This is a genomic window from uncultured Gilliamella sp. (assembly GCA_945271295.1).
In the GTDB taxonomy this organism is placed as follows: domain Bacteria; phylum Pseudomonadota; class Gammaproteobacteria; order Enterobacterales; family Orbaceae; genus Gilliamella.
Window position 1 is genome coordinate 1 of sequence record CALYPG010000019.1, and the last position, 49894, is coordinate 49894.

A 49894-nucleotide genomic window follows, 5' to 3' on the forward strand; every position below is an offset into this window, starting at 1 on the left:
AATTTTTGATCTTAATCACTAAATTCACTAACCTTATCGCTACCAGCTTTTCGCTCACGCCGTGTCAGTGGATGCGCATTATAGAGACTAAAAAAAATCCTGCAAGTACTTATTGCTTATTTTTTTCTGTTTGATTTTTTTTTACGCAAGATATGTTAAAAGTAAACTTAGACTATACATTTTTCTTTAATTACTGTTTTATTATATAGATGTTTTAACTATATTAGCGAGGAATCTACCTCAAATAGTTAAATTAACTTAAATTAGTATATTTTATATATAAGATAATCAAATGCCATTTACCTTCGCTCACCCCGCAATTGTATTGCCTTTTTACAAAAAAACTAGATTGTTTTCAATGACGGCGCTTATCATTGGTAGTATGTCCCCTGATTTTGAATACTTTTTTAGAATGTCAGTAAGAAGTGATTTTAGTCATAAGGTAATGGGTATTTTTCTGTTTGATTTACCCATAACTTTATTAATTGCTTATTTGTTTCATTTTTTTATACGTGATGATTTAGTCAAAAATTTACCTTTTTTCCTTTATAGACGATTTGCTAATTCTCTAGTTTTCAATTGGAACCAGTATTGTTATTGCCATTGGAAAGTGGTTTTAACTTCATCGTTAATCGGTATATTTTCTCATATTGGGTGGGATTCTTTTACTCATTTATCAGGTTACTTTGTTCAGCAATTCAGTTTTTTACAAGATTCAATCACAATCCTCAATAAAGAAATTCCAATTTATAAGCTATTACAACATAGCAGTTCTCTTATAGGTATAAGTCTAATCGGAATATTTATTTTACAGTTACCTGTTGTTACTACTAATAGTAACAATACTATCAGTATTCAATATTGGAGCTTAGTGATAATCATTACAACCTTATTTTTTATACTTTACGGATCAATTAATGAATTGGGAAAGGCGGTTGTAATCATTATTGATGGATTATTTTTAGGGTTTATCTTAACGCCTCTTATAATTAAAATCATACAGCGTTTATTTTAAATAACGCTGTATGAACAATAAATCAATAATTATAATGCTGTTTTTATTTTTTCCGGTAAATCAGCTAAACTATCAATCACCCAATCAGCTTGTTTTAAAGCTTCTTCAGTTATAGTATCCCCCGTTTTAACAAGCACTGTTTTTTTAACGCCAGCTCTCTTACCTGATAATAGATCGGATACCCTATCTCCAACCATATAGGAATTAGCAATATCTATTTTTAACTCTTTAGCAGCAGTTTGAATCATACCTGGACTCGGTTTTCGACACTCACAATCATCAACTAATGGATCATGCGGACAATAATAGATACCATCTAAATCAACCCCTCGATCTTGTAATGACCAATCCATCCATTCAGTCAATGTATGAAACTGTTGTTCAGTAAATATATTTCTAGCAATACCAGATTGATTGGTAGTAATAACTAATAAATATCCCATCTTTTTTAGTTCTTGCATTGCATCAATCACTCCATCAATAAAATGGAATTTATCAATCGTATGAACGTAGTTGTAATCTATATTTATAGTACCATCTCGATCTAAAAAAATAGCTGGCTTCATTTTACTTTTGGTCTCCTTCTTGGATAGACATCAATTTAGCATAATAGTGATTGACTTAGATGTCTAGACGTCTTAATATTCGTTTATCAACATTTTTTTTTCTATATTATGATACAACTACAACATATTTCGAAAATATTTGAACATAATAAAACGCCAATTCATGCATTAAAAGATATCTCTATACATGTTCCTAAAGGGAAAATTTATGGTGTTATTGGCAAATCAGGAGCGGGAAAGAGTACACTTATTCGCTGTGTTAATCTATTAGAAAAACCAACTAGTGGTAAAATTTTTTTTGATAATCAAGAAATAACTAATCTTTCAAATAGACAATTAATTCAAGTACGCCGAAAAATTAGCATGATTTTTCAACACTTTAATCTTCTTTCCTCACGAACAGTATTTGATAATATTGCTTTTCCACTTGAATTGAACAAAACGCCTAAAGCAATTATTAAACAAAAAGTAAACGAACTTATTACATTAGTTGGTTTATCAGAAAAAACCAATGTTTATCCAGCTAATTTATCTGGTGGTCAAAAACAACGTGTTGCTATTGCTAGAGCTTTAGCCAGTGACCCTAAAGTATTACTCTGCGATGAAGCGACTAGTGCCCTCGATCCAGAAACCACCCGTTCAATTCTAGAATTATTAAAAGATATTAATCAAAAATTCGATCTGACTATCTTATTAATTACCCATGAAATGGACGTTGTAAAACAAATCTGTGACCAAGTTGCCGTAATTAGTGATGGACAGTTAGTTGAACAGTCCTCTGTTGGTGAAATGTTCTCTCATGCTAAAACGGATATTGCTCGACAGTTTATTCAATCAACTTTACACCTCAACATTCCGGATGATTATTTAGCAAAATTATCACCAGATTATAAAGAGGGTCTTAATCCTTTAGTTCGTTTAGAGTTTACAGGGGTATCCGTTGATCTACCATTATTATCACAAATTGCTAAAGAGTTCGATATTGATAGCAACATTATCAGTGCACAAATGGATTATGCTGGAGGAGTCAAATTTGGACTAATGTTGGCTGAAATGAAAGGAAGTCCTAAAGATACTTTATCAGCAATACAATTTTTGGAAAAACACAACACCAAAGTAGAGGTGCTTGGCTATGCTTGATTTTTTACCCTCATTTCAACCATTTGAATCATTGATGATATACTTATCTCATTATCAATTTTGGACACATTTTATTGCATTTACCTCTTCTTTTGATGGATTTAGTGAGGCAATGATCTTAAAAATTGCTCAATCGACAGATGATACTATTTACATGGTGGTACTATCTGCTTTTTTTGGGTCAATTATCGGATTACCATTAGGTATTTTGCTTTATACAACACGTAAAGGGGAAATACTAGATTGCTATGTAGCTAATAGTACGATTTCATTTATTACCAATATATTTCGATCGATACCTTTTATTATACTGATTGTTTGGATTATTCCTTTTACTACTTTTTTGATGAGTACCTTTATTGGTAAACAAGCTGCAGTTGTCCCGCTAAGTATTGGTGTTGCGCCATTAATTGCCCGTATGATTGAAAATGCTCTATTAGAAGTACCAAAAGGTTTAATTGAGGCAGCACGTTCAATGGGTGCAACGCCACTACAAATCATTTATAAAGTTTTATTGCCAGAAGCATTACCTGCTATTGTCAATAGTATGACAATCACTTTAATCACTCTAACGGGATATATAGCGATGGCAGGAGCTGTTGGTGCTGGCGGACTTGGTCAGTTGGCTATTCAATATGGTTATATTGGTCATAAACCAGCAATAATGAATACTGTTGTTGTTTTATTAGTAATTTTTGTCTTTCTTATTCAATTTTTAGGTAACACATTTGTCAAACGTGTTACTCATCATTAATTTTGGAGGAACTTATGTCAATTAAAAATCTAGCAGTGATTACTACATTGGTGAGTACACTTTTTTTAACAGGTTGTGATAATGGTAAACAATCAATAGTAACGGACAATAAATCTACAGAATCAGCTACAGTCAACTCTCTTAAAGTTGGGGTAATTGCTGGAGCAGACCAAGAAGAAGCTGAAGTAGCTCAACAACAAGCAAAAGAGCGTTACAATCTTGATGTTGAACTGGTTATTTTTAATGATTATGTGACACCGAATCGAGCTTTAAATGATGGATTAATAGATGTTAATGTATTTCAACACAAACCATATTTAGACGAACAAATGAAAGAAAGAGGTTATAAATTAGCCGTAGTTGGTAATACATTTGTTTTCCCAATTGCATCTTATTCTAAAAAACTAAAACCAATAGCGAGTAGTGATGAAACAACTGAAGGTGTAAAAGTTACTTCACCACGTGGTGAAATTTACCTGATTCCGGCTAATGCAACTATTGCCATCCCCAATGATCCAACCAATTTAGGTCGAGCATTGCTTTTATTACAACATGAAGGAATGCTTACAGTTGATAAATCAAAAGGATTATTGCCAACCGTACTTGATATTACTAGCAATCCGTACAACTATAAAATAGTCGAACTCGAAGCACCAATGCTACCGCGTTCTTTAGATGACCCTCAAATTGATTTGGCTATAATTAACAACACTTTTGCGGCACCTGAGAATCTAATACCAAGCAAAAATGGTATTTTTGTTGAAGACAAACAGTCACCTTATATCAACGTCATTGTTGCTCGCGAAGAAAATAAAGATGATGAAAATGTCAAAAACTTTGTTAAATCTTACCAAACTGAAGCTGTAGCCAAAAAAGCGGATGAAATTTTCAAAGGTGGAGCAATTCGCGGTTGGTAACTATCTGTAAATGAACTATTTGTTATAAATTCCGTCGGCTAAAGTCGACGGAAAATAGTAACTAAAATAAATTATAACATCAATAATTATTCATCAAATCCAGCAACTGACTAACCAAATCATAAATAATGACATATAGAATTGATCCAATTGGTATTATTCATTCCCCTTATAGTGAAAAATTTGCCGTACCAAGGCAACCTAATCTAGTTTCTGCCGGGCAAGGTGAGCTTCATCTATTACCACCCTATAACGATCCGAATAGTGTAAAAGGATTAGAACAATTTTCACATTTATGGCTTTTATTTCAATTTCATCAAATTAATCCTGAAAAATGGCGTTTAACGGTCAGACCTCCTCGCTTAGGAGGTAATAAAACACTAGGAGTATTCGCCACCAGATCACCATTTAGACCGAATCATATTGGACTTTCAGCGGTGGAATTAAAAGATATTGTTGTTATCAATAAACAAGTGATTTTAAAATTAGGTAGTCTTGATTTAGTTGATAAAACACCTATTATCGACATCAAACCTTATGTACCTTATTGTGATAGTTATCCAAATGCTAATGCTGGTTATGCTCAATCAATACCTGAACAAAAACTAACTGTAAATTTTTTATCGCCTGTGCTCACACAGCTTTCTTTATACCAATTAAAATATCCCCAACTTAAAGAATTAATAACTCAAGTTATTGCCCAAGATCCGAGACCTGCTTATAAACAAAGTAACCTTGAACCACAAACTTATGGTATTACGCTGTACCAGTTTAATATCAAGTGGCAAATAACCGATCAGCAAGCAACCGTTATTGATATTTGCGAAGATAATGACAAAACATAAAAGAACTTTAATTATTCTGATTGCTATGAATTTTAGATCAGCCTTTATATAGATAGTCATATAATTCAGATAGCGTTTATAAGAAAAACTGTAAAATTTACCTATAACAAAATGGAAGAATTAGGAATAGCAAGAAAGTAATAACATTAAACCCATTACCTATATTTTGTTAACATGCTTTTTATCAATTCACGTTGAAAAAAGTGAGTATGATAGAACTAGTCTGGCACATTGTTTGCGGTGTTTAACATTCCTACACCTTTCAAAATACCACTAAGATTAATAATCTTAGTGGTATTTTTTACATACTTAATGATAATTGCAATGCTGTTTATTTCTTAAGTCTGCTATATCAATCGCATCAAATAAGTAATTTTTACCACAATAATCACAATGAATATTAATTTTACCATTTTCTTCTTTTAAAATTTGATCAACTTCATCCGATGGCAATGTCATTAAACTACTTTCACAACGTTGGCGAGAACAACCACATTTAAATGTAATATTCTGTGTTTCAAAAAGGCGAACTTGTTCTTGATTATATAATCGATATAAAATTTCATCAGTGGACAATTGAAACAACTCATCACTCGTAATTGTTTCAGTTAATGCATTAAGATGCTCAAACGATTCATTGGTATTTTCATCGTTTGGTAATACTTGTAGCAAGATACCTGCAGCGATAGGTTTATTATTATGTACACCTATTTTCACAAATAATCGTGTAGGTAATTGTTCAGATTGCATAAAATAGTTTTCTATACATCCAATTAATGTGTCTTTCTCTAATCCAACAATGCCTTGATAACGCTCACCATTTAGGGGAGTAATGGTAATAACAATATAACCATTACCAACCATTTCTTTAAGCGTTGCATTATCTGTAATTTCACCATTAACGCGAGCAACACCACGTAGTTCTTGCTGGTTGTTACCATTGACTACAGCTAAAGTTAACGGGCCATCACCTTGTAACTGAACAGTAATATCACCTTCGAATTTCAAAGTTGCAGTCAATAAGCTGCTAGCAACAAGTAATTCTCCCAACAGTTTTTGCACAGCAATAGGATAGCTATGATTATCTAAAATAGCTTGATATGTCTGCTCTAAACGTGTAATTTCGCCTCGAACAGGATGATCATCAAATAAAAATCGGTTTAAAGTATCCATATTAATTATTATCGCTTTGTTGTCTCTCCAATTTAAATTTAATCAAATTACGACGCTCTTTTTTATCGGGTTTTCTATCCGGATGAGGCATTGTCAACGCATTCAATCTACGCGCCTGCGCAACTTTTTCGCGTTTAACTATACTATCTGGTGTTTCTTGATACAGTCGTTGAGCTTCACTAGCAGATCTACGTTGCCCACTAATTTCCAAAATTCGAATTGTTTTCTGATCAGAACCTTGTCGAAGTATTAAAGTTGCACCAACTTCAACTAATTTACTAGGTTTTGTACGTTGTCCATTGTAATGGACTTTACCACCTTCAACCATCTCACGAGCAAGTGAACGTGTTTTATAAAATCTAGCTACCCATAACCATTTATCAATTCTTACTGGATCCATTACATCCTCAATGTCATAGTTCATATCGAATAAATTTGATACCAAAACATATAGATATCATAAAAATATCTTTCTAAATTATATAAGAATGATTTTACGAAAATCAATGTTCAGATGTAACGACATAATCATTATTCTCAACAGATATAATGCCAGATAAACTAAATGGCGAAATTTTTCCATGTAAATCTGCTTTATAATTCATAGCATTAGGTGGTTGTTTCACCAATTTCCATTCTTTCAGTAATGAACTTTTTATATTGTAAGCATTAAATTTTAATGACAAAAATTCAGTTTGCGAAGGATCGAGTGTTGCTATCGATTCTAACATTCCGCCCTGATTTATTAGAGTACTAAAATTCAAAATAGCACAATTATAATCATCAAATTTTACAACTAAATCTGGATAGGTGATATCAATGCGATTAATCGATCCTTTTTCTGCTTTAAAAAATAATGTCCCTGAATATAATCCTAGTTTGCCATTTTTTGCTAACGATATGTTCGAACCAGAAACTTCCAAATTGGAAAAAATAAAAGGATAATCAGAATTAGTTTGAATTATCATACTTGGTAAAATTGTTAATTGCTCAATATTAATTTGACTAAATATATCTGGTAATAATGGCCGTTCTAATTTTTCAGGTAACTCATAATTGGCACCGACCAGAGTCAGCTGTGCTAGTTGCAGCTCATTATTTTGCCAACTTCCAGTAAAACTCACATTGCCTTTGTTCCAAGTTGCCATCGCTTTTTCAATTTTAATTGCGTGCTCTTGAGACTTTAACTTAATCAATACAGAAGAAAACAAATCATCATGCCACATAGCGGTTTCGGCATCAAAAACAAAAGAACTCTGATCAAATCGCCACTGTTTATCATAACTTATATCGGTTGCTTCAATATTCCCTTTATCAAATGAAAAATTTGGTAACTGAATGCTACTTTCAAACATCGAAAATTGACGAATTGTGAACTTTGGCAAAACACTAGGTAATTTATTTAAGTCTTCTTCATTAGATAATTGGAAATGAATATTATTAATCTTTAATTGCTCAATATCAAAACTATCATCAGCTAATATTTTTAATTTACTTACAAAAAATCCATTATTAATATTACCTCCCATATTAGTAATAGAGGTAATATCATCCTGATGATATCCTTGAATTAAAACTGATTCCATTGGCAATTGATTAAATAAAACTTGTTGTGCAGTTAAATCAAATTCATATTTCTCTTTCCCAGATATAGTGAATGGTTTAATCCCACCATTAACTTGTTGCAGTGACAATTTATCTTGCCCCTTATTTATTGAAAGATTAACTGTCGAATCAATAAATTTTAAGGTATTTGCCGAAATTTCATCATTGGTAAGCAGCTTATCGCCATTGATTATACCATTGACCACTATGACGTAATTAAAATGTTTTAATTGCCAAAGATCATCTTTATCTAATCCAATGATTAATTTTGAAATTTTAACAAAATCTTGTTGACCGTCACGTACCACCACATCATCAAAAACTAATTCAGATGAATTTGAAAAAAAAGAGTGATTAATGCCACCTATTGAAATAGAGTATGGACTTAATTTTGATAATTGTTGGCTAATTATTCGCGCACCAAAAGAAGTTTGTGCAATAAAATAAGGGAATAAAATTAAACAACAAACAATTATCAATAAAATAATTATATAAAATCGTAATCGCGCCATAAATTAATTAAATTGTATAATAAATTGTTAATAATTACATTACGATAACCGATTTTAACCAAAATAGCATCTCATTTCAGCATAAAAGATTTGTCGTTAAGCAGGTTTTACAGTTAATATATAAATATAGGCGATTATGTCTTTCAAATTACAAAATGGAGTCTATCACTTTTCCTTTCTTAAAAAAGATGAGGAAGAGTTGTTTTTTTATTTACGATAAATAAAACGGGAGAAGCAGAGATGAAACAAATCCCAATGACAGTAAAGGGAGCAGAATTATTACGTGCAGAACTTGAAGAACTAAAAAATGTCAAAAGACCACAAATTACAGCAGCGATAGCTGAAGCAAGGGCGCACGGGGATTTAAAAGAAAATGCAGAATATCACGCAGCCAGAGAACAACAAGGTTTTTGCGAAGGTCGTATTCAAGAAATTGAAAGTAAATTATCACAAGCCCAAATAATTGATATTACTAAAGTGAAAAATACAGGACGCATTATTTTTGGGGCAACTGTTACCGTAATTAATGTTGATACAGATGAAGAAACGACTTACCGCATTGTTGGTGATGACGAAGCAGATTACCGACAAAATCTTATTTCTGTCAACTCACCCATTGCTCGAGGCCTAATTGGTAAAGAAGATGGCGATACCGTGCAAATTAAAACGCCTGGTGGTGATGTTGAATTTGATATATTAAAAGTTGAATATATCTAATTACTTTATTTGTATAAGCAGACAAAACAAAAACAGGGTTACTTACCCTGTTTTTTCTATATTATTTTATTTTGGTAAAGTGACCTTTTGTTCTTCACTTGGTCTATATACTATAAAAATAGAACCTACTTGTTGTACCGGTTCTGCTTTTGTTTCTCGAATAATCGCATCGCAAATGAGTTTTTTAGTTCCGCGATCTTCGGCTACAACTTTAATTTTAATTAGCTCATGAAAATTTAACGCATTTTCAATTTCAGCTAATACCCCTTCAGTAAAACCATTAGCACCAATCATTACCACAGGTTTCAAATGATGTGCTTCACTTTTTAAATATTGTTTTTGTTTATTCGATAAATTCATTAATTTTTTATTACATTAAGTTGAAATCATTTCATTTTACCCTTATATATATAAGTAATCAATGAAGTAGTCACTTTACATTAAGGATTTATTAGCGGTGAGTAATAAGAAACGCTCAGCAAGTTCAACTCGTTGGCTCAATGAGCATTTTAAAGATCGCTTTGTGCAACAAGCACAAAAAAAGGGTTTACGTTCAAGAGCTTGGTTCAAATTAGAAGAAATTCAAAAAAGTGATAAATTATTCAAACCAAATATTACCGTTGTTGATTTAGGCGCAGCACCTGGTGGGTGGTCACAATATGTTGCCTCACTTATTGGCAATAAAGGACGTATTATTGCTTGCGATTTGCTACCCATGGATCCGATTGTCGGTGTTGACTTTTTACAAGGAGACTTTCGTGATGAAGCTGTTTTAAAGGCGTTATTTGAACGTGTTGGTGATGAAAAAGTACAAGTTGTGATGTCTGATATGGCGCCCAATATGAGTGGACAACCAGCAGTTGATATTCCAAGAGCCATGTATTTAGTTGAACTCGCTCTAGACATGTGTAAAGACGTACTTGCACCAAATGGTAACTTTATTGTTAAAGTGTTTCAAGGTGAAGGCTTTGAACAGTACCTTAAACAAGTGCGCTCACTATTCAAAACTGTCAAAATTCGTAAGCCGGAAGCTTCTCGTGCTCGATCGCGAGAAGTTTATATTGTTGCAATGGGTATGAAGTAGCCAGTTGTATAATTTTGTAGTAACATTACTTCTTAGTTTTAGTCGTAACTGTTAATTTTTATGAGAGGTTTTTCTTTTGAACGACATGGTAAAGAATTTACTGATCTGGGGAATTATCGCTGTAGTATTGATTGCTGTATTTAACCAATTTAGCTCAATATCTAACAGTGGACCTCAAGTCAACTACACGAAATTTAATTCCGATATCACCAATGGCAAAATTAAAGAAGTCCGTATCAGCGGGCGCGAAATTGTGGCTACCACCAAAAATGAAGGAAACTATGTTACTTATATCCCTTATTTTGACGACAAATTAATGGATGATTTAGTATTAAATAAAGTTGATGTCTATGGTAGTCCCGATGAAAAACCAAGTTTATTGGCTAATATTTTAATTTCTTGGTTTCCAATTATTTTATTAATTGGTTTCTGGTTATTTATGATGCGCCAAATGCAAGGTGGTGGTAAAGGTGGACCAATGTCCGTTGGTAAGAGTAAAGCTCGAATGTTAACCCCGGATCAAGTCAAAACCAAATTTACTGACGTCGCTGGAAGTGAAGAAGCGAAGCAAGAAGTCACTGAAGTCGTCGACTTTTTACGTGATCCAGGTAAATACCAAAAACTGGGTGGACGTATTCCTAAAGGAATTTTGATGGTTGGGCCGCCGGGTACAGGTAAGACTTTACTAGCAAAAGCCATTGCAGGCGAGGCTAATGTACCATTTTTTAGTATATCAGGTTCCGACTTTGTCGAAATGTTTGTTGGCGTGGGTGCATCACGCGTACGTGATTTATTTGAACAAGCTCGTAAACATTCACCATGTATTATTTTTATTGATGAAATTGATGCAGTAGGTCGCAAACGTGGAGCTGGCTCAATGGGTGGCCACGATGAACGGGAACAAACCCTCAACCAAATGTTAGTTGAAATGGACGGTTTTGAGGCTAATAGTGGCATCATCATCATTGCCGCAACCAACCGTGTCGATATTTTAGACCCAGCTTTACTCCGCCCTGGTCGTTTTGACCGCCAAGTACAAATTGGTTTACCGGATATGAAAGGTCGAGAACAAATTCTGGCGGTGCATGTACGTAAAGTTCCACTGGCTTCCGATGTTGATTTATCTGTATTAGCGCGTGGCACCCCAGGTTATTCGGGAGCAGAATTAGCTAATTTAGTAAATGAAGCTGCATTATTTGCTGCTCGCCGGAATAAACGCCTTGTCACTATGGATGAATTTGAAGAAGCCAAAGATAAAATCAATATGGGTACCGAGCGTCGATCATTAACCATGACTCAAGAACAGCTCATTTCAACCGCTTATCATGAAGCAGGTCACGCAATTATTGGTTATTTAATGCCAGAACATGATCCTATTCACAAAGTAACCATTATTCCTCGTGGACGCGCTCTGGGCGTGACTTTTTTCTTACCTGAGGGTGATCGCGTTAGTGAAAGCCGTGAAAAACTAGAAGGCGATATTGCTACACTTTATGGTGGCAGATTGGCTGAAGAGTTAATTTACGGTGTAGATAAAGTCTCAACTGGTGCATCAAATGATATAAAAGTAGCCACTCAGTATGCTAGAGCCATGGTAACCCAATGGGGATTTTCCGATCGTCTAGGACCTTTGTTCTATGAAATGGACGATAATTCCGCCTATGGTCGCCCAAAAGATATTTCTGATGAAACAGCTAGAATTATTGATGAAGAAGTTAAACTCATTATTGATCGTAATTTTGAAAGAGCACGCAAAATATTAACTGACAATATGGATGTGCTTCATGCAATGAAAGATGCACTTATGAAATATGAAACTATTGGTTCTAAACAAGTTGCTGATTTGATTGCCCGTCGACCAATTAGTGCTCCTGAGGATTGGACTGAAAATGACGAAAAAGCAGCCAAGGAAATTCCTAATGAAGGTGATAATACACCGCCTCAACCAGAAAATTAATTTTCTTATTGAATAAAAATAACGCGCTCCGGCGCGTTTTTTGTCTGTAATAGTTAATATTTTAGTGAACAAATTTATCGTAATAAAAACTTAGCAAGTAGCAAAATACAATCATAACAATATAAGTTAGTGTTTAAATAACTTAACCAACTGCATCAAAAAAAGTTAAACATTTTTATTAAATAAGGCAACAAATTATGGAAATTCGTTTTCAAAATCAGGTAATGGATCTCTCTTTTCCTCAAGTAATGGGTATTGTGAATATGACACCGGATTCATTTTCTGATGGTGGCGATTATAACAATCTTGACGATGCCATGCGCCGAGTGGATAGCTTGATTCAAGCTGGAGCAACATTTATTGATGTTGGTGGTGAGTCAACTAGACCGGGAGCGGCCGAAGTTTCAGTGGATGAAGAACTTAATCGCGTTATTCCTTTAGTTGAAAAAATTGCCCGTTATTTTGATGTCTGGATATCAGTTGATACGTCTAAACCGCAAGTAATTAGCGAAGCGGCTAAAGCGGGGGCACATTTAATTAATGATATCCGAGCATTGACCGAACCTGGTGCGATTCAAGCCGCAGCGCAAACTCGATTACCTGTTTGTATTATGCACATGCAAGGCGATCCCAAAACCATGCAAAATGCACCACATTATCAACAAGACATTTATCAAGAAGTTGACCAATTTTTTACTAAGCATATTAACTGTTGCATAAATGCTGGAATTGATCGTGAAAAAATCATACTTGATCCAGGATTTGGGTTCGGTAAAACGCTAGCTCATAACTATCGTTTACTGGCAACCTTAGAGCAATTCCAGCATTTTAATTTGCCACTGTTAGTCGGTATGTCAAGAAAATCGATGATTGGGCAAGTATTAAATGTACCGCCGCAAGAACGCATGCTGGGTAGTGTCTCTTGTGCGGTCATTGCGGCCATGAAAGGTGCTCACATAATTCGCGTGCATGATGTTAAAGAAACCTTTGACGCGCTTAGAATTGTACAAGCAACACTCGCTGAACAGGGATAATATCCTAGCTTTTAGTAGAATTATTAACTTGTAATTTTTTTATCATTTGATAGCAAGTAATCGAAGTAACAATCATGGGAACAAAATCAACCAGCATATAAAATGAAGGCTTACTTGAAGAAAGTACTTCCTGCAAAAATATCTTTCAATATTATTATTGAACTGAAAATTTTAGCCGTTTATGAAAGAAATACTCTAAAAAACGGCTAAATTTTAAAAAATTTAAATCAACAATTTTTATCAATCCGTTCACACTTTATTTTTATTATTCTAACGACGAGATATATTCTTCTAGATGCGACTTAATTACAGTAACATGAGGTCCATAGATGACTTGAACACCTTGTCCATTAATAATTACACCTTTTGCACCAGTTGATTTCAAAATATCCTTATTAACTAATTGGTTATCCAGCACTGAAATTCTTAACCTTGTAGCACAACAATCAACATAAGTAATATTATTTTTTCCACCTAATCCTTCTAAAATAATGTTAGAAAGATCGCTTTTGCTTTTTTGTTTTGCTTTCTTTGCTTCTTCAACATCTTTTCTAGTATATAACTTAGTTTCTTCATTATCATCTTCCCTACCAGGGGTTTTAAAATCGAATTTTTTAATTATGAAACTAAATGTAAAATAATATAGTGGGAACATTGGAAGACCAATTAAAATAACATTAATCCAATGCGTTTTATCATTTCCTTGTAAAACCCCAAATAAAATAAAATCTATTAAACTACCTGAAAAGGTTTGTCCAACACCAACGTCTAAGATGTGGCATAACATAAAACATAAGCCAGCATATAGACAATGAATAAAATATAAAAGAGGCGCTGCAAATAGAAATGAAAACTCAATTGGTTCAGTAATTCCTGTTAAAATGGCCGTTAAAGTAGCTGAAAGCAACAGACCTAATATCATATTACGGTTTTTAGGTTTAGCGGTACGATAAATTGCTAATGCTGCGCCTGGAATACCAAATAAATAGAATGGAAATTTACCAGCCATAAAACGAGTCGCTTCAACTGAAAATTCGGTTGTGGTTGGGCTGGCTAATTGCGCGAAGAAAATATTTTGAGCCCCTGCAACAAAATTCCCATCAATCATTGCTGTTCCGCCGACACCGGTTTGCCAAAAAGGCATGTAAAATACATGATGTAAACCAAATGGAATTAGTGCACGTTCAATAAAACCATAAATAAATGTTCCTGCATAACCAGATTCGTTAACTAGATGACCTAGTAAAAGAATACCATTTTGGATTGAAGGCCAAATGTAAAACATTAAAATACCGACAAATAGATAAACGAAAGCGGTAATAATGGGAATAAATCGCGAGCCGCCAAAAAAGGATAAAATCGCTGGTAATTCAATTCTATAATAGCGGTTATGTAATGCAGCAACACCCAATCCCACTATAACACCACCAAACACACCCATTTGCAAAGTCTCAATACCAACAGCATTTCCTAAAGATCCTTCCGGTAATGCACCATCTTTTAATAATCCTTTTAACTCAAGTAAAGCGTGAATAGTTGAGTGCATAATAAAAAAACCTACAGCACCGGATATTGCAGCTACCTCTTTTTCCTGTTTTGCCATTCCCATTGCTACTCCAATAGAGAATAAAATGGGAAGATTAGAAAAGATTACACTTCCTGCATTTTTCATAATGGTCAGAAATGCATGTAGCAATGTTCCATCACCTAATAAATTTTGTAATCCATAAGACATAATCGTTGTTTCATTGGTAAATGAAGCCCCAATACCTAACATCAATCCAGCTACAGGAAGTAATGCAATTGGTAACATAAAAGATCTGCCAACCCGTTGCAATATGCTAAAAAAAGTACTTTTCATTGTGTTAACCCTATTTTTTATTAAAAGATGAAAGCAAATAACCTTATATTTCACAAAAATAATTTTATATGTAAATTAATTGGTTTTAAAGAGATCTACTTCACATAATTTTAATAAAAAATTAATGATTTTAAGCTTTTTTATTATATTTATGGTGATAAACCAACAAAAAATTATCTTTTATTGGTTTTTTTGTGAATTATCTTAGGTGTTTATAAAGAATCTACAAATTATACTAGATGGCGTAACTCGTTAAGTGTTTGTTGATAAGGTTTTCCATTAATAAATAGTCCAGCCGTTCCAAGGATAAAATATTCTACATAAGGGGATAACTTTTCGATAATATCTGCATTTATCGCCCCATCAATAGCAATTGAGGTATTGCTCTGTCTTTCTTTGATCATCCTACTTAAACGCTTAATTCTATCAATAGAATTAAATATAAAAGGTTGTCCTGCAAATCCTGGATTTACTGACATAATTAACACAACATCTATTAAATCTAACACATCTTCTAACACACATAATGACGTACCAGGATTAATTGCAAGACCAACTTTTACTCCGGTAGATTTAATTTGTTTTAAAGTCCGATGAAGATGTATCAATGTTTCTACATGAACATAAATAATTTGACATCCTAGTTGCGCAAATTTTTCGATATAAGGAGTTGGATTGCTGACCATTAGGTGAACATCATAAGGGAGTGTGGTTAATTTACTAACAGCCTTAATATCTTCTATTCCTAACGCGAAGTTGGGTACAAAATTACCATCCATTACATCGATATGGAACATATCCACCCCTGCTGCTTCTAATTGTTTTAACTCTGTTTCTAATTTTGAAAAATCAACACACATGAGTGAAGGACAGAATTTACTCATGAAATTCTCCTTTTTCAATTAACTGTATTTGTTCTATTCTTCTTTGGTGACGCCCACCTTCAAATTTTGCTGTTAGCCATTCATTAATAATCATTTTTGCTAACTCACTACCAACAACGCGTGAGCCAAAAGCAAGAACATTAGTATTGTTATGCTCTCGTGATAATTTTGCCGAATAAGGATCACTACAAACAACAGCCCTGATCCCTTGACATTTATTTGCTGCAATAGAAATACCTATGCCTGTCCCACATATTAATATCCCAAGATCTGCTTGGTTGGTATTGATTGAATGTGCAACTCTATTAGCATAAATCGGATAATCCGTTCTATCTGTTGATAATGTTCCAAAATCAATCACAGTGATATTTTGTTGTGCTAAAAATTCAATAACATCTTGTTTTAAGATATAACCAACATGATCATAACCAATTGCTATTTTCATATATTGTTCTCCACAGGTTAAAAACAAACCAATTTACTTCACTGAATTTGATATTAACGTTAATTTATTATTTTGTAAAGTTAGCTAAAATGAAAAATCCCATTTTTACCATGTTCTTAATTTGAATTTAGGTTAGAATTAACAATAAAAATATTCTGGAGAGAAAAAGTGAAGCAAATTAATGAACCTGAAAATTCTAACGCATTGGCAATTGCCGCAATGATTCGTATTTCACTTTCAAGTTTAAGTAATACCGAACAACGGATTATTGAATGGATGATGACAAAAGGAAATTTAACATCAAGAACAAGTATTAAAGAGGTTGCAAAAAAGCTCTCTGTGTCTGAGCCTCTATTAGTAAAAGTAGCCAAAAAATTAGGATATTCAGGTTTTAGAGAAATTAGAAAGGCTTTGCTTTCATACTTTGAAGCTCTTCCATTCGATAAAGAACAAGAACTTTCAGAAAATGATAATGTCGAAAACATAATTGAAAAAGTGTTTAATAATTCAGTACAAGCATTAAAAGAAGCACAATCTATTGTTGATGCTAAAATTATCTCTAAAGCAGCAGAATGGATTTTTCACGCTAATCGAATTGTAATTCTAGGCGTTGGTGGCTCAGCAATTGTCGGTCAAGACTTTGAACATAAATTATTACGAATAGGAATTATTAGCCATACTTATAGCGATAATCATCTGATGATGATGGTTGCTAGTCAACTGAAGGAAAATGATATTGTCATTGCTATCTCTCAATCCGGAAACACCACGGAAATATGTAACGCTATTTTGGTTGCTAAAAAAAATAAAGCAAGAATCATTTGTATTACCAATAATCATCAATCAGAACTTGCTGAAATCTCAGATTTATCGATATTCAGTCCTGCAAAAAATGGTCCGCTACTCGGGCAAAATGCAGCAGCTAGAATTATTCAATTGACCTTACTTGATACACTTTTTATATCTATAGTTGTACTAGACTATGCTAAATCGAAAGTGCATTTAGAACGAAGTATTGATGTAGTAAAATCATTGCACAGAAAAACGCAATCAATTGAATAATAATAGAACTATTGACTGCCGAAAAATAAGCACATCATTTTTAACACTATATTGTCCCCCTTTCCAAGAACCCCAATAACAAACCTACATAAAGAGCAGGCTTGTTATTGTTTGGATGTGGAGCAAGGAAGTCATTACAGTAGATATGCTTGAAAAAGCTGGGATTATATAATTAACAAAGGCAGAATTACTACATATTATTGGGGCACTTTAAAGATAGCACACCACTACTATGTTAGCCAAAGAGGAATTTCCTCTTGTTTATAAAAAACAAGATAGCTTAACAGCAAGGTCTAAATTTTATGCGTATTAGGATCACAAAGGAAAGTACAGCGATTTTAACTTATACAGAAAGCCTTAAAAGCCAACTTTTAACCTAAAAATATCCCTAAAAACACTAGCAATCCAACATAATTATTATTCATAAACGCTTTAAAGCATTTATTTCTGTCACGGTCTTTAATTAGCCATTGTTGATAAATAAACAGTAACACTGCCAACAATAAACCTAAATAATAAAAAGTAGACAACTGGTTAAGCTGACCAATAACAAGTAGGTTAATAACGGTTATGAACTGTAATCCGCCAATGATTAACTTATCATAACGACCAAACAAAATAGCGGTTGATTTAATCCCGATTTTTAAATCATCATCCCGATCGACCATCGCGTATTCCGTATCATAAGCCACTGTCCAACAAATATTAGCTAAGCAAAGCAGCCAACAAGTTAACGGAAACTGCTCAATGGTTGCTGCAAATACCATCGGAATGCCCCAACTAAAGGCTATACCTAAAGTAATTTGTGGTAAATGGGTATAGCGTTTCATAAAGGGATAAATCAATGCCGTCAATAATGCCAAGCCAGCAATAAACCATGACAATTTATTTAAAGTGAGTAATAACAGCAGTGCAATAACTAATAAAACCAATAATGTCCATAAAGCGTTTTTTTCAGTTAGAGCTCCACAAGCCAGTGGACGATTTTTAGTACGCTCTACATGCCCATCAAAATGACGATCGGCATAATCATTGATAACACAACCAGCTGAACGCATAACCAATACGCCTAGCACAAACACTAATGTAATATATATGGAAAAATGACCTGCAAACCAAATTGCCCAAAGAGTTGGCCAAAGTAATAGTAATGCGCCAATCGGCCTATCCAATCGCATTAGTTGTAAATAAGCTCGCATTGATCCTATGCATCCTAATAAATCATAAAAAATTATACCGATGAGTGTGCAAGCTGCAATACTGCCACTACATGGCACACAATTATTAATAGCTAAAAATATAAAAAAAAGAAAGTGATAACTTTCCAGCTTGTTAATTATTTAAACCATATTAAACCGTTGGCAACAACATTAAATAGTGTTCGGCAATTATCGCTAAAGTGCGATAAAATCGACTCACATCATTGTGCTTGAGTCGAGCCAAATAGAGCTCAGACCAAGTCAACAAGTGATCAGAAATCAAATGTTGTGCAGCTTCAAGTTTATCATTTTCAAGTAGGATAGCAAAAGCCATTAGCATTAAGCCAAACTGATCTTCTGGTTCATTCATGCCTGTATTAAGTATTAAACCATGTTGGTGTAAAAACTGACGATAACGTTCTTGCGACTTACCCATCAATAAATGTTCTTCATCAAGATATACTGATCCCCATGGAGGTGTTTGCATTGCTCCTTGACCTTCAAATAATACTGAATATTGATAATCAAGTTCGGGATTAGTTATCTCTTCGGCTAATATTTGACATTGCTCACTAATAAATGAACTATTTTGCCACTCCGCTAATTGATCAATATGTAACAAAGCGGTAATTAATGGCTTTAGCTCTTGGCTATTAGGTGGATAATAAAAAAACGCACCTAATAATTTAGCTAATGCCGTACAAGTTGTATTATCCAAACTCAACCATCTCTTGATAATTAATTCATATTGTCATAACGATTTACATTTGTTGCCACGATTATAAAGGAATTGTCCATAAATTATAAAATGCAATGCGTCCACAAATTTCACCAACTAAAACACATAAAAAACCAATCAAATAAATATTTGTGTTTTTTGTGATTCGCTTGTTATTAAGCGCGACTAAGACCATGGCTATTACTAATAAGCCACATTGAGCAAGCAGCCAAGATTGTTGCTCGGTCGCAAGTTGTGGTGATATTGCCATCATTAAATTAAGATAAGGAATTTTTAAAACCAAAATTAACAAGACACTAATCACAAAGATTAAACTAACAATACGATATAAACCCAACGACATAACAGCAATGCTACCTAATGCTAACATTGTAGTATACATTTGAATTGTAGTGTAATAGGTATCCCACGTTTTCACTGTAGGTAACATATAAGTTAACACAATGGTCCATACAAAAACTACACTCAAAATAACTAGCAAGATTGCTAACATTTGGGCTAATTTTGGGATTTGATTAACTCGCTGACACAACATTTTAATCCATACTAATTTATTGCCTTTATCTACCTGCGTAAAATAGCTTAATAATACACTCACTACAGTCACACCAAACAACAAACCAAAAGTAAAAATCTCATTACTCATCGGTGACCGACCAATACCAAAAATAACATTAAAGGCACGCAATGGCTGTCCCAAGTGAAACGAGGCAATAAACATACCTATTACCATAAAAACTAACGCCACAATATTAATTTTGGTAATCTTGGATATATTATTTAGTGAGGGATAAAATAAATAACTTAAACTACTAAAAAAAACCATGCCTGCCGATAATTGCCCCAATACCGTAAAAAATACCAGTGGTAATTCATGCATATTATACCTCCTCTGGATTGAGCACTTTACCCAGAGCATCACCCGAGGTTTTAGCGTGTACATGTGGCTTAATGACAATATTGGGTTTAGTCAGTTGAGGATCTGGTAATGGTGCAATACTACGTTCCTCACCATAACGCTGGCGTAGTTTATCAATTTCATCAAAATCTAACGCCCGTTGTGGACAAGATTCGACACATACAGGTTTCAAACCTACAGCAACGCGGGCATAGCAACCATCACACTTCGACATCACCCGTTTTTGATGATCAAATTGTGGTGCCCCATATGGACAACGCATTTCACAATAGCGACAACCAATACAAATATCTTGGTTAACAACCACTAAACCATCTTGTTCGCGTTTATGCATAGCTCCAGTTGGACAACCTTGCACACATGTAGGTTCGGCACAGTGATTACAGGCTATTGATAAATAATAAGTAAAGGTATCGTTTTGCCAAAACCCATCAATTTGTTGCCATGTTCCGCCACCATATTCATAAACACGTCGAAAATGGATTCCTAACGCGTTATCTTTTTCATCTTTGCAACTAAGTTGACAGGTTTTGCAGCCGGTACATTTTGAGGAATTAATATAAAATCCATATTGCATTTTTATTATCTCTTAATTAGTTACAATGCTAAAGACACAGCAGATAATGGTTTGATGTCAACCAAATTGGTATGCTGTGGATTTGATTTAGCCAGCACACTTGGTCTTAATGAGGTTAGGCGATTAATACAACCACCAATATCAATACCGGCCGCATTGGTTTTAGCCCACATGCCTTGTGGAATAGCAATCACGCCCGGTAATATACGTGGTGTGACTTTAGCCGGAATATAAAGTCGCCCCCGATCGTTATAAACTTCAACCAGCTGACCATGTTTAATTTGCCGTTGCTCAGCATCCAATGGATTAATCCAAATACTATCAGCGACTGCTTCACGCAATTGTGGTAAATTACTATAGCTTGAATGGCAATGCCCTTTGATATGAAAACCAATAAGTTGCAACGGATACTTTGCTCGCTGTGGCTTATCTTCACTGCCTTCAATTGCCGGTAAATAAGCAGGAATTGGGTAGAGTTGGTCGTCTTCATCCAGTTCCCATTCATTAGCAATTTTAGCCAAAGCTTCAGAATAGATTTCAATTTTGCCCGACGGTGTATTTAATGGTTTATTAATCGGATCATCCCTGAACGCTTTTAAAGCAATTTGTGCATTACTATTCGCTAATTTACGATCGATAACGCCCATGCCATCTGTTTGCACAAATGGTGGTAAATTAGGTTCTTGTTTGCGTAGTTTTTCGTAACAATATTCAATCCAATCATCTTGGCTACGCCCTTCAGTAAATTTATCTTTGACCCCCATTTTTGCAGATAACTCGGTAAGCACATCATAAGAAGAGCGATTTTCCCAAAGTGGCTTAATTGCTCGTTGCATCCGAATAACATAATGATAAGCTCCCGATGCATAAGAGTTATTAATCAGATCATTACTTTCAACAGATGACACATCTGGCAACAATAAGTCTGCATATTTAGCTGATGCAGTCATATGTGTGTCCCAGACTAAAATAAATTCACATTTGGATTCATCTTGTAAAATTTGGTGTGTTCGATTGAGATCGGCATGCTGATTACCAATAACATTACTGGCATAACTCCAGATAAATTTAATACCAACATCAAGTTTATTTTTATTGAGTAAATAAGCATTTTTGGCTGTCATACTCAGCGGATCGTCAATCGCTTTAGTCCATAAAAAGAATGGGATACTAGTTTTAACCGGATTTAGCAAATTTAAGTTTGGAACAGGATAAGTCACACTGCCTCCCCAAGTACCAATATTGGTACCTGGTTTACCAAATTGGCCAGTGATAATAGGCAATATCATAATCGCCCTTGTCGTATGCTCACCATTTTGCCAGCGTTGTGGTCCCCAGCCTTGAGAAATCCAAGCCGCTTTAGCATTAACAATATCCAGCGCGAGCTTACGAATTTGTGAGGGGGGGATTCCTGTTTTTTCTGCGGCCCATTCTGGCGTTTTTGGTGTTCTATCGTCACCTAATCCTAAAATATACGATTTATAATCACTAAAAGGTGGCGCACTATCAGGCAAAGAGTCAGCATTCCAACCTACACAATATTTATTTAACATGGCATCATCAATCCGATCTGCTTCAAGTAACGCATAACCAATTGCAGCGACTAAAGCGGCATCAGTGCCCGGAATAATCGGTATCCACTCAGCATTATATGCCACTACGCTTTCACTACGCCTTGGATCGATGATAATTACTTTTGCTTTACTTTGTGATAAGGCATTAAATAGCTCAGTCACTTGCCCACCGCCAGACATACGCGTTTCAGCAATATTTTGCCCAAACATCACCACCAGATCAGAATACTTAATTTGGTCTAACAAAGATTCTTTGGCATTACCATAAATGTATGGCTGAATCGCGGTTATCTGTCCGCTTGAATAGTCACCATGATAATTCAGATAACCACCTATACAACTTAAAAACCGCTTACAAGCATTACGCCCCGAAATGTTCGCGCCAGTAGTGCCGGTGCCATATTGATAATAAATTGCCTCATTACCATACTTATTAATAGTATATTTGAGTTTGTCAGCCAATAAATTAAGCGCTTCATCCCACGAAATACGCTTAAATTTACCTTCACCACGCTTGCCTATTCGTAGCATTGGATATTTTAAACGATCAGGATCATAAGTGCGCCAACGCACCGCTCTACCACGAATACAAGGGCGGATTTGATGCTGGCCAAATATAGGTTCATCAATACCGTCTTCAGAAGATATTTTAGTAATAATATCGTTTTTGACATGAACTTTCAGTGGGCAACGGCTGCCACAATTGACCAAACAAGCACTATAAAAGATCTTTTCTTCATTAGTAGGATTCGAAATGACGTTAACGGCATTGTTATTAGATTCCGCATAAGCAAACGGTAAGTGCAAATTACTGGTTAAAGCAGCGACCCCACTAATTGCCATCGTTTTTTGTAAAAAATCACGTCGAGTTATCTTGTTTACTGACTTGCTCATCTTATTCCCTTAATTTTTATATGGGATTTATTTATGATAATACTAAAGAAAGAATAAACAAACCCAAAAACCATAAAAACTGTCGTTAACACAATTATAAATTTAATTTCATACATCTTGGCGAAAGATTGCTATAATAAGCTTATTTATTCAAATAAACAGAAAAAATATGTCACAATCGAGTTATAATGCCGTTGATATCGAAGTCCTAAAAGGACTCGATCCTGTGCGCCATCGTCCGGGTATGTATACTGACACGACTAGACCAAACCATTTGGCACAAGAAGTCATTGATAACAGTGTCGATGAGGCGATTGCTGGCTACGCACACCAAATTAAAGTCACTTTATTTGAAGATAATTCATTAGAAGTCATTGATGATGGGCGTGGCATGCCGGTTGATATTCATCCGGAAGAAGGTGTCCCCGCCATTGAATTATTGCTATGCCGTCTCCATGCCGGTGGTAAATTTTCCAACAAAAACTACCAGTTTTCCGGCGGTTTGCATGGGGTTGGGATTTCAGTGGTTAATGCCCTTTCTAAACGAGTTGAAGTCACAGTAAATCGTGATGGACAAGTTTACCAAATCGCTTTTGAAAATGGTGATAAAGTTGAAGATTTGCATGTGACTGGCACATGCGGACGCCGCAATACTGGTACCAAGGTACATTTCTGGCCAAATGAAAAATATTTTGATTCAGCAAAATTTTCTGTGCCACGCTTATCACATTTATTAAAAGCTAAAGCGGTACTATGCCCGGGTCTGGAAATTATCTTTAAAGATATAATTAATAATAGCGAAGAACGTTGGTGTTATGAAGATGGCTTAAAAGATTATTTAATGGAATCTGTAAGTGGTTACACGCTATTACCGCAAGATCCTTTTACCGGTAACCATATTGGCGATACCGAAGCGGTTGAATGGGCACTGTTATGGTTACCAGAAGGTGGGGAGCTATTAACTGAAAGTTACGTTAACTTAATACCAACAATACAAGGTGGTACCCATGTTAATGGTTTGCGTCAAGGATTACTTGATGCCATGCGTGAATTTTGTGAGTTTCGTAATTTATTACCGCGAGGTTTAAAGTTAACTGCCGATGATATTTGGGAACGCTGTGCCTATGTGCTTTCGGTTAAAATGCAAGAACCGCAATTTGCCGGGCAAACTAAAGAACGTTTATCATCCAGGCAAAGTGCCGCCTTTGTTTCGGCTATTGTCAAAGATGCGTTTAGCCTGTGGTTAAATCAAAATGTGCAAGTCGCCGAATTACTGGCTGAAATTGTCATTTCCAGTGCCCAAAAACGCTTAAGAGCCGCTAAAAAAGTTATCCGTAAAAAATTAACCAGCGGACCAGCTTTACCGGGTAAATTAGCTGATTGTTCTTCTCAGGATTTGAATAGAACCGAACTATTTTTAGTGGAGGGGGATTCTGCCGGCGGTTCTGCCAAACAAGCACGTGACCGTGAATATCAGGCTATCATGCCGCTTAAAGGTAAGATCTTAAACACTTGGGAAGTGTCCTCCGATGAGGTACTCGGGTCTCAAGAAATCCATGATATTTCGGTTGCCATTGGTATTGACCCTGACAGTGATGATTTAAGCCAATTACGCTATGGCAAAGTTTGTATTTTAGCTGATGCCGATTCTGATGGATTGCATATTGCTACATTAATTTGTGCACTATTCGTCCGTCATTTCCGAGCTATGGTTGAACAAGGTCATGTCTTTGTTGCCATGCCACCCCTATACCGTATCGACCTAGGCAAAGAAGTACATTACGCATTAGATGAAGAAGAAAAAGAAGGCATTTTAGATCAACTTAAACGTAAAAAGGGCAAACCTAATGTACAACGCTTTAAAGGCTTGGGTGAAATGAATCCATTGCAACTGCGTGAAACGACAATGGATCCCAATACGCGCCGTTTAGTACAACTCTCTCTTGATGATACCGAACAAACCATGGCATTAATGGATATGTTGCTAGCTAAAAAACGCTCAGAAGATCGCCGTGAATGGTTACAAGAAAAAGGTGATCAAGTTGAACTTACTGTCTAACAAAAAAATGATTTAGAGGAACAATAATGAGTGAGATTACTCATGACGGAGTAGAAGTTCAATCGCTACGTACCTTTACAGAAAGCGCTTATTTAAACTACTCCATGTATGTGATTATGGACCGTGCCTTACCGTTTATTGGTGATGGCTTAAAACCGGTACAACGCCGCATTGTCTATGCAATGTCAGAACTGGGGCTCAATGCACAAGCGAAATTCAAAAAATCAGCGCGTACTGTCGGTGATGTTTTAGGTAAATATCATCCTCATGGCGATAGTGCCTGTTATGAAGCGATGGTATTAATGGCACAACCATTCTCTTATCGTTATCCATTAGTAGATGGCCAAGGTAACTGGGGGGCACCCGATGATCCCAAATCATTCGCGGCCATGCGTTACACCGAATCACGTTTATCAAAATATGCCGAATTATTATTAGGTGAATTAGGACAAGGCACAGTTGATTATACCCCAAACTTTGATGGTACCTTGCAAGAACCGAAAATGCTACCAGCTCGATTGCCAAATATCTTATTAAACGGCACCACCGGCATTGCGGTTGGTATGGCGACCGACATCCCCCCTCATAATATTCGTGAAGTGGCTAATGCGGCAATTATGTTAGCTGAAAATCCCAAAGCGACACTTAGTGATGTAATGACTCACATACAAGGCCCTGACTTCCCGACCGAAGCCGAAATTATTACCTCGCGGGAAGATATAGAAAAAATCTATACCACTGGTCGTGGCTCTATCCGGATGCGCGCTGTTTGGAAAAAAGAAGATGGCGATATTGTAATTACTGATCTGCCACATCAGGTTTCTGGCGCTAAAATTCTAGAACAGATTGCTTCGCAGATGCGCGCCAAAAAACTGCCTTTAATTGAAGATTTACGGGACGAATCAGATCATGAAAACCCTACTCGCTTAGTGATTGTACCTCGTTCTAATCGGATTGATTTAGAACAAGTCATGAATCATCTATTTGCCACCACTGATCTGGAAAAAAGCTATCGCGTAAATATGAATATGATTGGGCTTGATAATCGCCCAGCCGTTAAAGGATTACTAGAAATTTTAACCGAATGGCTAGAGTATCGCCGTAATACCGTTATGCGACGTTTAAACTATCGTTTAGATAAAGTACTCAAACGCTTGCATATTTTAGATGGTTTATTGATTGCTTTCTTAAATATTGACGAAGTTATTGAAATTATTCGCCATGAAGATGAGCCAAAAACTGAATTAATCAACCGTTTTGCCTTAACTGATATTCAGGCAGAAGCGATTTTAGAGTTAAAACTCCGTCATTTAGCCAAACTGGAAGAAATGCGCATAAAAGGTGAGCAAAATGATTTAGCTAAAGAACGCGATCAGTTACAAGCATTATTGGCTTCACCCAAAAAACTCAATACTCTGATAAAAAAAGAGTTACAAGAAGATGCAGAAAAATATGGTGATAAACGACGTTCACCAATCGTTGAACGTAGTGAAGCCAAAGCGATCACCGAACAAGAATTAACCCCATCAGAACCTATCACCATTATTTTATCGGAAATGGGCTGGGTAAGAGCCGCCAAAGGACATGACATCGATCCTATTGGTTTAAGTTATAAAGCTGGTGATAGTTTTAAAGCTATAGCAAAAGGCAAAAGCAACCAACCGGTGGTATTTATCGATTCAACTGGTCGTAGTTATGCCATTGAACCTAATACCTTACCCTCTGCACGTGGCCAAGGTGAACCACTAACAGGTAAATTAGCCTTACCAGCAGGTGCCACTATTGAACATGTACTCATGTCAGCCAATGAGGAGCAAAAATTATTACTCGCGTCTAATGCTGGCTATGGTTTTATTTGTCAATTTAGTGATTTAGTCGCCCGCAATCGCAATGGTAAAGCAATTATTAACTTACCGAATAATGCTAAAGTATTACCACCAATTGAGGTTGTATCTGATGACAGTCTACTACTATCCATTACTCAAGCTGGACGTATGTTAATCTTCCCGGTAAAAGATTTGCCAGAATTAGCTAAAGGTAAAGGCAATAAAATTATCTCCCTTTCTGGTGCCGATGATAACCTATCGTTGATAATGTTAATTACGCCAGAAACCGCAATAACCTTGCATGTTGGTAAACGCAAACTTACACTCTATCCTGCTGATTTACAAAAATTTAGAGCAGAACGCGCCCGTAAAGGCACTTCACTACCACGTGGCTTACAAAAAATAGATCGAATTGAGGTAAACGAATAATATGTCTTTTATTTGGGCAATTATTACCGGCTTTGTCTTAAGTCTGGTGTTAAAAACTAGTTGGGGATTTTTTATCGGCTTATTTATTGGGCCAATGCTCTACCAAGCTTTTTGCAATAAATTAACCGAACAAAGGACGCATGCTAACCCGACTCTTTACTTAACGGTTGTTTTTGAAGTACTGGGGCATTTAAGTAAAGCCAAAGGCGTGGTAACCCAAGATGATATTAATCTGGCGCGTCAATTTATGGATCGGCTACAACTTGATAGTAATAGCCGGCAACTTGCTCAAGAATCATTTAACCGTGGTAAAGTAAGTGATTACCCACTTCGTTCTCGTTTAAAAGAACTTTACGCACAATATCGCTATCGACGTAATGTGTTAAATATCTTTTGTGAACAACTAATCCATGCAGCATTGGTTGACGGGAATTTAGATGAAAAAGAGCTACAAATCCTTTATATTGTTGCCGAGGAATTTAATATCCCTCGCCAGCAAATGACAATATATATTCAAATGATGATGGGAAGTTATCATTTTCATCAACATGATTATACTAACCAACAACATTATCAATATCAGCAAAGCAACAACTATGGTGGTTATAACCAAGGTCATTCAACTCAATCAGATCTACAAAATGCTTATAAAATCCTAGGCATTGAACCTTCAGCAGATATTACTGTAATCAAAAGAGCTTATCGTAAATTGATGAATGAACATCATCCTGACAAACTGGTATCCAAAGGTTTACCAAAAGAGATGCTCGAAGCAGCGAAAAAACAAGCACAAGAAATCCAAGCCGCGTATGATTTAATTAAGGCCTCTCGTGGTTTTAAATAGAGATAACAACTATGATGCATTGGCGCTCAATTATTAGAATAGTTGGTTTATTAATTACCTTGCTTTCAGTATTTATGCTAATTCCGGCACTGATTGCGCTAATATATCGCGATGGTGCCGGTGCAATTTTTGTGCGATCATTTATTGCCGCTTTAATTTTAGGCTGTTTATTATGGTTGCCTAATCGACACCATCATCATGAGCTCAGTACTCGTGAAGGATTTTTTATTGTGGTGCTATTTTGGGTTGTGTTAGGTACTATTGGTGCCTTTCCTTTTATCTTTGATCATCATATTAACCTCAATCTAACCACTGCTTTTTTCGAATCATTTTCTAGTTTAACTACAACTGGTGCCACCACTATTGTTAACTTAGATCACTTACCTAAAGCCCTACTATTTTATCGGCAATTACTGCAATGGCTTGGCGGTATGGGTATTATCGTGTTAGCTGTCGCCGTTTTACCATTATTAGGTGTTGGTGGCATGCAACTTTATCGTGCTGAAATTCCCGGCCCACAAAAAGATAGTAAAATGCGTCCCCGTATTGCTGAAACAGCCAAAACACTTTGGTCTATTTACATACTGCTAACGACATTATGTGCTATTTGTTTATGGTTTGCAGGTATGGATGCCTTTGATGCCATCTCCCATAGCTTTTCCACTATCTCAATGGGTGGTTTTTCCACTCATGATAGTAATTTAGCTTATTTTAATAGTGCTACTATTAATTATATTGTGACGTTATTTTTGATTTTATCGGGTTGTAATTTTGCACTACATTTTGCCGCATTCAATGGCTTTTCAATTAAGGTTTATTGGCAAGATCAAGAATTTAGAACTTTCCTATTTATCTTATTAATTGTCATATTGATCTGTGTTAGTGTCATTTATTTATATCAACCTGATCGAAAACTTAGTTTAGATAAAATTGTACTACAAGTTGTCTCTGTAGCAGGAACCGTTGGTTTTACCGTTGATGATATTAATACATGGCCATCATCACTACCCATTTTCTTACTGTGTGCTTCATTTATTGGTGGCTGTGCTGGTTCAACCGGTGGTGGGCTCAAAGTTGTGCGTGTGCTCCTGCTTTTTATGCAAGGTTCGCGAGAATTAAAACGCCTTATTCACCCTAATGCAATTTACACCCTAAAATTAAATAAACGGGTAGTACCAGAAAGAATTATCGAAGCCGTTTGGGGATTTTTTTCGGCATATGCATTAGTTTTTTTAATCAGTCTATTTTTTATCATGGCAACAGGCGTTAATGCTACAGACTCTTTTTATATTGTCGCTTCATCCTTAAATAACTTAGGGATAGGACTTGGCAGTGTCAGCGATAATTTTGCCAGTGTAAGTGATATGGTTAAATGGGTAATGATTATGGATATGTTATTTGGACGATTAGAGATCTTTACACTATTAGTTTTATTCACACCAACATTCTGGCGAAATTTGTAGGTTCAAAAACTAAGTGCCAATCGAGTTGGTAAAAGGCTTGATAAGGTGTTTTATTATTAAAAGAAATATTACAAGATAAGGGTTAATTTAATGCTGATTGTTTCAGCATTAAATTAAAAGTGATTAAGCTTTTTTAACAAAACAAGCTTTGAGCATGACTTTCATGTTATCAATTTTACAATCAATTTCATGATCGCCTTCGACTAAACGAATACCTTTGGCTTTTGCACCTTTTTTAAGTACGGTTGACGATCCTTTTAATTTAAGATCTTTAATTAGAATAATATTGTCACCATCAGCAAGTAAATTACCATTGCTGTCTTTTACTTGTAATTCATTGTTGTTAAATGAAGTTGCATTAGGATCCCATTCATGTGCACATTCTGGGCAAATATATAATAAACCGTCTTGATAGGTGTGTTGGGACTGACAAATAGGGCAATTAGGAATAGATTCCATGATTTATGATTAATCCTGATCAAGTCAAAAAGAAGAAGGTACTATAACAAAAAAATGTGGTTAAGTCATGGCGATTACTTGTCAATTTGTTATTGTATTTCAACTTTGATCATTTGGTTTAATCAAAAATTGGCTGTGATTGTAGTTATCAAATAGTCATTAGTTAAGTTATTTAGGTTTTGTGCTACATAAAACAATATAATTTAATTGATGACTATTGCGTCTAAAGGTTTTGAACATCGTAAAAAATTGCGCACGATTCTGTTTGCGTAATGCATTGTGAATAATTTTTAATGTGCCTAACAATCCTTCATCTGCGATCATGCCTTTGGGAGACATTAATGTCATGTCATTATGATCTGATTTAATATCAGTAAATCCAATAGTTGCAAAGAGGTTAAGCCATGCATTATAACTAATCGGTTGAGCATTAACATTGATTGCTTGATGGATACGTTCAATGACCGCTGTTGCTTGTTGTGGATTAACTAACATAATATCATGAGTTAGCAATTTACCACCGGGTTTTAATACTCTGAAATATTCTTTTAGTAAATGTACTTTTGCTTTGTTTGCATACATGGTTAACATGGCTTCATTAATCACGATATCAAAGCTGTTATTAGCAAAGGGTAATTTTGATGCATCAGCTTCTTGTACATTAACTAAATGGCTGACATTATGTTTGGCGATATTTTACTTTGCTTGTGTTAGTGCCTGCTTATCCATATCTATACCTGTTATGTGGCAACCAAACCGCTTGGCAATTTCAATGGATGTGGTACCCATGTTACAGGCAATTTCCAGTACTTGACTTTGGGGTGTAAATGCTGCCTGTTGTAATAACCATTCTGTTGCTGCTTTACCTCCAGGACGTAATCGAGTTTTACCTAAACGGGCTAGGAATTTATGACCTGCTTCTTTTTTATCATTATTCATAATGTCATTCCTTAGGTTAAATGCTTGTTAGAATTTTCACTCTCAACATGGTTAGCAACATTTTTACCGCTTGTTGGTGCTTAAATTGTATGGGGAATATTAGTCAATTTTTTTCCACGCTGACTAATGTTGTTTGGATAATAACGGGTTAATTTGGCTATTTTTTCTGTATATAATATCTTATTTTTAGTCGATTTTATTGATAGTGATTATTATTTGTATAAATAGTAATATCCTGTGATATTTGTCAAATAAGCTAAAAAAGATAGTATAATTTTATTATTATAAAGTAATATAATTGTGATCCAGTATCTTTGGTAAATATGTGGTGATAAATAACAGGTTAATATACATAATAAATTTTGTATAAATAAGCGGTAATGATCATAAATTTTATTTTATAATATTAGATTGTTGAAAGAATATTGTTTAATAAACAACAGTTTTATAAAAGTTGTAAAAACAGTAAAAATTATTATATTTTTCATTGGAAATGATAAAAATAAATGTTATATGGAGTTGTAGAAGTATGTTAAAAAATATGATAAAAAATTGTTATATTAACTTTTATCTATTATTGAAAACTGTAATAAAATCTCTGTTACCTTTTTATTTATCATTTATTGCCGGCTTCTTTAACTATAAATCTTATAATATCGTCAATCTGGTATTACTTGTCAAAAAATTAAATTATCGCTTTGTAAAAAAAAATTTAGTATTGTTCTTTGGTTTAATATTATCAATTAACAATGTTAATGCTAGTGTGACGATAAACACAATAGAATCTATAAGAGGTAATGCGCCTTCTATTATGCAAAGTGCATCAGAAAAACTGGGTTTTAGTGTAAATGACACATTTTATAGTAATAACGTAGGTAATATTAAATCGGATGAGATAAAAATATTTGATGCACATTTAATCTATGCCGATTTTATAGTTCCAACATTTTCTTCTAGTGACTTTGACAGTGACACTGATTATAGTGATAACGATGGTGATGGTGCAGATCCTATAAATCCTTTTATTATAGAAGAAGTTAATTATGCGTGGTATGACAATAATGGTGTACAAATTAAAAGTGATAGATTTAATGATACCATTGGCTGTGGTGATTATTCCATGCCATTAAAACTGGTTATGAGTGCTAAGATAAAGGGGAATTCTCAGTATGGCACGCCTAAAGAAAGTGACTTTGTGAAAATAGAAAAAACATATAAAATTGCCACTGCATCAAAAATTTGTTATGTCAGACCGAATGCCACTAATGTTGAAAAAAATCTTCAATGGGTTAGTTTTGATAGTAATAATCGATTCCAAAACTGGAATAATAAAAATCATAACAAAATAAACACTTCAGTTGGGGGTGGATATACTGCTGACTATATCCCTAATTGGGGATTTAAAGCTGCTACGACTGCATCTGGAGGTAAACGATTTCCGACAACTGGTTTTCCCGGTGCTAAATTTCAATTATTGATGTCGTCAGCTCAAACTGATTATACTTTTGAAGTGGTTTCGCATAATGAAGATGTGGTGAGTATTGATCAACAAGGTTTTGTTCTTTTAAAGACAAAACCGTCAGGTACTATAACAGTTCGTGCGACGTTAAAAAGAGATCAGTCAATTATGCATGATTATAGTTTCGATCCTACTTCACTTTGGGTATATCCAAATAAGAACTTTTTAGGGAATTGGTCTAATGCTTTACAAAAGTGTCCTATAGAATATATGTTATCTTATAAACAATTAACTAATTCTCCAGTTGATAATAAGAGATTAAATTCGGGATTTTCAGTTACCAATGGTTATACCCGTGCCATTGATGGTACACTTTTTAGTGAATGGGGATACACCACCAATAAAACCTATCCCGATTCTAAGTGGCGAGATGATAGAGATAGATATTGGGCTAAGGAGATGAATCCTATTCAAGATCGTTTTAACCGTATTGATGTGAGTCCTGGCTCAGGCTATGTTGGAACGGACGCTGACTTTTATCCGGATTATCTAGTTTGTCTTAAAGAGACGGATGATTAAAAATTACGCTGAGTGCTTTAGTATTTTATATTCAATCGGCGTTATATTTTTTAATGATATCGTGGGATATCTTGGTGTTATAAATAGTTATCCCATTGTTCCGTTATTCTCGTTACGTGCTTCTGGTTGTTAAAAACGTATAAATCCAGTACCTTTGTCTGATAAGTACGGTTAAATCGTTCAATAAAATCATTTTGCTAAGGATAGCTATCCGGATTGATGTAATTTATGGTTATTCCATGAACTCGCCCAGCTACTGAATTTTTTTCCGATAAATTCTGATCCATTATCTACTCTTACCTTTAATAGATAACTAAGGTACTGAGCTAGCTTGTCGTGATAACGGGTAATTATTATGAATGATAAATATTGTATTTTATTTAACAAATGCGATTTAAATACAAATTACTGCCAGGTAATTTGATTGAGAAATAAAAAAGGTGCACATTATGCACCTTTTGATTAGTCGAGTGAAATAGGTTATTTAATAACCTTAGCCACCACACCAGCACCAACAGTACGGCCACCTTCACGGATAGCAAAACGTAAACCGTCAGCCATGGCAATTGGGTGAATTAATGATACAGTCATTTTGATGTTATCGCCTGGCATTACCATTTCTACACCTTCTGGTAGGGTGATAGTTCCGGTTACGTCTGTTGTACGGAAGTAGAACTGTGGACGGTAACCTTTGAAGAATGGAGTATGACGACCACCTTCATCTTTGCTTAAGATATACACTTCTGATTCAAAATCAGTATGTGGTGTAATTGAACCTGGTTTAGCAAGTACTTGACCACGTTCGATTTCTTCACGTTTTGTACCACGTAATAATACACCAACGTTTTCACCAGCACGGCCTTCGTCTAGTAATTTACGGAACATTTCTACACCAGTACAAGTGGTTTTTGTAGTTGGTTTGATACCAACGATTTCAACTTCTTCACCAACTTTGATTACACCGCTTTCTACACGACCGGTTACCACTGTACCGCGTCCTGAAATTGAGAATACATCTTCAATTGGAAGTAGGAATGGTTTATCAATATCACGTTTTGGCTCTGGAATGTAGCTATCTAATGCTTCTGCTAATTCAACAATTTTGTCTTCCCATGCGGCATCGCCTTCTAACGCTTTAAGCGCTGAACCACGAATAACTGGTGTGTCATCACCTGGGAAATCGTATTGAGATAGAAGTTCACGTACTTCCATTTCAACTAATTCTAATAATTCTTCATCATCAACCATATCACATTTGTTTAAGAATACGATGATGTAAGGTACACCTACTTGACGACCTAAAAGGATGTGCTCACGAGTTTGTGGCATAGGACCATCAGTTGCAGCTACTACTAAAATAGCACCGTCCATTTGTGCAGCACCAGTGATCATGTTTTTAACATAGTCAGCATGGCCCGGACAGTCAACGTGTGCGTAGTGACGAGTTGGTGTGTCGTATTCAACGTGTGATGTATTGATGGTGATACCACGTGCTTTTTCTTCTGGTGCATTGTCGATTTGGTCAAATGCACGTGCTTGTCCGCCATATTTTTTAGCAAGAACAGAAGTGATTGCAGCAGTTAAAGTTGTTTTACCATGGTCAACGTGGCCGATTGTACCAACGTTAACGTGGGGTTTTGTACGTTCAAATTTTTCTTTAGACATCTTAATGTTCCTTTATTAAATCACTTCCCTCTTTTCGATGAGGGAAGTGTTACTTTATTTATGTAAAAATTATTTCGCTTTACGAGCTTCAATAATTGCTGTTGCAATATTTGTTGGTGCTTCATTGTACTTCAAGAACTCCATAGAGTAAGAAGCACGACCTTGAGTTTGTGAACGTAGGTCTGTTGCATAACCAAACATTTCTGAAAGTGGAACTTGTGCTTTTACTGTTTTACCAGTTGCTGTATCTTCCATACCTTCAATCATACCGCGACGACGGTTTAAGTCTCCGATTACGTCACCCATATAATCTTCCGGTGTTTCAACTTCGACTTTCATAATCGGTTCTAAAAGCACTGGTTTAGCTTTCATGAAGCCATCTTTAAATGCCATTGAACCAGCAATTTTAAATGCCATTTCTGATGAGTCAACATCATGGTAAGAACCATCATAGATAGTGACTTCAACATCAACGATCGGATAGCCAGCAAGAACACCATTTTTCATTTGTTCCTGACAACCTTTATCAACCGCAGGAATGTACTCTTTAGGTACTACACCACCAACGATTTCGTTGTTGAATTTGTAACCTTCACCACCAGCTTCGAGTGGTTTGATTCGTAACCATACGTGACCATATTGACCACGACCACCTGATTGGCGAACAAATTTACCTTCTTGTTCCACTTCATTGCGAATGGTTTCGCGGTAAGCTACTTGTGGTTTACCAACGTTGGCTTCCACTTTAAATTCACGTTTCATACGGTCAACGATGATTTCTAAGTGTAGTTCACCCATACCAGAAATAATTGTTTGACCAGATTCTTCATCGGTGTGAACACGGAATGAAGGGTCTTCTTGCGCTAGTCGACCTAAAGCAAGTCCCATTTTTTCTTGGTCAGCTTTAGTTTTTGGTTCAACAGCAACCGAAATTACTGGTTCTGGGAATTCCATTCTTTCAAGAATAATTGGTGCGCTTTCAGCACAAAGAGTGTCACCTGTAGTCACATCTTTAAGACCAATTGCCGCAGCAATGTCACCCGCACGAACTTCTTTTATTTCTTCACGTTTATTGGCATGCATTTGCACGATACGACCAAAACGTTCTTTTTTATCTTTAACTGAGTTAAGAACAGTATCACCAGAGTTAACCACACCAGAATAAACACGGAAGAAGGTTAAGTTACCAACAAACGGGTCTGTTGCAATTTTAAACGCTAATGATGAGAATGGTTCATCATCACTTGAATGACGTTCAGCTGCATCACCGTTCGGCAATTCACCTTTAATTGCTGGTACATCAGTTGGTGCTGGTAAATATTCAATCACTGCATCAAGCATGAATTGAACCCCTTTATTTTTAAAGGCACTACCACAAGTAACCAAGATGATCTCATTTGCAAGTACGCGTTCACGTAATGCTGTTTTAACTTCTTCTTCAGTTAACTCTTCACCACCAAGGTATTTTTCCATTAACTCTTCACTTGCTTCAGCCGCTGCTTCAATTAAGTTAGCACGCCATTCTTCGACTTGCTCAACCATATCAGCCGGAACATCTTCATAAGTAAAGGTTACACCTTGATCGGCATCACTCCAGTTAATTGCTTTACGTTTAATTAAATCAATAACACCAGTGAATCCTTCTTCAGCACCGATTGGTAACACTAATGGAACTGGAGTTGCCGCTAAACGTGTTTTGATTTGTTCAACCACACGTAAGAAGTTTGCACCCATTCGGTCCATTTTGTTTACAAATGCGATACGTGGAACTTTATATTTGTTTGCTTGACGCCATACTGTTTCTGACTGAGGTTGAACACCACCAACTGCACAGTAAACCATTACTGCACCATCAAGAACACGCATAGAACGTTCTACTTCGATAGTAAAATCAACGTGCCCCGGGGTGTCAATAATGTTGATTCGGTGTGGTTCAAATTGTTGTCCCATACCAGACCAGAATGCAGTTGTTGCAGCAGACGTGATAGTAATACCACGTTCTTGTTCTTGTTCCATCCAGTCCATGGTAGCAGCGCCATCATGAACTTCACCAATTTTGTGACTTACACCAGTATAAAACAAAATACGTTCGGTCGTTGTTGTTTTACCTGCGTCAATATGTGCACTGATACCGATATTGCGGTAGCGTGCTATAGGGGTTGTACGAGCCATATTAATCCTCTATTTAGAATCGTTTGCTTAATAAAATATCATTTAAGGCGACTGAAAACATATAAGGGCGTTCAGTCTTAATTCAAGACACTGATATTAGCGCCTGAATTACCAACGATAGTGTGCAAACGCTCTATTAGCTTCAGCCATACGATGAACATCTTCGCGTTTTTTCACAGCGGTACCTTTGTTTTCAAAAGCATCCATAAGTTCATTGGCTAGGCGTAAAGCCATTGATTTATCGCCACGTTTACGTGCTGCTTCTACAATCCAACGCATTGCTAGTGCATTACGACGAACCGGACGCACTTCAACAGGAACTTGGTATGTAGAACCACCAACGCGACGAGACTTAACTTCTACAGTTGGTCTTACGTTATCTAATGCAACTTCGAAAGCTGCTAAGTGGTCTTTCCCACTACGCTCAGCTAATTTATCAAGAGCTGAATATACGATTGATTCTGCGATAGATTTTTTACCATCTATCATTAAAATATTTACAAATTTCGCCAGTAAATCTGAACCGAATTTCGGATCAGGTAAAATTTTTCTTTGACCGACAACATGACGACGTGGCATTGGAATACTCCGTTTATTATGTTATAAATTTTTCAGGTTTACCCAAAACTCAAATGAGTTAAATGGAATTATATAGTTTGGCCTTACTTAACGGAGTTCCATTAAGCTTTAGGTCGTTTTACACCGTATTTAGAACGGCTTTGTTTGCGATCTTTAACACCTGCGCAGTCTAATGCACCGCGAACAGTATGGTAACGAACACCAGGTAAATCTTTAACACGACCACCGCGAATTAAAATCACGCTATGTTCTTGTAAGTTATGGCCTTCACCACCGATATATGAAGTTACTTCAAAACCGTTGGTTAAACGCACACGGCATACTTTACGTAATGCTGAGTTTGGTTTTTTAGGTGTTGTTGTGTAAACACGAGTACAAACACCGCGTTTTTGCGGGCAGGCTTCAAGTGCAGGAACATTACTTTTTACTTCCTTTAGTGCTCTTGGTTTGCGTACCAGCTGATTAATTGTTGCCATTAATAAGCTCCTGATTAATTAAAATAAATTTAAAATTGCTTTGTAGATACGTAATTAATAACTGTAGCCCAAAACCCATATATAAGTTTTGGGGTCGCAAGATTCTAGACCTCAAGGGGGATAATGTCAAGTCATGACGTAAGTTTTTTGCTAAAATTATTCATCATGTTAAGCAAAAATCATATACGCCATTTAATCTGTTTTTGAAGAATATTTTGGGTGAAATTATTTTTAAATAAAACCAAATTTTTTGCATTAATTAACGGTAATATTATACTGTTTTGAAAGTTTATTAATTACCTAAACATAATCAGTATGCATAGTGAATCTTATAAAGTTGTATTACTATTTAATGCCAATAATATTTATGATCGTCAAATACTTAAAGGTATAGGCACCTTTTTGAAATCGAATAATATTCATTGGAATATATATATATCCGAAACAATGCGTTATGAAAGCAACATTAGCTTTAATTTTGATTGTGATGGCATTATTGCCAATTTTGATGATCCGGATATAGAGGATTTACTGAAAGAAGTTAATATACCTATCATTGGCGTAGGAAGTTCTTATCCGGATGATTTAAGTTATCCTAACGTTCCTTATGTTGCCGCTGATAATTATGCCATTATTGAAGCGGCTTTCAGTCATTTATGTGCAAAAGGGATTAATAAGTTTGCTTTTTATAGTATTCCACCAAACCGATATTGTCGTTGGGCAGGAGTTAGAGAACGAATATTCGAGCAAATTTTAAAGAAAAAAGGTTATAAAGGTGTTATTTATCAAGGAATGACAACATCTCTTGATAATTGGCAAGAAAGTTTAGATAAGTTATCAATATGGTTGCAATCATTACCGATTAATACTGGTATTATTGCCGTAAATGATGCTAGAGCTCATCATATTTTACAAGCCTGTGATAGGGTCGGTATAAAAATACCAGAAGAATTATGTTTAATTGGCATTGATAACGAAGAAGTCATTAATGATTTAGCCATGGTTTCATTATCAACCGTTAAGCAAGGTACAGAGGAAATGGGGTTTAATGCGGCTAGCTTATTACAGAAACGATTTTCTAATGGTAAGTTCCCAAAATCGCCTTTACTTATTGCCCCTAAAAAAATTATTGCTCGGCGTTCGACCGATTACCGTTCTGTACAAGATCCTTATGTCATCCAAGCCATTCACTATATTCAGGATTATGCTTGTAAAGGTATTAAAGTAGAACAAGTTATTTCTGAAATGCAAATTTCGCGTTCCAATTTAGAAATTCGTTTTAAAGCATCGTTAGGTAAAACGATTCATTCTGTTATTCATGAAGAAAAATTCAATCAAGCTAAATATTTATTAACTGATTCGTCATTATCAATCCAAGCAATTTCTGAACAATGTGGTTATCCATCAGTACAGTATTTTTATTTTTTATTTAAAAAATTGTATGGAATGACGCCAAAAGAATTTAGGGATAAATATGTTACGAGTTAAGTTTAAGTATGATAAAGCAAATTGATAGTTCATTGGTATGAAAAAGAAGAAAGTTGCTTGTTATCGACTATCTTTCTTCTTTTGTTTTATATTTATTTTTTAACTGAGCGAATGAATAGTATTGAAATTCCACCGATCATTGCAAACACAAACGATACTATGAAAATAGCAGAAAAACCAAATACAGAAATAACACAAGCAGCAATTATTGGCGCAAGAGCTTGTGTGATAGTATTACCTAAATTGTAGATCCCTAAAAAGAATGCCACTCTACTTTTGTCAGGAATAACTTGTAAATTTAATAGATTATCAAGTGAATTCCAAATGCCCATACCAATTCCTGCGGCAAAAGCATAAATTAAAATACCAATATGATTAGGATAAATAGATAAGCTGATTGCGCCAATGCCCAAGAATATGGTAGATAAGCCAACAGGTAATTTTAATATTTTTAATTTATCCGATACTGGTCCTGCAATAAATCCCATTGAAATACCAAATATAAGCATGATGATATTAATTAACTGAATAGAATTTTGTGTTTCATCGGTATTACTATGCATAAAATCAGTCATAATAAATAACAAATATCCGGTAATGGCAAAGTTACTGATGCCCTGAAATAGTTTACCTATTAGTGCTAAATAATAGTCTCTACCAATTGACCATTTAGGAAAAATTGCTAATAAATTTTTTAATCCATTTTCATTTTTTCTCGATTTACATGTTATGGTTTGGTTAAGGTTAGAAGGTTCTCTAACAATAATAACTGAAATTAATACGCCAATTAATGTAATCACACCAAAAACAATAAAGCCAAATCGAAAATTACCTAAAAACATAGCGGCAATAATGGTAAATCCATTATTACCCAAAGCCATTCCTAATCCACCATATGCACTTGAGGCGGTACCTTTTCTATCATTTGCAGCAAAATCTATCCAAGCCACCATTGGAGCAACAATAAAATTCAAGGCAATTTGACCTAATAGCCAGCAAAACAATAAAAAAGGAATAGTATTGGCAGTTGACGCCAATATCATTGATAACATGAATGCTATTGCACCAGCAACAATCCAAGGGGTGCGATTACCAAATTTTGAACGAGTTCTATCTGATAAATACCCTGCTACCATATTTGATATTGCCGCCGTTACCATGCCACAAGCGGAAAATAGCGCTAATAAATGAATCTTGTTATTTTCATCAATTTGTTGAATTAATGCCGGTAAAAATAGGCTTGCGGCTGCAATGTAGGGGCCTAACCATGAGGCTGGGCCGATAATCAGTCCGGGCACTAAACGAGTTAATGGAATCGTTATTTTCATAATATTCTACCTTAAATGTTAGCGATTATTTATCACATAGTAATAATCAAAATCGGCATAAGATTGATGCTGGTAGCTATCAACTGAAGCAATAAAATTAAATAAGCCGGTAAATCCGCCAATTTCACCAGGTTCACCGTTCACACCTTCATCTGATAAGTAAAGCATATCTAAACCATTAATGATGGATATCCACTCTTGGTCCTGTTTGTAGAACAGGTCAACTATACCTTGTTGATAAGCTAATTTGAGTTCGACAATACCATCAGGTATAGCAATACGATGATTGGTAAACTCAACTCTAACGCCTAGTTTTGCTTGTAAAATGGTCAGGATAGTGGTTTTTAGTTGTTCACTATAAGTTAAATGTAAATAGAGCCAATTATTTGAATCATAGTAAAGCCCGACGCCTGCGGTTTGTGAATAATGCTCAGGGTGAAATTCAACTTTAGTTTGGACTTGATAATTAAAAGAGGTGGCACGAGTTGCCATAATAGATGGTTTAACTTGAGAAAATAGCGAGTTTTGCCCGTATATTCTTAGATGGCTTTGACGTTCATCACTATTTACCCAAGTACTGGATTGATGTCGATAAGGTGTCATAAACTGTAATTGATAAGCTTGATCAAATTCATCAATCACATCATCAGTTATTTTGCCCTTGATTGGTATTGGTGAATCAAATTCCATTTTAGCTAAATTAGAACCGTCCGCCATAACTAACCAACCATCATCTGTCCATTGCATCTTTTGAATAGAGGTTTCGCGACCAAGGGGATTGAGTAATGTACCTTTTATTGGTCTAGACATAAGATGTGCTATATACCAATTACCATTTTGTGTCTCAACCAGCGAGCCGTGTCCTGCTTTTTGCATTACTGAATTAGGGTTGTACATTTCAAAATGCCCGGCATCGGGATCGCCTAATGAAAAGAGATGATTAGGCGAAGAAGTAACGATAGGTTCTCCTGATGGATGGGGTTGATAAGGACCAAAAATATTTTTACTACGCCCTATTTCAATGCCATGAGCATAACCCGTACCGCCCGCCGCTATCAATAAATAATAATAGTGCTGCTTTTTATACAGTTGCGGTGCTTCAGCACATCCTCTTGTGGTAAAACCTTGAGTTACTCGTACCCATGGGGAAATCAATTTGCCAGTGGTTAAATCAACTTCGGCTATCACGATATGACCCGGTGCTTGATGTCCTTGACGAGTTTCCCATTCTAAAATTGTTAAATAGTGTTTACCATCGTCATCATGAAATAATGCGGGATCGAAGCCAATAGAAGTTAAATAAATAGGTGCAGACCAAGGACCTTGAATATTATCGGCACAAATCGCATAGGTATCGGCATTAAACTCGCGACCGGCCATATTGATCATGTGTGAATAAATTAACCAATATTTTTTATTAATTGGATCATAAGATAAATGTGGCGCCCATACACCAGCTGGTGTATTGGTTCCGGATAAGTTTATTTCACCATGTTTAAAAATATAATCAATTAATACCCAATTAGATAAATCATGGGATTGGAAAATTTGAATAGCCGGTTGCCAATGAAAGGTAGAGGTAGCAATGTAATAGGTATTATCCACACGAATAATGGATGGATCCGGTGACATACCGGGTATGACTGGATTTTTTATTTTAGGCATTTTTATTCTTCTCTTAGTATTAGGTGATTGATAACGCAAAAAATATATGTTGAACAATAGATGAAATTTAATATTTGTTATTTAAATATAATTTATCTATTTACGATGTGTTATTACCAAATTTGGTTTCAAATTTATGAAATTTTGTTTATGAGATATGCGTCACATATATTGATATATGTAAATAAAGATATTAATTTAACGCTTTTATATAGTAATAAGAGAGGAGAATTGTTAAGGGGGAATGATATTTTTGATTAATATCTTATTAATATCATGCTTGAATATTATAGGGTAAATTGAAATGCAGAAATCATTAATATAATAAAATTCTGCACTATTAACATTAAGACATTAGCGGTTGAAGTTGTTGATACAACTTTCTAAAAATCACTCGTTGTTCTTGGTGATATTGGTTATTATCCATATTGGGTTGATGAGTTTGTACTATTGGTAATTCAGGTAATAGTGTTTTAATCGATATGTCTGGGTTACAAGCAATTTGTGCGAGTTTTGCTGCACCTAATGCGGGGCCTACATCGCCACCTTCACAATATTGTATTTTATAACCAGATATGTCACATATGAGTTGCCGCCAGTATGAACTTCTTGCCCCGCCACCAATAACAATGATTTTATCCGGTGAAATGCCGAATTGATGAATGACATCTATGCAATCAGCGAGAGCGTAACTCACGCCCAATAATACCGCTTTGGCAAGATCGGTTTTAGTATGTTGATGGGTTAATCCCCAAAATACACCTTTAGCCGTAGGATTATTATGTGGCGTTCTTTCCCCTGATAGGTAGGGTAAAAAATGTATCGCTGGTTTATCAGTTGTTCGATCTTCTTCTATTAAAGAAAATAAAGTAGGTACATCTTTAATACTCAATAATTGACAAGCCCAATCAAGGCATGAAGCACAGCTCAACATGACAGACATTAGATGCCAACGTTCAGGTAATGCGTGACAAAAACTGTGGATAGCTTGTTCGGGTTTACTCATATAGCGATCAGTCACGACAAAATAAACACCAGAAGTGCCTAGTGATAGCATAGCTTGTCCTGGTTGATAAAGACCGACGCCAATAGCGCCGGCAGCATTATCACCGGCACCAGCTATAACCGGAATTTTTTTGATGCCCCAACGTGTGGCAATGTCATCATTAACATAACCAGTAATTTGATTTCCTTCAAAAAGCATCGGCATCTGTTGCCGATTTAGACCGCAAGCTTGCAGTAGTTGATCGTTCCAATCGCGTTTTTCAACATCTAACCACATCGTACCAGCGGCATCTGCCATGTCAGAGGCAAATTGCCCGGTCATTTTGAAACGGATGTAGTCTTTAGGAAGGAGTACTTTATCTATTTGCGCAAAAATATTCGGTTCATATTTTTGTACCCATTTTATTTTAGGGGCGGTAAATCCCGCCATCATTAAATTACCGGTAATCTGCCTAGAAGTCGGTACCAAACTTTCTAGTTCTTGACACTCTTTGTCACTACGACCATCGTTCCATAAAATAGCAGGCCTAAGTACTTGTGATTCTTTATCTAGTAAGACCGCACCATGCATTTGACCACTGAGTCCAATTGCTCGTACTTGTTGTAAGTTATGCTGTTGACCTAACTGTTCAATGGCTAAACTGGTTGCTTGCCACCATTCGGCAGGATCTTGTTCTGACCATAAAGGATGATGGCGAGATATAGTGAGTTTTTGGGTGTTAGAGGCGATAATCTTTTGCTGTTCATCCATTAATATGGCTTTAACACCGGAAGTCCCCAAATCAATACCAATATACATATTTGTTCCTCACAATAAGTATATAAGGACCGCTTAGTAATGCGGCCCTGTTATGTTTATTTGGAATAATAGTTTTATCCAAAAATAAACTTATTTACTAAATTTTCTAGTTTTTCTTGTTGTCCACTTTGTGCTTTAGGTTGTATATCATGTTGTAGACAGTATTCGGCGATTTGTTGTAGTGACATTTCACCTTGTAAAATGCTTTTGCCTAATTTTTTGTCCCAATTACTATAACGGTCGAGAACGATTTGATTTAGTGTTTTATCTTCAAGCATTTTAGCGGCACATTTTAATGATAATGCCATGGTGTCCATCGCGCCAATATGCCCATAAAATACATCATATTTATCCATGCTTTGGCGACGAACTTTCGCATCAAAGTTCAACCCTCCTGTTTTAAAGCCACCACCTTTTAGAATTTCATACATGACTAGTGTATTTTCTTCCACGCTATTAGGGAATTGATCGGTATCCCAACCGAGTTGAGGATCACCTCTATTTGCGTCAAGCGATCCAAAAATATCAAGTGCAATAGCTGATGCAATTTCATGTTGGAATGAATGACCGGCTAGTGTGGCATGGTTTGCTTCGATATTCACTTTTATTTCTTTTTCCAAACCAAATTGTTTTAAAAAGCCATAAATAGTTGCGACATCATAGTCATATTGGTGTTTTGTTGGTTCTTGTGGTTTAGGTTCAATTAATAAAGTACCTTTAAATCCAATTTTATGTTTGTTTTCAACCACCAGTTGCATAAACTTGCCAACTTGTTCGCGTTCTTTGCGTAAGTCTGTATTTAGTAGTGTTTCATATCCTTCCCTACCACCCCATAGCACATAGTTTTGTCCGCCTAATTTATGGGTAGCGTTCATTGCGTGAACAACTTGAGTTGCTGCATAGGCAAAAATTTCCGGATCTGGATTGGTTGCGGCACCTGCAGCATAGCGAGGATTGGTAAAACAATTTGCCGTGCCCCATAATAGATTTACACCAGTTTCTTGTTGTTTTTTTAGAAATATATCCGTCATAATGGATAAATTATTGATATATTCTTTAATTGAATTACCTTCAGGCGCGATGTCAACATCATGGAAAGCGTAAAAAGGAACGTTCAATTTATAAAAAAATTCGAAAGCCACATCCGCCTTAGCTTTGGCATTTGTTAGTGGATCAGCATTTTTTTGCCAAGGATAATCAAACGATCCGGTGCCGAACATATCTGTTCCAGCCCAACAAAATGTATGCCAATAACAAGCTGAAAATCGTAAGTGCTCAGCGATTGTTTTACCTAAAATCACTTGTTGCGGATTATAGTGCCGAAAGGCAAAAGGATTTTTTGTTTCCGTTCCTTCGTAGTTGATTCTTTCAATTTTTTCATAATATTGAGTCATAGTGTTCTCCTAATATGGCGCCTAGAATTTAGTTGTTTTATCTAGTGATTATCATCAAAATAAAAGTAGCCATTACTATGCATGAATTTTTATACTATGAACAATTGTTAAATTTTGTAGTCATTTTATGTTTTTTGGTTTTTGTGATACAGATCATATTCTATTGATATGAGTTTCAACTTATTGATTAGATGAGTGTTATTAATTGGTATAAAAGTAGAAAATGTGAAATTGATTTATTTGAAAGGTATGGATAAAAAGCATAATAATTCTTATCACTTTTCAGTGATAAGAATTTCAATTATTGAGATTAATGATGATCAATAAAGATAAATTTTAATGTAAATAGTAAGGCAAAAATAATGACACATAGATTTAACTCTTTAAATTTGCCGGTACAAGTTTTTAGTATTACATAGGAGATAAAGCCGAGAGCGACACCTTCAGTAATGGCAAAGGCAAATGGCATCATTAGTGCTGTGATAAATGCGGGGGTAGCATCGGTTAAATCAGACCAGTTAACTCGGACTAAGCTAGAAACCATTAAGATCCCAACAAAAATTAGTGCGCCAGACGTCGCATAACTCGGTACCAAATGAGCGAGTGGCGATAAGAAGGTAACCATTAGGAATAAGAGACCAACAATAACAGCAGTTAAACCTGTACGACCTCCAACTGAGATACCCGCAGAACTTTCAATATAAGTTAATACCGATGACGTACCAAATATCCCACCCAATGAGGAGCTGAAACTATCGATTAATAACGCTTGGCGCATTTTAGGGAAACGGCCTTTTTCATCCGCAATACCCGCTTTATCGGTTAGGGCTAAAATGGTACCCGATGAGTCAAATAAGCTAACAATCATAATAGAAAAGATGACGCCCATAATACCAATATTAAGCGAACCAGCTAAATCAACATGCCCAACAACACTAGTAACACTAGGCGGTATTGAAGCAATGCCATTGTAATGAATATCCGGATCTAACCATAAGGCAAATAGTGTTACTACTAAGATTGAAATTAATACCGCGGCGTGAAAATTACGGGCAGCTAAAATAATAATAATAAAAAATCCTAGCGAACCGAGTAACACTTTTAGTGATAAGATATTACCCATTGTTAATAAGGTTGCAGGAGAAGAAACCACAATCCCCATGTTTTGAAAACCCATAAACGCAATAAATAGCCCAATCCCAGCACTAATGCCTTCACGTAAACACTGTGGAATGTGTTCAATTAACCAATGGCGAACTTTAAAAAGAGATAAAGCAAAAAAGACTAAGGATCCCCAAAATATTGCGCCCATACCTATTTGCCAAGAGTAACCCATAGCCCCACAAATGCCATAAGCAAAAAATACGTTGAGTCCCATTGCTGGTGCTAAGGCAATAGGTAAATTAGCAACTAATCCCATTAAAATACTAGCAAAAGCGGTGACAAGGCAAGTTAGCACAAATACCGCTGAGGTATCCATCCCTGTTGCTGATAAAATACTGGGGTTTACAAAGATGATATAGACCATGGTGAGGAAAGTTGTACACCCTGCAATGACTTCGGTACCGACAGTTGATTTTTTCTGCTGCAATTGAAATATTTTTTCGAATATTGAATTCATGAGTTAAGGTCCAATTTAGGTTAATAATAATGAATGTTCATATAGTATGCTAAATGCATCTTTACCAAAAATTGCTAAGAGGTAAAAAACAAAAAAGATGTGGCGTTGTGACTTCACATCTTTAAATAAAATTTAACAGTGATATTATTGCCAGTTATTTAACTAAATCAAGTTTTATTCTATAGCACTTCCATGACTAGCAGAAAGATTGACATTAATCTCAATGTTAGTTTTTTCTTTATTTTCAGTTTTTTGGTTTGCTAAGCTGGTATTGTTAAATAATATTGGTGTTAGTACTGTTTTATTATTTGATGTTGTTGAGATATTCGTATCTGAATTGACTAATTCTATTGCCATTTTTAGCCCGAAATTAGCGGGCTAAAAAAGTAAATTTATTCGGTTGATGGTAAATCGAGTTTATTTAAAGTAATTTTAACTTTAATAATACGGTGACTTTCTATTTCGATTATTTCAAATAAGTAATCGCCAATTTGGATCGTTTCACCAACCTCAAGTAAATGCTGAGCTTTTTCCATCAACAGACCAGCGAGAGTATGGTATTCTCGTTTTTCATCAATCTCAATAGGGATAAAACGCACTAATTCTTCAACAGGGATGTAGCCGTTGGCAATCCAACTGTTATTGTCCAGACATTGAATATCATGTTTAGCATCAATATCTTCTTCTTCGGTTGGGAAATCACCGGCAATGGTTTCAATTATATCGGTAACTGAGACAACTCCTTGCATCGAACCAAATTCATCGACAACGAAGGCAAAATGGGTTTTGGCTTTTTTAAATTGATCTAATGCGACTAATAAAGATACTGTTTCCGGGAAGATTAGTGGCTGCTTGATAAGTGCGTTAATATCTATTGGTTCTTTATTTTGTAATACATCCTTTAATAGATCGTTAACTTGTATAATCCCTAAGGGTTCATCAATTGAAGCGTTATCTGTTACAACTAAACGCGAATGCGGATTATCAAAAATCTCTTTTAAAATAATCTCACGGTCGTCATTAATATTAACCATATCAACATCGAGTCGAGAGGTCATAATACTACTGACTGAACGCTGTGCAAGTCCAAGTACGCGTTCAACCATACTGAGTTCTTGATGATTAAAAACGGACACTTTTTTGTTGGTATCAGAGACTAAATCAATAGTATGGCTATCGGGATCTTCTTCGGCATCGCCTTTTAATAAATGCAAAATGGCTTCGGCGGTACGTTCACGTAGTGGTTTTTTATTTAATACCTTTCGTCGATTAAATATCGCCAATTGATTGAAAAATTCAATCATAATGGAGAAGCCGATTGCAGCATATAAATAACCTTTTGGAATAACAAAGCCAAATCCTTCGGCCACTAAACTAAAGCCAATCATTAATAAGAAGCTTAAACACAAAATCACTATCGTGGGATGGGAATTGACAAAATATGCAAGCGGTTTACTGGCAACCATCATAATACCTATTGCGATGCACACAGCAATAATCATTACCGGAATATGTTCCACCATACCTACAGCGGTAATTACCGAATCGAGTGAGAAAACCGCGTCTAACACTACAATTTGTGCCACAACTGTCCAAAAATGCGAGGTTTTTTTCGGTTTGCCATCTTCATGTGATGCGCCTTCAAGACGTTCATTGAGTTCCATTGTTGCTTTAAATAGCAAAAATATCCCACCGATTAGCATTATTAGTTGCCGTGCATTGAAACTAATACCAAATGCGGAAAATAATGGTGTGGTAAGTGTGACCAACCAGCCAGTAAACATTAATAACAATATTCGGGTGACGAGAGCAAAGGCAAGACCTGTAATGCGTGCTTTATCGCGTAGTTGAGAAGGAAGTTTCTCGGCAAGAATGGCAATGAAAACAATATTATCAATACCAAGGACAATTTCAAGTACAATAAGTGTGGATAAACCAATCCAGATTGTAGGATCCATGATCCATTCCATATGTCAGGTGATTACCTCTAATAAACACAGCACATGCTGCTTAGTAATTCTGTCTGTAATTGGTTAAATAATCAATAAAATATTTATAAAATTTGTTAGTTTTGTCAAAAACTTTCAGGAGTAGTATACGTTTTAGTATAAAATTAATCTTGAATTCAAGTACTAAGTGCGAATCTTAACTAAAATAATGGTGACAATAAAA

General features: G+C 35.5%; 41 protein-coding genes and 2 pseudogenes. 16 read left to right on the top strand and 27 right to left on the bottom strand.

Annotated features, from left to right (window positions below; translation table 11 throughout):
• Window positions 1-292: 292 nt before the first annotated feature.
• Entirely contained in the window at window positions 293-1015 is a 723-nt protein-coding gene (locus tag Q0K76_RS09555) for a DUF4184 family protein (RefSeq protein WP_294614958.1), read from the top strand.
• A gap of 29 nt (window positions 1016-1044) precedes the next feature.
• Here the strand turns inward: Q0K76_RS09555 and gmhB are convergent, their stop codons facing one another.
• Window positions 1045-1581, bottom strand: coding sequence for a D-glycero-beta-D-manno-heptose 1,7-bisphosphate 7-phosphatase (gene gmhB, locus Q0K76_RS09560; protein WP_294614961.1), 537 nt, complete (start codon window positions 1579-1581; stop codon window positions 1045-1047).
• A 108-nt stretch (window positions 1582-1689) separates the two neighbouring features.
• Between gmhB and metN the strand changes: the two genes are divergently transcribed.
• From metN to tsaA, 4 genes are all read left to right on the top strand, one after another.
• Window positions 1690-2721: a methionine ABC transporter ATP-binding protein MetN gene (gene metN, locus Q0K76_RS09565; RefSeq protein WP_294614963.1), complete on the top strand. Its 1032-nt coding sequence runs from the start codon at window positions 1690-1692 to the stop codon at window positions 2719-2721.
• Between the two features lie 112 nt (window positions 2722-2833).
• Entirely contained in the window at window positions 2834-3475 is a 642-nt protein-coding gene (gene metI, locus Q0K76_RS09570; RefSeq protein ID WP_363322459.1) for a methionine ABC transporter permease MetI, read from the top strand.
• Between the two features lie 14 nt (window positions 3476-3489).
• Complete coding sequence (gene metQ / locus Q0K76_RS09575; protein ID WP_294614969.1) at window positions 3490-4392, top strand: methionine ABC transporter substrate-binding lipoprotein MetQ; 903 nt, start codon at window positions 3490-3492, stop codon at window positions 4390-4392.
• Window positions 4393-4517: 125 nt separating this feature from the next.
• Window positions 4518-5237 (top strand): tRNA (N6-threonylcarbamoyladenosine(37)-N6)-methyltransferase TrmO, encoded by a 720-nt coding sequence (tsaA, locus tag Q0K76_RS09580; protein ID WP_363322460.1) that lies wholly within the window; start codon window positions 4518-4520, stop codon window positions 5235-5237.
• A gap of 309 nt (window positions 5238-5546) precedes the next feature.
• Here tsaA and hslO read toward each other — a convergent pair whose 3' ends face one another.
• The 3 genes from hslO to Q0K76_RS09595 form a co-directional block, all read right to left on the bottom strand.
• Window positions 5547-6419, bottom strand: coding sequence for an Hsp33 family molecular chaperone HslO (hslO, locus tag Q0K76_RS09585; RefSeq protein ID WP_363322461.1), 873 nt, complete (start codon window positions 6417-6419; stop codon window positions 5547-5549).
• On the bottom strand, window positions 6412-6810 hold the full coding sequence (hslR, locus tag Q0K76_RS09590) for a ribosome-associated heat shock protein Hsp15 (protein WP_294614976.1): 399 nt from the start codon (window positions 6808-6810) through the stop codon (window positions 6412-6414). The genes hslO and hslR overlap by 8 nt, the downstream gene beginning before the upstream one ends.
• A 103-nt stretch (window positions 6811-6913) precedes the next feature.
• Window positions 6914-8527, bottom strand: a complete 1614-nt coding sequence (locus Q0K76_RS09595) for a hypothetical protein (RefSeq protein ID WP_294614977.1) — start codon at window positions 8525-8527, stop codon at window positions 6914-6916.
• Window positions 8528-8767: 240 nt separating this feature from the next.
• On the opposite strand from Q0K76_RS09595, the gene greA reads away from it, so the two are divergent.
• Window positions 8768-9244: a transcription elongation factor GreA gene (greA, locus tag Q0K76_RS09600; protein ID WP_294614980.1), complete on the top strand. Its 477-nt coding sequence runs from the start codon at window positions 8768-8770 to the stop codon at window positions 9242-9244.
• Between the two features lie 66 nt (window positions 9245-9310).
• Here the strand turns inward: greA and yhbY are convergent, their stop codons facing one another.
• Complete coding sequence (yhbY, locus tag Q0K76_RS09605; RefSeq protein WP_294614984.1) at window positions 9311-9604, bottom strand: ribosome assembly RNA-binding protein YhbY; 294 nt, start codon at window positions 9602-9604, stop codon at window positions 9311-9313.
• A gap of 97 nt (window positions 9605-9701) precedes the next feature.
• Between yhbY and rlmE the strand changes: the two genes are divergently transcribed.
• The 3 genes and pseudogenes from rlmE (at window position 9702) to folP (ending at window position 13319) form a co-directional block, all read left to right on the top strand.
• Window positions 9702-10328 (top strand): 23S rRNA (uridine(2552)-2'-O)-methyltransferase RlmE, encoded by a 627-nt coding sequence (gene rlmE, locus Q0K76_RS09610; protein WP_294614987.1) that lies wholly within the window; start codon window positions 9702-9704, stop codon window positions 10326-10328.
• 76 nt (window positions 10329-10404) lie between these two features.
• Window positions 10405-12267: pseudogene (gene ftsH, locus Q0K76_RS09615) on the top strand (ATP-dependent zinc metalloprotease FtsH); the annotation flags it as partial.
• Window positions 12268-12482: 215 nt separating this feature from the next.
• Window positions 12483-13319, top strand: coding sequence for a dihydropteroate synthase (folP, locus tag Q0K76_RS09620; protein ID WP_294614989.1), 837 nt, complete (start codon window positions 12483-12485; stop codon window positions 13317-13319).
• Between the two features lie 265 nt (window positions 13320-13584).
• Here folP and Q0K76_RS09625 read toward each other — a convergent pair whose 3' ends face one another.
• The 3 genes from Q0K76_RS09625 to rpiB all read right to left on the bottom strand — a co-directional run bounded on the left by Q0K76_RS09625 (window position 13585) and on the right by rpiB (window position 16509).
• Window positions 13585-15180 carry a PTS transporter subunit EIIC gene (locus Q0K76_RS09625; RefSeq protein ID WP_294614991.1) on the bottom strand — a complete coding sequence of 532 codons (1596 nt, stop codon included), beginning with the start codon at window positions 15178-15180 and terminating at the stop codon, window positions 13585-13587.
• A gap of 230 nt (window positions 15181-15410) precedes the next feature.
• Window positions 15411-16064: a ribulose-phosphate 3-epimerase gene (rpe, locus tag Q0K76_RS09630; protein ID WP_294614993.1), complete on the bottom strand. Its 654-nt coding sequence runs from the start codon at window positions 16062-16064 to the stop codon at window positions 15411-15413.
• The gene (rpiB, locus tag Q0K76_RS09635) at window positions 16057-16509 is read right to left on the bottom strand and encodes a ribose 5-phosphate isomerase B (RefSeq protein ID WP_294614995.1); all 453 of its coding nucleotides are present in this window, start codon (window positions 16507-16509) and stop codon (window positions 16057-16059) included. Before rpiB ends, rpe begins: the two co-directional genes overlap by 8 nt.
• A gap of 168 nt (window positions 16510-16677) precedes the next feature.
• Between rpiB and Q0K76_RS09640 the strand changes: the two genes are divergently transcribed.
• Complete coding sequence (locus Q0K76_RS09640) at window positions 16678-17571, top strand: SIS domain-containing protein (protein ID WP_294614996.1); 894 nt, start codon at window positions 16678-16680, stop codon at window positions 17569-17571.
• A gap of 371 nt (window positions 17572-17942) precedes the next feature.
• On the opposite strand, the gene ubiA is transcribed toward Q0K76_RS09640, so the two are convergent.
• The 5 genes from ubiA to Q0K76_RS09665 all read right to left on the bottom strand — a co-directional run bounded on the left by ubiA (window position 17943) and on the right by Q0K76_RS09665 (window position 23473).
• Complete coding sequence (ubiA, locus tag Q0K76_RS09645) at window positions 17943-18770, bottom strand: 4-hydroxybenzoate octaprenyltransferase (protein WP_294615000.1); 828 nt, start codon at window positions 18768-18770, stop codon at window positions 17943-17945.
• Window positions 18771-18921: 151 nt separating this feature from the next.
• Window positions 18922-19488, bottom strand: coding sequence for a molecular chaperone (locus Q0K76_RS09650; protein WP_294615002.1), 567 nt, complete (start codon window positions 19486-19488; stop codon window positions 18922-18924).
• Window positions 19489-19549: 61 nt separating this feature from the next.
• Window positions 19550-20389, bottom strand: a complete 840-nt coding sequence (locus Q0K76_RS09655; protein WP_294615004.1) for a DmsC/YnfH family molybdoenzyme membrane anchor subunit — start codon at window positions 20387-20389, stop codon at window positions 19550-19552.
• A gap of 1 nt (window position 20390) precedes the next feature.
• On the bottom strand, window positions 20391-21005 hold the full coding sequence (locus Q0K76_RS09660; RefSeq protein WP_294615006.1) for a DMSO/selenate family reductase complex B subunit: 615 nt from the start codon (window positions 21003-21005) through the stop codon (window positions 20391-20393).
• Window positions 21006-21025: 20 nt separating this feature from the next.
• Entirely contained in the window at window positions 21026-23473 is a 2448-nt protein-coding gene (locus Q0K76_RS09665) for a DMSO/selenate family reductase complex A subunit (protein ID WP_294615008.1), read from the bottom strand.
• Window positions 23474-23642: 169 nt separating this feature from the next.
• Here Q0K76_RS09665 and parE point away from each other — a divergent pair, with 169 nt between their 5' ends.
• Genes parE through Q0K76_RS09685 form a run of 4 tightly spaced genes read left to right on the top strand, consistent with a single transcriptional unit; the run spans window position 23643 to window position 30094 of the window.
• Window positions 23643-25532 (top strand): DNA topoisomerase IV subunit B, encoded by a 1890-nt coding sequence (gene parE, locus Q0K76_RS09670; RefSeq protein WP_294615010.1) that lies wholly within the window; start codon window positions 23643-23645, stop codon window positions 25530-25532.
• Window positions 25533-25558: 26 nt separating this feature from the next.
• On the top strand, window positions 25559-27787 hold the full coding sequence (gene parC / locus Q0K76_RS09675; protein ID WP_294615012.1) for a DNA topoisomerase IV subunit A: 2229 nt from the start codon (window positions 25559-25561) through the stop codon (window positions 27785-27787).
• Window position 27788: 1 nt separating this feature from the next.
• The gene (gene djlA / locus Q0K76_RS09680) at window positions 27789-28631 is read left to right on the top strand and encodes a co-chaperone DjlA (RefSeq protein ID WP_294615014.1); all 843 of its coding nucleotides are present in this window, start codon (window positions 27789-27791) and stop codon (window positions 28629-28631) included.
• A 14-nt stretch (window positions 28632-28645) separates the two neighbouring features.
• A complete protein-coding gene (locus tag Q0K76_RS09685) occupies window positions 28646-30094 on the top strand; it encodes a TrkH family potassium uptake protein (protein WP_294615065.1) in 1449 nt (482 codons plus the stop codon).
• Window positions 30095-30217: 123 nt separating this feature from the next.
• Here Q0K76_RS09685 and Q0K76_RS09690 read toward each other — a convergent pair whose 3' ends face one another.
• Both Q0K76_RS09690 and Q0K76_RS09695 read right to left on the bottom strand, forming a co-directional pair.
• Entirely contained in the window at window positions 30218-30553 is a 336-nt protein-coding gene (locus Q0K76_RS09690) for a zinc ribbon domain-containing protein YjdM (RefSeq protein WP_294615016.1), read from the bottom strand.
• Window positions 30554-30721: 168 nt separating this feature from the next.
• A pseudogene (locus tag Q0K76_RS09695) lies at window positions 30722-31492 on the bottom strand (class I SAM-dependent methyltransferase).
• A gap of 811 nt (window positions 31493-32303) precedes the next feature.
• Here Q0K76_RS09695 and Q0K76_RS09705 point away from each other — a divergent pair.
• Entirely contained in the window at window positions 32304-33530 is a 1227-nt protein-coding gene (locus Q0K76_RS09705) for a hypothetical protein (protein WP_294615021.1), read from the top strand.
• 77 nt (window positions 33531-33607) lie between these two features.
• Here Q0K76_RS09705 and Q0K76_RS13045 read toward each other — a convergent pair whose 3' ends face one another.
• From Q0K76_RS13045 to rpsL, 5 genes are all read right to left on the bottom strand, one after another.
• Window positions 33608-33715 carry a hypothetical protein gene (locus Q0K76_RS13045; protein ID WP_363322462.1) on the bottom strand — a complete coding sequence of 36 codons (108 nt, stop codon included), beginning with the start codon at window positions 33713-33715 and terminating at the stop codon, window positions 33608-33610.
• A 295-nt stretch (window positions 33716-34010) separates the two neighbouring features.
• Window positions 34011-35195 (bottom strand): elongation factor Tu, encoded by a 1185-nt coding sequence (gene tuf, locus Q0K76_RS09710; RefSeq protein WP_294610733.1) that lies wholly within the window; start codon window positions 35193-35195, stop codon window positions 34011-34013.
• 69 nt (window positions 35196-35264) lie between these two features.
• Window positions 35265-37367, bottom strand: a complete 2103-nt coding sequence (fusA, locus tag Q0K76_RS09715) for an elongation factor G (protein ID WP_294615023.1) — start codon at window positions 37365-37367, stop codon at window positions 35265-35267.
• A gap of 108 nt (window positions 37368-37475) precedes the next feature.
• Entirely contained in the window at window positions 37476-37946 is a 471-nt protein-coding gene (gene rpsG, locus Q0K76_RS09720) for a 30S ribosomal protein S7 (RefSeq protein ID WP_065559623.1), read from the bottom strand.
• Window positions 37947-38047: 101 nt separating this feature from the next.
• Complete coding sequence (rpsL, locus tag Q0K76_RS09725) at window positions 38048-38422, bottom strand: 30S ribosomal protein S12 (protein ID WP_025316630.1); 375 nt, start codon at window positions 38420-38422, stop codon at window positions 38048-38050.
• A gap of 315 nt (window positions 38423-38737) precedes the next feature.
• Here rpsL and Q0K76_RS09730 point away from each other — a divergent pair, with 315 nt between their 5' ends.
• Window positions 38738-39910 carry a DNA-binding transcriptional regulator gene (locus Q0K76_RS09730; protein WP_294615046.1) on the top strand — a complete coding sequence of 391 codons (1173 nt, stop codon included), beginning with the start codon at window positions 38738-38740 and terminating at the stop codon, window positions 39908-39910.
• 92 nt (window positions 39911-40002) lie between these two features.
• Here the strand turns inward: Q0K76_RS09730 and Q0K76_RS09735 are convergent, their stop codons facing one another.
• The 7 genes from Q0K76_RS09735 to Q0K76_RS09765 form a co-directional block, all read right to left on the bottom strand.
• Window positions 40003-41238, bottom strand: coding sequence for an MFS transporter (locus tag Q0K76_RS09735; protein ID WP_294615048.1), 1236 nt, complete (start codon window positions 41236-41238; stop codon window positions 40003-40005).
• Window positions 41239-41256: 18 nt separating this feature from the next.
• Entirely contained in the window at window positions 41257-42903 is a 1647-nt protein-coding gene (locus Q0K76_RS09740; RefSeq protein ID WP_294615051.1) for a family 43 glycosylhydrolase, read from the bottom strand.
• A 346-nt stretch (window positions 42904-43249) separates the two neighbouring features.
• Window positions 43250-44707: a xylulokinase gene (gene xylB / locus Q0K76_RS09745; protein WP_294615054.1), complete on the bottom strand. Its 1458-nt coding sequence runs from the start codon at window positions 44705-44707 to the stop codon at window positions 43250-43252.
• A 74-nt stretch (window positions 44708-44781) separates the two neighbouring features.
• The gene (gene xylA / locus Q0K76_RS09750; RefSeq protein ID WP_294615057.1) at window positions 44782-46101 is read right to left on the bottom strand and encodes a xylose isomerase; all 1320 of its coding nucleotides are present in this window, start codon (window positions 46099-46101) and stop codon (window positions 44782-44784) included.
• A gap of 310 nt (window positions 46102-46411) precedes the next feature.
• Window positions 46412-47722: an NCS2 family permease gene (locus Q0K76_RS09755; protein ID WP_294615059.1), complete on the bottom strand. Its 1311-nt coding sequence runs from the start codon at window positions 47720-47722 to the stop codon at window positions 46412-46414.
• Between the two features lie 174 nt (window positions 47723-47896).
• Window positions 47897-48079 (bottom strand): hypothetical protein, encoded by a 183-nt coding sequence (locus Q0K76_RS09760; RefSeq protein ID WP_294615062.1) that lies wholly within the window; start codon window positions 48077-48079, stop codon window positions 47897-47899.
• A gap of 35 nt (window positions 48080-48114) precedes the next feature.
• A complete protein-coding gene (locus Q0K76_RS09765; protein WP_363322458.1) occupies window positions 48115-49692 on the bottom strand; it encodes a TerC family protein in 1578 nt (525 codons plus the stop codon).
• Window positions 49693-49894 lie beyond the last annotated feature (202 nt).

Bases quoted from the DNA above. Each gene is read 5' to 3' on its own strand.
- rpiB (WP_294614995.1), bottom strand. From the start codon at position 16,509: ATGAAAATAGCAATTGGTTATGATCATGTTGGTTATATCTTAAAACAA.
- metI (WP_363322459.1), top strand. From the start codon at position 2,834: ATGATCTTAAAAATTGCTCAATCGACAGATGATACTATTTACATGGTG.
- folP (WP_294614989.1), top strand. From the start codon at position 12,483: ATGGAAATTCGTTTTCAAAATCAGGTAATGGATCTCTCTTTTCCTCAA.
- Q0K76_RS09595 (WP_294614977.1), bottom strand. From the start codon at position 8,527: ATGGCGCGATTACGATTTTATATAATTATTTTATTGATAATTGTTTGT.
- greA (WP_294614980.1), top strand. From the start codon at position 8,768: ATGAAACAAATCCCAATGACAGTAAAGGGAGCAGAATTATTACGTGCA.
- ubiA (WP_294615000.1), bottom strand. From the start codon at position 18,770: ATGCGAGCTTATTTACAACTAATGCGATTGGATAGGCCGATTGGCGCA.
- parC (WP_294615012.1), top strand. From the start codon at position 25,559: ATGAGTGAGATTACTCATGACGGAGTAGAAGTTCAATCGCTACGTACC.
- rpe (WP_294614993.1), bottom strand. From the start codon at position 16,064: ATGAGTAAATTCTGTCCTTCACTCATGTGTGTTGATTTTTCAAAATTA.
- yhbY (WP_294614984.1), bottom strand. From the start codon at position 9,604: ATGAATTTATCGAATAAACAAAAACAATATTTAAAAAGTGAAGCACAT.
- Q0K76_RS09740 (WP_294615051.1), bottom strand. From the start codon at position 42,903: ATGCCTAAAATAAAAAATCCAGTCATACCCGGTATGTCACCGGATCCA.
- hslR (WP_294614976.1), bottom strand. From the start codon at position 6,810: ATGGATCCAGTAAGAATTGATAAATGGTTATGGGTAGCTAGATTTTAT.
- xylB (WP_294615054.1), bottom strand. From the start codon at position 44,707: ATGTATATTGGTATTGATTTGGGGACTTCCGGTGTTAAAGCCATATTA.
- fusA (WP_294615023.1), bottom strand. From the start codon at position 37,367: ATGGCTCGTACAACCCCTATAGCACGCTACCGCAATATCGGTATCAGT.
- Q0K76_RS09660 (WP_294615006.1), bottom strand. From the start codon at position 21,005: ATGCAATATGGATTTTATATTAATTCCTCAAAATGTACCGGCTGCAAA.
- Q0K76_RS09755 (WP_294615059.1), bottom strand. From the start codon at position 47,722: ATGAATTCAATATTCGAAAAAATATTTCAATTGCAGCAGAAAAAATCA.
- tuf (WP_294610733.1), bottom strand. From the start codon at position 35,195: ATGTCTAAAGAAAAATTTGAACGTACAAAACCCCACGTTAACGTTGGT.
- Q0K76_RS09730 (WP_294615046.1), top strand. From the start codon at position 38,738: ATGCATAGTGAATCTTATAAAGTTGTATTACTATTTAATGCCAATAAT.
- Q0K76_RS09705 (WP_294615021.1), top strand. From the start codon at position 32,304: ATGCAAAGTGCATCAGAAAAACTGGGTTTTAGTGTAAATGACACATTT.
- gmhB (WP_294614961.1), bottom strand. From the start codon at position 1,581: ATGAAGCCAGCTATTTTTTTAGATCGAGATGGTACTATAAATATAGAT.
- Q0K76_RS09665 (WP_294615008.1), bottom strand. From the start codon at position 23,473: ATGAGCAAGTCAGTAAACAAGATAACTCGACGTGATTTTTTACAAAAA.
- metQ (WP_294614969.1), top strand. From the start codon at position 3,490: ATGTCAATTAAAAATCTAGCAGTGATTACTACATTGGTGAGTACACTT.
- Q0K76_RS09625 (WP_294614991.1), bottom strand. From the start codon at position 15,180: ATGAAAAGTACTTTTTTTAGCATATTGCAACGGGTTGGCAGATCTTTT.
- djlA (WP_294615014.1), top strand. From the start codon at position 27,789: ATGTCTTTTATTTGGGCAATTATTACCGGCTTTGTCTTAAGTCTGGTG.
- Q0K76_RS09765 (WP_363322458.1), bottom strand. From the start codon at position 49,692: ATGGAATGGATCATGGATCCTACAATCTGGATTGGTTTATCCACACTT.
- metN (WP_294614963.1), top strand. From the start codon at position 1,690: ATGATACAACTACAACATATTTCGAAAATATTTGAACATAATAAAACG.
- rpsG (WP_065559623.1), bottom strand. From the start codon at position 37,946: ATGCCACGTCGTCATGTTGTCGGTCAAAGAAAAATTTTACCTGATCCG.
- Q0K76_RS09690 (WP_294615016.1), bottom strand. From the start codon at position 30,553: ATGGAATCTATTCCTAATTGCCCTATTTGTCAGTCCCAACACACCTAT.
- Q0K76_RS09555 (WP_294614958.1), top strand. From the start codon at position 293: ATGCCATTTACCTTCGCTCACCCCGCAATTGTATTGCCTTTTTACAAA.
- Q0K76_RS09735 (WP_294615048.1), bottom strand. From the start codon at position 41,238: ATGAAAATAACGATTCCATTAACTCGTTTAGTGCCCGGACTGATTATC.
- rpsL (WP_025316630.1), bottom strand. From the start codon at position 38,422: ATGGCAACAATTAATCAGCTGGTACGCAAACCAAGAGCACTAAAGGAA.
- Q0K76_RS09655 (WP_294615004.1), bottom strand. From the start codon at position 20,389: ATGCATGAATTACCACTGGTATTTTTTACGGTATTGGGGCAATTATCG.
- Q0K76_RS09685 (WP_294615065.1), top strand. From the start codon at position 28,646: ATGCATTGGCGCTCAATTATTAGAATAGTTGGTTTATTAATTACCTTG.
- xylA (WP_294615057.1), bottom strand. From the start codon at position 46,101: ATGACTCAATATTATGAAAAAATTGAAAGAATCAACTACGAAGGAACG.
- parE (WP_294615010.1), top strand. From the start codon at position 23,643: ATGTCACAATCGAGTTATAATGCCGTTGATATCGAAGTCCTAAAAGGA.
- Q0K76_RS09760 (WP_294615062.1), bottom strand. From the start codon at position 48,079: ATGGCAATAGAATTAGTCAATTCAGATACGAATATCTCAACAACATCA.